Source organism: Pseudocoprococcus catus (genome assembly GCF_019734885.1).
Taxonomy (GTDB): Bacteria; Bacillota; Clostridia; order Lachnospirales; family Lachnospiraceae; genus Coprococcus_A; species Coprococcus_A catus.
This window is the reverse complement of the sequence record NZ_JAAXCM010000021.1, coordinates 230,686-288,356: the sequence shown is the minus strand read 5'-3', so window position 1 is coordinate 288,356 and position 57,671 is coordinate 230,686. Positions and strand designations below refer to the sequence as shown.

Below are 57,671 nucleotides of genomic sequence, written 5' to 3'. Positions count from 1 at the left end.
TAAGCAGCTGCCTGCGCCAGCGTGATCCGTGCTTCAGGCATTCCAAGCCGTTCTACAGCCTGTGACGCTGCCACTGCCACCTGCAGAGCCTGCGGATCGGCATTCCCTACATCCTCAGATGCACAGATCATAATCCGTCTGGCTATAAAAGCCGGTTCTTCTCCTGCATACAGCATTCTGGCCAGATAATAGACGGCAGCATCCGGATCCGATCCCCTCATACTCTTGATAAACGCAGAAATTGTATCGTAATGATTGTCACCATTCTTGTCATAGCGCATCACACGGCGCTGAATGCATTCTGATGCCACTTGAATGGTAATATGGATCTTCCCATCCCCTGATGGCTCTGTTGTCAAAACCCCCAGCTCCACTGCATTCAATGCCATTCGCGCATCACCGCCGGACATATCTGCAAGAAAATCCACAGCCTCATCTGTAATCTCTGCCCCGTAACTTCCCATACCACGTTCATCATCATAGACGGCACGCCTGAGCAGCACCTTAATATCATCAACTGATAACGGTTTCAATTCAAATATAACAGATCTTGAAATCAAAGCCCCATTCACTTCAAAATACGGATTCTCAGTTGTCGCACCGATCAGGATCAATGTTCCATCCTCCACAAAAGGCAGCAGGTAATCCTGCTGACTCTTATTAAACCGATGAATCTCGTCCACAAACAGAATTGTCCGCCTACCGTACATGCCCATGCGATCCTTCGCTTCCTGAACCACCTGCTCCATGTCCTTCTTGCCGGCTACCGTTGCATTGATCTGGGTAAATGAAGCGCTGGTTGTATTGGCAATGACCTTCGCAATGGTTGTCTTGCCTGTTCCCGGCGGTCCATATAAGATGATCGAACTCAGCTTATCTGCCTTGATGGCACGATACAGCATCTTATCCCGTCCGATAATATGCTGCTGACCGACAATCTCATCCAGGGTTCTCGGACGCAGTCTCGATGCCAACGGCGACTCTTTCTCCATTTTATCTTCTCTCATATAATCAAATAAATCCATGACAACCTCCATATAAAAAATCTTATCATAAATTCCAAAAAGAAACAAGTGTTCTACTTTTTTATTTCTTTTGCTGTTTATAAACCTTTTATAAAAGTTTACACTCAATTTATTGAACATTTCCGTCAAATCCTGTATGATGTTTAGTAAATATGTTAGTGTAAAGGCGTATACTGCTTTCAGAAAGGAAGACCATCTATGGCTGGTTTTTTAACTCATTATTTATTCGGAATGGAATCCTGTGACATCCTTTCCGATAATTATATCCGTGAAGTCATCAAAAATAATAACCATGCTTTTCTTCTGGGACTGCAGGGAAATAATCTGCTTTCCTTTAATCCCCATACTTTATCCAAGCGCGGTCTGTCCTATCGTACGGCTTCCATGACAATGCGCAATCAGGAATATGCTGCATTTTTTAATAATATGTTGGACACTTTAAGCGGCATGGGTGATCAGGAACGTGATATCTGCATCGCATATATGGCAGGCTATCTTTGCTTTTTTGCCATTGACCAGTCTGCTTCCCCTTACATCCTTTTCAGAGTCTGGCAGGATCTTCCGGCCAAATCAACATCTTCACGTATGATGTCCCACCGTCGAAAGGTCGAGACAACCATTGACACGGTACTTCTTCGAAGCCGGTGCCATATGGAACCTTCACAGCTCAATTTTGAAGCGCTGACTTTTGCCAGCAGAAAGGATCTGTCCGCCATCGCTTATCTGATGCGTCAGACGATTCAGACAACTTATAAATACCGCATCCCGATGTCAGAGATCAGCAATGGTGTCAAAAATCTGCGCCGGCAGAATATCCACATCCGCCCGGATGCACATTTTTACCATTTTTTAAGATACAAAATTGAAGGCAGCTTTCCTCTTCTCCCTTCCCACAGGGCGAAGATTTATCAGGACTATCAGTCCGATGAGCAGGACTATATGAATACTGAAAAGCACCCATGGTATACTTATCCGGGATGTCCTGAAGCCTCTTACCTGTCCTTTGAAGAAATTTTTGAACAGGCACTCCAGAACAGCCACCAGCTTCTTGAAAATCTGGACAGCTGTCTTGCATGGGACATGGATCGCGAAGACCTCATCAACAGCATCATTCATATGAATCCTTATCCGTCAATCTAAAACAGGATTCAGATCTATCACCTATCAAAATGCAGACAGCCCGAATCTTTTACAAAATTCGGGCTGTCTGCATTTTAATTTACGCGGGCAACTTGCAAAGTATGTTTCATCTCATTTTAGTACATAACCATGAGACGACTGATCAGGAACTGATACTCATCGATGGTTTTTTTCATGGATAATGCCTCATCAATATCAAAGTCTGTAAACTGACCGGCTTTATAGGCAATCACTCTGTTGGTAGCTCCGCTGGACAGCAGGTCAACTGCATAGGCCCCCATGGTAGATGCATAGACTCTGTCTTTTGCTGTCGGTGAACCGCCACGCTGGATATGTCCGAGAATAGTGGCTCTTGTCTCGATGCCTGTAGCCGTTTCAATACGTTTTGCCAGACGGTTAGAGTCACCGATTCCTTCTGCATTGATAACAACATGATGCTTTTTGCCTTTTAAGCGGTTTGAAAGAATGGTCTCGATCAGATCCTGCTCATCAAACTGCTCTTTTTCAGGGATCAGAATACCGTCCGCACCATTAGCAATCTCACACCACAGTGCAATATATCCGGCATTTCGTCCCATAACCTCAATAATACTGCAGCGCTCATGGGACATAGACGTATCTTTGATCTTATCAATGGCTTCAACCGCTGTATTGACAGCTGTATCAAAACCAATCGTGTAATCCGTACAGGCAATATCCAGATCGATCGTTCCCGGAATACCGATGGTATTAATACCAAGGGCTGACAATTTCTGTGCACCTCTGAAGGATCCATCGCCGCCAATCACGATCAGGCCGTCAATTCCATGCTTTTTGAGAATCTCTGCCGCTTTCTGCTGCCCCTCTTCTGTCATAAATTCCTTGCATCTTGCCGTATAAAGCATCGTACCTCCCCGACGCATGATCTCGGATACGCTCTGCTTGTCCATGTCTATAATCTCTTCATTAAGCAGCCCCGCATAACCGCGCATAATGCCCTTGACATTTAAACCGCTGGCAATCGCTGTGCGGACAATCGCACGGATCGCTGCATTCATACCCGGTGCATCACCGCCGCTTGTTAAAACGCCAATTGTTTTAATTTCTCCCATCTCTGTTTCCTCCCTGTCTGAACTTTGCTGTCCGCTTTGCAGACATTCATACCATCTATCACTATCAATCCATATAACTGTAATAAACTTTGCCGTATTGCTTGAACAATGTCTCTGCCGCCGACTGAGACATACTTGAGACCTCTCCTGTAACAGGATCTGCCAGCCATACAGCGTTTGTATCATACGCTGTGATCAGCGCATAATCGCTGTCTGATATCTTCACAGCCACCAGTCGGTCTCTGTAAACAAAATGCAGAACATCTGTCAGCTCCAGACCTGTCAGGTCAATGGTCTCTGCCGGAAGTGCATCTGACATTGCTGCAAATAACGGTTGCGAATCATCCACTTCTGATTTCAGCTCCCAGCCTTCGTAGCTTGCAATCTTGTTGATCAGAATCTGATTGATGCCCGTCTGACTGTCCGCCTTATCAATACTGTCAATATTCAGATCCCAGATATAAGCTCTGCCGGCTCTCTGCCACAGAACCTGTTTATGACTGGTCATAATTGTTCCGGCATAAGTATTGCCGTACTCAACAGCCTCCTGGATCGTATTAAATGATGCTGCCATGCGTCCCTTTGTATACACATAATACTGCATTTCCACATTGTCCGAGGACTCATACTTCTTGGAAATATCATATCCCGGATCAAGATATCTGGCAATCTGTGTGATTGGTACAAAACTGTCTGATGTTCCAAGATACAGCCAGTTCTGTATACCCCTTGTACCGTCTTTGAGTCTGTCCACATAAACTGTACTGTCTGACGCTTCAATATTGCGGATGATATAGTCTTCTCCATCATCCTCATAATCTGTATAATCACCATTTGAAACAGCTTTGGCAAGTTTCATGGAAATATTGCCCTCGCTGATTGTCAGGCGCATCACGTAATCTCCTGATTTACTGTAGCTTTTCACATCATTCAGCTGTCCATCCACAATGTGTATCTCGCTGACAGGTGCCTGAATAACCCCCGTAGAATCTTCTTTTACAAGGTCCGGATCAATCAGTCCGTATACCAGATCTTCTCCGGCATAGCCCAAAGGTGTGATCAACTGACCACTGCCGCTGATCGTCTGCTCTTTGCCTGTATTCAAATCTATAAGCTTTAAACTGTCGCCGCCGTAATCATTGCCGCCCTCGCTCATGACAAAAATGCCTTTATCAGAAGCTGTGCAATTACTGCTGTTCAGATTATCCCAGACTTTCTCCATCCTTCCAAGGGATACATCAATTTTATAAACACAGTCTTCCAGCATCAGATAAGCCTCGTTATTGCTGTTCATATAAGCCAGCTCCTCAAGACCGCTTCTCATCTGCTCGAAGCCTTTATCAAAAGGTATAAAGATCATTTCTTCCAGCATGACATCTCCGTGACTGAAATGATTGACCATAATGCCTTCTCTGCCCTCATAATTTCCCGAGTGCATATAGCCGTAAACAATAAAATATAAATCGCCGGTATCCGGATCTGCGTGAATGACCTTGATTTCACAATCATCTTCATGACCGCAATTATGACCCTCATCCGCATCCGCATAGACTTTCGTCAAAATCTTGTTGGTGCCGTCATAAAGCCACAGCTGTCCATTGGAAACAATATACGTATACTGCTGCTCCTGTGTTCCGTAAACGGCATACTGAACATCATCCGCACTGCCGATACCTAATCGAAGTGCACCACTATCTATGCTGACCTCCGACAAATTCATATCCTCTGACATCTGTCTCTCAAAATCCAGCAAATAAATCTTGGAATCTGTCCATCTTAATCGATAATATTCTTTCACATTATAAAAAGTATTGAGATCATCCGCCGAAGACTCTATGGCATAAGACAGTGTAAAGGCAGCAGTCTCTGTATTGATCTCTTTCAGCCGGATCGACACTTCACTTGTTCTATAAGGCTCCATACTGCCCCATGTCACTACATCCGCTGACGAATATAATGTCACAAGACTCATATCTGCACTGGAGGCGGATGAAGAAGTTTCAAGATAACTGCTGATATCATCCATACTATCCTTATTGAAAGTTGCCTCATTAAAATCCAAAACAAACTTCAATTTCTCCGCCACTTTCAAATCCGACCCATAACGTACTCTTGTATAATAGTGGTAAACCGTTCCCTTATCATCTGTCAGCATGATATGCAGGCAATACTCTCTATTGGAATACAGATTATTTTTGAAAAGGATCTGCATCTGCACCATTGCATTGGCATTCTCAAGATTCGTACACTCTCCAGATTCAACCACTTCTGTGTACTGATCGTTATACAACTCATAACTTGCCGATGAAATGTTATGATCATACGTACTCATACTCAGGTTAATGGTTTTACTCTCCCCCACCGGTGTCAATGTATCACGGTAATAACCAGCATCCACCGGCTCTGTATAGCCATGCATCTCATTGATAAACTGCCCGCCTGTCTTCACATAAAGCACAGGCAGACTTGCTTTGGTCTGCTGCAGTTCACCGCTTACTGTCCCGCTATTTAAAACAAAACTGCTGACACAGACAGAGACAATAAACGCCGCCAGATAAGCCAGGAACGTCAGTATGATTTTCTTAGTCCTGCTCATAAGCCGTCTCCCCTTCCATTTCATTGAAAAGTTTTTCAAGAGTCAGCTCTGCACCAAAGAAATCTCTGCATGCCCTGTATCTGTCTTCCTGCTGTTTTCTTGCGGCTTTCGGCAGGAGTCCCTTTGACTTCACCGCACGGATGAGAATATTCTTCGGTGTATGTTCCATATCTATAAATTCAAGCAGCTGTGTCTTATATCCCTTCATTTCAAGCAGCTGGCCCCGCATGGCATCTGTCATAAGTGCTGCCGTACGCTCCCTGATCAGTCCGTATTGAAACGCTCCTGACAATGTCTCACACTGTATCCTCTGATTCAGTTCATGCTGACAGCAGGGCACAGATAAAATCACTGAGGCATGCCATTTGACAGCCTTGTATAATGCATAATCTGTCGCGGTATCGCAGGCATGAAGCGTCACAACCATATCCACTTCATCTGTACCGTTATAATCAGCAATGTCACCGCATAAAAATTGCAGACCATCATAACCATACCTCTCTGCCAGCGACTGACAGTCTTCGATGACCTTTTTCTTCAGATCCAGCCCGGTAATCCGGATATCATAATGCTTTAAAACCTTCAAATAATAATACATGGCAAATGTAAGATAAGATTTGCCGCATCCGAAATCAATGATATGCACCGTCCGGTCTGTCGGAAGTTCCGGAAGTATGTCTTCAATAAACTCCAGAAACCGGTTAATCTGCCGATACTTATCATATCGTGTTCTGACAATCTTCCCGCTTTCCGTCATAACCCCCAGATCAACCATAAAAGGGACTTTCGTTCCCTCTTCAATAATATACTTCTTCTTACGGTTATGCTCCAGATTCTGCGGACCGGCACAGACCATCTTCCTGGTTTTGATAGTTAATTTTCCTTTTTTGCTGGCCAGAACCGTCACCATCTCATCCTGTGTTCTGATCTGTGCCTGCCTGAAATCATTCATGATCCATCCGGCAGCCGACTGCGCGGCTTCCTCTGCTGTCAAATTCTCATGAAAAACCTGTTTGTCTGTATATTTGGACACCTGAAAATACAGGATATCCCTGATCACGACAGGCCGTATCTTAATCTTTAAAAACTCTCCGCCGCCTCTTGCTCCGCTGATAACCATGTCCACCAAAAGCGACGTCAGTACCCGTTTTAATAATTCTTCTATCTGATTCATCTAAACACCTTATCTGTATTTTAAGAAACGCCGGAGTTCCGCAGAGCACCGGCGCAATGTCTGATAACTATGATTCAATTCTATAGTTTAACATAACATTTTCCGTCTGTAAATTATGCTGAAACATTTTCTTAATAATTTCTGCGGTTCATCTGCTGATAACGCCACCTTCTGTGATGCATTTCACTCAACAGTATCATCTGTATTATTTCTTCCACACAGCTGCTCCATGTCTGATCCTCATTCTGTCCATTCTCCGATTCAGGCATTACAAGAAGTGTCGGTTCATTTTCCTGAACCACAGCAATAATTTCTTTCACTACCTGCTCCACTGCAATCCGGTCCGGATAAGCATCAAACATCAGACTATTTTCATATTCAAGGCGATCTGCCGCATCTTCAATATAAGTCATCAGTTTTCTTGCTGTATTCGGATATAACTGTTTCATATACAGCCAGTCTTCCTCCATCTGCCCCGGTTCCTGTATATCAGCCATATACAAATCCTCCGACTCCGCAGTTTTTTCAGTCTCACAGACCCTCCCCGACGGACACAGTCTCGGCATTTCCCGGGCTTCCGATGACATTCGCCGATGATCCGGATAAGGCGGTCTGCCATTTCCCGGCGGTGGCGGCGGTCCCCACGGTCTCTGATAAGGCGGTCGGCCAGCCCCCGGCGGTGGCGGTCCCCATGGTCCCGGATAAGGCGGTCGGTCATTTCCCGGCGGTGGCGGCGGTCCCCATGGATCTCTGTAAGGCGGTCTGCCGCACGGCGGACAATTCCGATTATAATTATATGCCATTTGTTTTTCCCCCTGCTGATAGGCTTCTGATTATAGACTATGCATTAATTCATTTATCGTGTATAATAAATAAGAAATCCATATCAGGATCTGACAATGAGTCCTGAATCCAAACTATATTTTGAACGATCAACAACTGGGAGGTAATCAATCATGAATGTTCAGGAAATAAAAAAGGCGCCCCGTCCGCGCTACAGCGGCATCCTTGTTCATCCGACTTCTTTCCCGAGCCCTTACGGCATCGGTGATCTCGGTGATAGTGCCTATGCCTTTATCGACTTTTTATATGACGCCGGACAGACTCTGTGGCAGTGTCTGCCATTAGGACCGACAGGTTTCGGCGACTCGCCCTATCAGGCTTTTTCGGCATTTGCCGGCCAACCGCTGCTCATCAGCCCGGATCTGCTGCTGAAGGACGGTCTTCTTGAGAAGGATGACCTGGCCGACGTACCGGATTTCAACGATTATTCTGTTGAATACGGCAATGTGATCACTTATAAGACTGCTCTGCTCCGCAAGGCCTGTGCACATTTTACTGCATCGGAAGACAAAGCTCTTCATAAAGCTTTCAACCACTTCTGCCGCACTGAAAAGGACTGGCTGGAAGACTATGCTTTATTTATGTCTCTCAAAGATCTGCATCAGGGCCGTTCCTGGCATGAATGGGAGCCTCAGTATCAGGTTCTGGATACCAGGACCCGGAAGGCCGCACTGACCGAACTGGCCGACAGCATCACTTACTATCAGTTTATTCAGTTTATTTTCTTCAAACAGTGGCATGAATTGAAACTTTACGCCAACAAAAAGGGCATCTCCGTCATCGGTGATATTCCTATCTTTGTTTCACCGGACAGTGCCGATGTCTGGGCGAACCAGTCTCTGTTCAAGCTTGACAGCAAAGGCTTCCCGACAGCTGTTGCCGGTGTACCGCCGGATTATTTTTCAAAAACCGGTCAGCTCTGGGGCAATCCGCTCTACAATTGGGCAGAACACAAAAAAACCGGTTATGCATGGTGGATCTCCCGTATCCGTCAGCAGCTCCAGCTTGTAGATTATCTGCGTATTGATCATTTCCGCGGTTTTGAAGCTTACTGGTCTGTCCCGTATGGCGATGAAACAGCTATCAATGGCAAATGGGTCAAGGGCCCGGGGACTTCCCTTTTCCGTGCAATCGAGAAGGAACTTGGCAAAGACCTTCCGATTTTTGCAGAAGATCTCGGTGTGATCACCCCGCAGGTTGAGAAGCTCCGTGATACCTTCCATTTCCCGGGCATGAAGGTACTTCAGTTTGCCTTCAATGACACCGCAGAAAGCGATTTTCTGCCTTATCTCTACCCCGAAAACTGTATCTGCTACACAGGTACCCATGACAATGATACAACGGTTGGCTGGTATCTTGAACTGGATGAGAAATACCGCGACAAGGTCCGCCGATATATGAACTGTGACGGAAGCAATATTCACTGGGATTTCATCCGTACAGCCCTTGGCTCCACAGCCCGCTATGCGATCTTCCCCCTTCAGGATCTCTTCGGTTTCGGAAGTGACTGCCGTATGAATACGCCGGGTGCTGCGGCGGGCAACTGGGCATGGCGCTACACTGCGGACAGACTCTCACCGGAACTGGCGGAAGCACTGAAGACCACCAGCGAAGTTTACGGCCGTGACCGTGCACGTATGGAGGTCCACGCATGATTCGTACAATCCTTGTCCTTTTGTTCCTGCTCTGCTTCTTCATTATCAGCATCCCGCTGTACCTGATTGAGGCCATCATCGGACATTTCGACATCCATAAGAAGGAACGCAGTTCTTTTGTCATTGTCACAACGGCACTGAAGATCATTATCTGGCTCTCCGGTATTCATCTGATTGTCAAAGGCCAGGAAAAAGTCCCAAAGGATCAAGCGGTCCTCTATGTTTCCAATCATCGAAGCTATTTCGATATCGTGACATTGTACCCCCTGACCAACAATACCACCGGTTTTGTAGCCAAGAAAGAGCTGGAGCGGATTCCTTTTATCCGACGCTGGATGCGCTATATGAACTGCCAGTTCCTTGACCGTGAGAATATAAAGGAAGGTTTAAAGACCATCCTAAACTGTATCGCCACTGTCAAAGGCGGCTGTTCCATCTGCATCTTCCCGGAAGGTACACGTACCCCGGGGGATGACATGCTGGAATTTAAGGAAGGCAGCTTCAAGATCGCCGAAAAATCCGGCTGTCTGATCATCCCAGTAGCTATTACCAATACGGAAAATGTTTTTGAAAACCACATTCCATTTATCAAAGCTTCCACTGTTGTCATTGAATTCGGTGACCCCATCGATCTTAAAGCCATGCCGAAGGAGGAACGCCGACATATCGGCAGCCAGGTTCAAGGCATCATCGGCGGTATGCTGAAAGAAAACAGCCTTGCTAATGTCGAATCCTGACAATAACTTATTTTTTTCTTAAAAAACTATTTCTTTTTTGGCAAAAAAATGCTACACTTAAATTCGATTGATTTGAAATGTATTAAAGGAGGAAGTAACGTGACAATAGCACCTATTGCAGCCCTTGGCACCGCATGGATCGTCACTCTGGTTATTCTTGCCATTTTGATTGTCTTACTGGTTATCGTTGGTGTATGGGGAAACAAGCAGCAGAAGAAATCAGCAGATGCTCAGCAGCAGCTTCAGGATGCTGCCCAGCCAATGACATTGCTGGTTATTGATAAAAAGCGCATGAAGATCAGCGAGGCCAATCTTCCGAAGGTTGTCATCGACAACGTACCGAAGATGATGCGCCGTTCCAAGGTTCCGATCGTTAAGGCTAAGGTCGGTCCGCGTATCATGACATTCATGTGTGATGAGAAGGTTTTTGATATGATTCCTGTGAAACAGGAGATCAGAGCCATGGTCGGCGGTATCTACATTCTCAGTGTAAAGAGCTTGAGAGGCCCTGCACTGGTGGCACCACCGAAGAAGACTTTCTGGCAGAAAGTCAAAGGCAAATTCAGCAAAGCCGAATAAAAATCATTAACTGTCGGATTTTTCGAAATCCGGCAGTTTTTTTATGTCAGACGCTTCGCAGCTCAATTATCTGATGGGTGCCGCCTTAGAATATCAATAAAAGGTAAAAAAACATATTCAACACAGGCACGTTCGCACTGCCAGTTTCGGGCAACGCGAGTGTGCCTGTATTGAAGGGTCTATTTTAAGTCCTGATATCAACTCCCTGATGGCCGCACTCTACATAAAGAAGTCCTCTTTTGGTGTGAATACTGCCGGATCGTCTTTGAGTTCGGCTGCCTTTGCCAGCAGTTTGTCTTTCTTGTTCAATTCCGGATCGTCGATGACGGCCTCTGTCAGTTTATCCAATACTGCTCCAAGCAGCGGTCCCGGTTCGATGCCGGCCCTGATCAGATCCAGTCCGCCGATAGCCAACTGACGCACGGTAAAGCACTGCCCTTCTGAGATCACTCTGTGATATGTTTTCTCTTTCGCCGCCAGTAAAGCCAGTTTGTCCGGAATGACTGCCGGATTCTTTGCCTCGATATCAGCATGCTGGACTTTGATGAAATCCTCAAAGATGTCCTGTCCGACTCTGTTTAATGCTCTTCTGACACTGACTTCGGAAGCATCGTACTTCAGTCCGTGCCATTTCACAAGGCGCACAACCTTTGTCCGGGTATCGTTGTCGAATTTCAGTCTGCGCATAATCTTCTCAGCATAAGCGGCACTGACCTCCGGATGCTTATAAAAAATCTCACGCCCGCCTTTAACCACCTTTTTCACATCCGGCTTGCCAAAGTCGTGCATCAGCATGGTGAGACGTAGCACTTTGTCCGGCACAATATTCATCATCGCCCGAAGGGTATGTTCTTCCACATCATAAATATGGTTCGGCGTGTGCTGACTGACACCCCGGATTCTGTCATATTCCGGCAGAACAACCGCTGTAATACCAAGATCACAGGCCAGACGCATGTATTCGGGATGGTCCGACACAAGAATCTTCACCAGTTCCATCTGTATACGCTCGGCACTGATATTCTCAAGCTGCTGTGCCTTCTCTGTAATCGCTGCTTTTGTCGGTCCATCAATTTCAAAACCAAGCTGTGCAGAAAAACGAACTGCACGCATAATGCGCAGAGCATCCTCATCAAAGCGTTCCTGAGGCACACCGACACAGCGGATAATCTTTCTTGTCAAATCGCCGATACCGTCAAAGGCATCCACAATTCCTTTATCCGGATTGTACGCCATAGCATTAATCGTAAAATCGCGGCGCTTTAAATCCTCTAAAAGCTGGCTGGTAAATCGGACTTCTTTCGGATGACGACTGTCCTCATACTCTCCGTCAATGCGGTACGTTGTAACTTCATAACCTTCTTTGCCTACCATCACCGTCACTGTACCATGCTCAATTCCCGTATCAATGGTATGAGCGAATACGGCCTTTACCTGTTCCGGCCTTGCGGATGTGGTAATATCCCAATCTTTCGGTTCACGACCAAGCAGACTGTCCCTTACACAGCCTCCTACCACATAGGCTTCATATCCCGCCTCAGATAATCCCTTTAAAATTACTGCGGCATTCTCAGGAATTCTCATCGATAATCTCTCCATAAAATCCTCTCCCTCATCTGATGCATCTAACATTTGCCGTTCTACTTCGCTGCCTGAAGAATTTTCTCTTTGAGCTGCGCATCAAAACTGCCCTTTCGAATCATCTCGATTTCAAACTTATACGGTGCGTAACTTTTCTTCTTGTTCTCAGGATCCGGAATATACGGTGTCTCCAATATCTTCGGTACCTGCTCAAAATCCGGACAGTTCACTACCTGCAGCAGTGCCTCAAAACCAATCTCTCCGAAACCGAAATTCTCATGACGGTCCTTATGGGCGCCGCATGGATTCTTGCTGTCATTGACATGGAAAACCGCAATCTGATCCTGTCCGATCACCTTGTCAAACTGTGTCATCACCCCTGAAAAATCATGCACAATATCATAGCCAGCATCATGAACATGGCAGGTATCGAAACACACTCTTAACTTATCATTGTATTGAACACCTTCATAAATAGCTGCCAGTTCTTCAAAATTCCGTCCGATCTCACTTCCCTTTCCGGCCATGGTCTCCAGCGCAATATTCACCGACGTATCTGCTGTAAGCACTGTGTTCAGCCCCTCGATAATGCGCTTGATACCAGCTTCCTCACCGGCCCCCACATGGGCTCCCGGATGCAGGATCAGTACTTTGCTCCCCATGGCAGCGGTACGATCAATCTCTTTTTCAAGAAACTCTACCGCCAGTTCGTAGGTCTCCGGTTTCACCGTATTAGCCAGATTGATGATGTAAGGCGCATGTATCACGATTTCATCCATGCCATTGGCCTTCATCAACTCCCATCCCTCCTCTACCCGGAGTTCCTCTATCGCTTTGCGCCTTGTATTCTGCGGTGCACCTGTATAAACCATCAATGTATCTGCCCCGTAAGACAATGCCTCCTTCACGGAACCAAGAAACATCTCCTTGCCGCTCATTCCCACATGTGAACCAATCTTCATCATTTTCCTCCTTGTGCCGCCTGACGATAGACCTTTCCACTCTGAATGGCAATGCCTCTGTCAGCCAGCAAATCATTCACTGTAACAAAAGTATAGCCTCTGCGCATTAAATCGTCAAGCGCCATCACTGCACCCTGAACACTTTCTTCAAAGATATCATGCAGCAGGATAATATCGCCGTCCTTCGCTTCGGAAATCACATAATCTGCAATCTCACCGGCACTTTTTCCAGTCCAGTCCTCGGTATCCACCGACCACAGGATCACCGGCACATTCAGACTTCTGCAGACAGCATTATTGACACAGCCATAGGGCGGACGGAGGGCATAACTGAAATCTCCGATAATGCCTGAAACAACCTGATACCACTGCAGGATTTCCTGTTTCTGCTGATTTTCGGACAATGCTGTCATCTGCACATGGTGATAGGTATGACACCCGATCTGATGTCCGCCTTCTGCCATCCGCCGGATAATCTCCCTGTTCTCCGAAAGTTCCGCCTGACTGCCGATGAGAAAAAATGTCACTTTCACATTTCTCTTCTCCACTTCATCCAGAAGAACATCCGTTACCCCGGCTTTTGGTCCGTCATCAAAAGTCAGGGCGATCATTGGTTTTTGCTGCAGATCCGGATGAAAAAGAACTTTTGAAAATGATTTTTGAGACATTTTTGAAAATCCGCCTAAAACCGAATAACCGACGTATTTTTTCTGTCCGCCTAAACACCCCGAACAGATGATGACTGCTGCCGCTGCCAATACGATAAAAAACAGAAGGCCTGCTTTATGTCTCATTTTAAATTCCTCTTCCTATTCTATACATATCCATCATATGTATGAGACTTTCAAATTATCCTGACATAAAGCAGACCAAGTATCTGGCCAGCAGGCTTTATTTGCTATTCTCAGCTCCACTCTCATGAAATAAAATATGGTTCAAAAAACAAAAAAGAAATCCCAATCAATTCGGACGCAGATGCGTTGATGGATTGACTGGAATTCCCTTATTGCGATACTTCTAAATCCTACGTATCATTAATTTTATTCAGATGCCTTGCCTGCAGAACCAAATAACTCAATCTTCTCTCTGACAGTTTCTTTGATTGCTTCAGCACCCGGTGCAAGAAGTTTACGAGGATCATAGCCCTTGCCCTGAAGATCCTTGCCTTCTTCGATATATTTTCTTGTAGCGGCAGCAAATGAAAGCTGGCATTCTGTATTCACATTGATCTTTGCTACACCAAGATTGATGGCTTTCTTAATCATATCATCAGGAATACCTGTACCGCCATGAAGAACCAGCGGCATCTCACCTGTCTTCTCCTGTACAGCTGCTAAGGTTTCAAAGCTGAGGCCCGGCCAGTTTGCAGGATATTTGCCATGGATATTGCCAATACCTGCAGCAAGCATATCTACACCGAGGTCTGCAATTGCTTTGCATTCATTTGGATCTGCACACTCACCCATGCCAACAACACCATCTTCTTCACCGCCGATGGAACCAACCTCTGCTTCAAGGGACATCCCCTTCTCTGCACAAACCTTGACAAGTTCCTTTGTCTTGGCAACATTCTCATCAATCGGATAGCTGGAACCATCAAACATGATGGATGAAAATCCGGCTTCGATACACTTATAGCATCCTTCATAAGTACCGTGATCAAGATGAAGTGCAACAGGTACTGTAATGTTCAATTCTTCGATCATTGCCTTAACCATCGCAGATACTGTCTTAAATCCGCACATATACTTGCCTGCACCCTCAGACACACCAAGAATAACCGGTGAGTCCATCTCCTGAGCTGTCAGCAGAATAGACTTTGTCCACTCAAGATTATTAATGTTGAACTGTCCTACTGCGTAATGACCTGCTTTCGCTTTCTGAAGCATTTCCTTTGCTGATACTAACATAAAAAATTCCTCCATACATTGTGTCGATCATTTTCGATCATTCTCAGCCATAACCGTTCAATATCGGTCATGTCAATTTTATTATAGCCTTTTTCTCATGAAAAGTAAATGATAATTTACTTAAACTTGAGTTCAATGTATTGACAGATCAGATCCACGGCCTTGTCAATACCAAGGGCGCTTGTACTGATGGCCAAATCATATGTATGACATGCTTTCCAGTCCTGACCGGCATAATAACCGAAATAGCTGTCCCGCTTCTTGTCCATGGAATGAATCTTCTTCTGAGCTTCCTTCTCATCCAGATGATCCGAGGCCATAATACGCTTTGTTCTGAAATCTTTATCAGCGCTGATATAAACCTTCACACACTTCGGTTCATCCCGAAGTATATATCCGGCACATCGTCCAATGATGATACAGTCATTCTCATCTGCAATCTCCTGGATCACCTCTGCCTGTTTATTGAATAATTTATCACTGGATAACGTATTCTCAAAAGGATTCATGGATGTATTCATAGTAAATGTGTTCATCGCCAGCATATACAGGAAGCTGTCTGTCGGTTTCTCATCGACTTTCTCAAAATAATCCTTGCGGATACCACTCCGTCTTGCAGCAAGATCTGCGATATCTTCATCATAGGTCCTGATTCCAAGACGCTTTCCCAATTTCTCGGCAATCTCCTTGCCGCCGCTGCCATACTCTCTGTTTAAAGCAATAATTAAATGATCCGACATATTAACTCCCCCTTTATTCTGTCTCTTTATTGTCTGCCTGTCTTGATTCTGTATGTCTGTTCATACTCTCATGTTCTTTGACAAGCTCGTCATGGAGTTCTATAGAATTCCAGCCACAGTTGGCTTCAGTCAAAATGGCTTTCAGTGCCACCGGCTGGATCTTCATCTTTCTGAATCCGTGAAGAAAGCTGTCAAGCATCCGCTCACTGAAGCCTTTAAGAATCAGCATCTCTTCACTGAAGCCTTCACCACTGTAAGTGCTTTCCTTTAATACATATCCCGGTACTCCGGCGATGGCACCAATTGCTTCCTCATACTGTGACTGATCCACAACACGGATCTTCAATCCCTGTTTCAGGCACAGCATACGGATTTGTCTTCCCTTCGCCGAATTCAAATTATAAAAATAAACAGCACCATTCTGTTTCATCTTCTGTTACTCCTCTTTTATTATATGCAGTTCTGCCTTATCTTTAGACGTCACTTTGATCACAACACGACATTCTGAAATAAAGACATCATTCATATGAAGATCGTATACAATCTCCGTTTCTATGTTTTCTTCATCTCTTTTCGTCTGCAGTCTGGATGTGAATACTTCCATCTGGAGCACACCAGCCGGTGTATGATACTGCGAAGAAATCTGTTTCTCTTTCTCAAATACCATATGTGTTCTTCCCGACCCCCGCCGGATGACATCCACTCTGTCATCACTGATCTTGATCGTATTCCCTGATTGTTCACCGCTTTCAGGATCTACCTCATCATACAGGATGTAATGTTTACCATTTCTATAATAATAAGCAGCCCCGGTGATCAGTTCCGTGGTGGCATCCTCACCGATATCCGTCTGATGGCCCTTGACTGTCAAGATGACGTTTTCTGTCATAAATTCTTCCTTTCTCCAGAAGTTTGACGTCTCCCTGCTTCAAAGCAGCTATATTTGCACGTTCAAACTATCTATGAAGTTTTGTCAGTAATTGTATCGTTGATTTTTTTCCTATAAAAAGATTATACCATAACAATCCTGTTTTTTGAATTATTTATAGCCCATCAATTCAATTATTTCAGGAATATCATAATTGTTTTCAAATACAGGGATGACCGTTTCAGAACCGGTTCTGCCGCCGATGAAATCTTCCAGAATACTCATGGTGTAGCCTTTGTTTTCGTAGTTGTTCTGGCAGAGTTCATAGATAAAGACCCCCACTGAACCATGGACATCATCGTCCAGTTCAAGGATTTCTTCCGCTGTATCTTTTGCACAGGCAACCAACGCGGTGCGCCGTATAGCTTTTTCCCCCGCCAGCTCCTTCATCAGCCTTTCTCTTTTGTCATCATTGTCCAGAAGTTTTTTTTCGATCAGAATCACCGGCATCTGACTGTAATCCGTCGTTTTATCTGAAGAAGCCTCCAGTTTGTCCGCGGCCTCCCTGATGGTCGATGCATGGATAACCCTCACCGGTTCCGGCTCCCCTGCATCCGTTCCCGTAAGTGCCCCCAGATCCGGGAAACCATAGCTGATCTTCCATCCTGCTGCCTCATAATCTATCCCCATACACATAATATAACTGCGGTTTTGCGGTTCCCTCTCTGCATAGCAGCCGCACAAAAGAATGACCATTGTCAGCATGCCAAAGAGAAGTGCCAGTTTTTTCCCCATGATTCGTTTTTTCCTTTCTTCTGCGCCGATAAAAAGATTGACAGCCTCCACCAGCTGCAGCAGCATACCCCCTGCAAAAATAAAATAGCTCATCATCCACAGCATCATAAAAAAGATATCATAACGGGATATAAAGTTTCCCGGGAATCGGATTAGCTGAAGCACCACACCAAAGGGATACACTTCACCTGCAGTTCCCTTTGGACTTAAAAGCAAAATCACAACACACACACTGAGCATCAGTATAATGCCTGAACTCCAGTATGCCCTTGAAAGAATGTTCTTTTTCCCGTTTCTATTTCGGATACACCGCCATAAAAACAGAGGCTGATCTCCCAGAAGAAAGAATGCCGCCCTGCCAAAGCCCGTTTTCAAAATGAAAAATATATCTGTGCTTCTTTCCTGCTGCAATGTCTCAATCCACAACTGTCCCCCATTCCCGCCTTTGACTGCCTGCCACAAACCGAAGGCAAAAAGAATGATAAAGGGCACACAGACAAACCACCCCATCAGCTCCGCCATCCTTCCCCTGACTTCTATGCCTTTTCCGGCACCATCCATCAGCGCTGCCATTAGAAATAAAACAGGCACCATCCATCCGTAAGCCGTTGGAATCCTGTCTTCTATAACATGGCGAAAAAAATCCATTGCCCATACCAACCCGGGAAAATACAGCATCAGCCACAGCAAAATGATCGCTGCCGGTAGTTTTCTCCCAGACAGAGACAGTCCGGTTTTCTTTTCGTAATATTCAAAAATGTGAAAAGAAGCCATATAGTAAAATATTACAACCAAAATCGTCAGCAGGCCGCTAAACAGCAGCGACACCGAAGGCACCTGTGTTCTGACGGATGTCAGTGAGAAAAGCCCTGCGCCCAGCATATTCAGCATAAAAATCCAGGATGCCTGGCGCCGTGAGATCATCTGATTATCTGATAGCATCTTTCTTCTCCTTCCTGAGTCTCCGTCTGTGTCCTTTCTTTGTAAAATACGGCCGCTCATACATCTCCCCCATCGGCATCCGCCATAAACTATCCTGCCATTTCCCTTCCGGGGCCATCTCTGCCGACACAAAAGGCATCATATAAGGTACTCCGAAGCTTTTTAACCCGGATAAATGAAGCATCACCGTCAGCACTGCTGCTGTCAGGCCGACAAACCCGCCCAGTGATGCTGCTATGATCAAATAAAACTTCACCATTCGAAAAGCAGAGGCAAATAGTTCATTCGGGATTGTAAATGCGGACAGGGCCGTCAGTGCAACCAATATAACCACAACCGGACTCACAATATGGGCATCCACAGCCGCCTGCCCGATAATCAGACCACCGACAATACCCAGGGTACTTCCCATGGGTCCCGGCAGTCTGATGCCGGCCTCTCTCAGCAATTCAAAAGCCAGTTCCATGACAATAACTTCCACGGGAAGTGTAAAGGGAACCCCTTCTCTGGAGGCGGCAAAGCTCAGGGCAAAACTTAAGGGCAAAGCCTCAGGGTGAAAACCGGCCAGAGCAATATAAAATCCCGGCAGAAGTACTGCCGCCAGTGCCGCCGCATAACGCAGGATCCGTACAAAATTGGCTGCACCCCACCGGTCATAATAATCATCCGATGCCTGAAAAAAACAGGCAAATACAGCCGGAAGTATAAGCACCACAGGCGAATTATCCACCACCAGCACCACACGCCCCTCCAAAAGTGCAGAGGCCGCCTTATCCGGTCTCTCTGTGGACTGATACTGCGGGAATGGCGAATACCACTCATCCTCTGTCAATGCCTCCAGATAACTGCTGTCCAAAACCGCATCTATTTCAAAGCTTTCCAACCGACTGAGCACTTCCCGCAGAACGGAAGGCCGAACCAGATCTTCCATATACATTAATGCCACATCCGTTTTGGACCTGACACCAATTGTCATCTGTTTACTTTTCAGCCGTGTGTCCCGAATCCTTCTTCGTATGAGTACGGTATTAGTTCTGAAAGATTCCGTGAAACTTTCTTTTGAGCCGTGTACAGATACCTCTGTTTCTGCCTCTGTTACACCGCGTCCCGGCAGTGCCTTACTTGAAACAACGATTGCCTTGGACATTCCCGCCGCCAGAATACCGGTATTGCCCTTTAAAACTTCATCCATCAGATCATCCAGACGGCTAATTTCTTTCACATCCGCAGTTGCCAGATATTTATTAAAAATTTCCTGTCCCGCATGACGCTCCGGCAGCCGCGATACATCAAACAAAAGGCTTTTAAGCAAAACACCATCCACAAAATCTCTGTCATACATAGAATCCATATAGATAACATAAATCTCCAGCTTTTCATCGCCCATCCAGAGCCGGCGCATCACCGCATCCGCACAGCCTTCAAAGCGTTTTTCGATATAAGCGATATTTTCATCCAAATCCGGCACAATTTCCCGATTCATTGCACAGCCTCCTAAAATATTCACAAAAGAAAAAGATACTGCAAACGGATCATTGTCCGCTGCAATATCTTTATTCTTTGCGAAGTCTATGCAATTTATGCGCTGTTGACGTCTCCGGACATCAATCAGTTTTCCTGTTCCTGGATCTTCTTGATGACTGTCAGCTCCTGGATATAAATATGTTCCTGAATCAGTCGTACAGCCTCTTCCTTATTCTTCTCAATAATCGCATTCACGATCTTCTGATGTTCTTCCACCAGTCTGTCATGAGACTGTGTATCCTTCAGATATTCCAGACGATAACGATACATCTGCTCACGCAGGTTGTTCAGAATCTGGATCAAGCGTGCATTCTTAGTCGCTCTGAAAATAATATCATGGAAAGCCACATCCTTCTCAGCAATCGTAGTCAGGTCATCTTTGCCAAAAGATTCTTCGAAATCTTTGCATGCAAGGTTCAGATCATTGATATCCTCTTCTGTAATTCTGTCACAGGCAAGCTCAATAGCCAGTTTCTCCAAAGATGTACGCACTTCCAGTACATCGCGGAGATCCTTCTCTGTGATACGGGCAACTTCCGCACCCTTTCTCGGAATCATCACCACCAATCCTTCCAACTCCAGCTTACGGATGGCTTCACGGATCGGCGTACGACTGACACCCAGTTTATTCGCCAGTGCGATCTCCATCAGACGTTCTCCGGGTTCCAGTTCTCCTTTAAGAATCGCTCTTCTCAGTGTATTAAAGACAACATCTCTTAATGGGAGATATTCATCAATTGTCATTTCAAAGTCTTTCATCCTGCCTACCTCTTTCTCTTATTCTTACGTGTATCTTTGATTTTCTGATTAAACGGTCTGGTAAGATAAATCTGCCGTGCCAATCCGCTTGCTTTCATATCTTCACAGGCTTTCTTCGCCTTTTCTTCATCATCAAAAATGCCGAATACTGTCGGTCCGCTGCCGCTCATCAAAGCATTCACTGCACCGGATGCCATCATCTGTTTCTTGATCTCGTCAATGACCGGATGCTCAGGAACAGTCACGGTCTCAAGGACATTGGCCATACGGTCTGTCACTCCATAGAGATCTCCATCCGCCAGCGCAGTCACAATACCGTCAATATCCGGATGCATTGTCTGTTCATCCAGCTTCAGATGTTCATAGACATGTCTGGTAGAAACACTGACTGATGGTTTTGCAATCAGGATCGGACAATCCTGAAGCGGTGATATCGGTGTAAGGATCTCTCCGATGCCCTCTGACAATGCAGTCTGTCTCATCAGACAATACGGGACATCTGCTCCGAGTTTCACACCAAGCTCTCTTAACTTCTTCTGATTCAGACGAAGTCCAAAAAGCTTATTCATACCATACAAAACAGCCGCACAGTCCGTACTGCCGCCTGCCATGCCTGCAGCCACCGGTATATGCTTCTCGATCCGGATGATGACTCCCTGTTCCAGTCCAAACTGATCTATCATCACCTTTGCCGCCTTGTAGGCGATATTGCGCTCATCCGTCGGAAGAAAAGACAGGTTGCTCCTGACAAGGATTCCCGATTCCTGTGTCTTCTCTATATCAATCTGATCATAAAGTCTCAACATCTGCATGACCATTTTCACTTCATGATAGCCATCTTCTCTGCGCCTGACCACATCCAGTCCAAGATTGATCTTCGCTCTGGCTTTCAATCTGATTGTATCCATTGCAATTCCCCCGTATTCCACTTAAAGTTGGGAAATATCCCCATCTGTTGTACTTTTTTATGTATTGTGTATACAATATAATAATAAAATACAATCTCCGATTTTGCAACCCTTTTTTTTCAAATATGGACAATATTTTAAAAAGCCATATGTTTCATAATCAACAGACGATCTCCCTCTGACACATCCTCTTTTTCCAGATGATTGATCCTTTGAATTTCCTCTGCAGTTGTACAGAATTGCTTTCCCAGCAAAAACAGGGTATCTCCTTTTCTGACCACATAACCTGTCATATTCGGCAGGGATTCCACATAATCATCATCTGTCTCACTCTCTTCAATATCTGTCATCACTTTCTTTTCCCTTGTTTCCCACACAAGCGTATCCAGTCGTATAGTCATTTTGATTTCAGCGGTATCACCGTCCAACATCACCGCACTGATCTGATCCAGATACGGCTGCACCTCAAAATTCACGTCTGCAGGCAGTATGCCTGTTTCAGTTACACATGAAAAAGGCAACATTGCCGCTGCAATGTTAAGCGGAAGCCGATCATCTTCGTTCACATACAGAATATGCACATCCGCAACACCCTCCGCCCGGATACCGCCTTCTGTCACTTCCAGGCGATCCATCCGGATTTCCGCCCATGGATGACAAAGCTGAAGAATTCCTGAATGCTCTCCCGGCATACGCAGTCTGTCATACAGTTTGCACTCCGCCTGATTTCTGATGAGTACATGCTCCACAGCAGCCTCACGATAAACAGGTGTAAGCTTTGTTTTCAGACTGTAAACATCTGCCGCCAGATTCACCTGCTTTTCTTCGTAAGCCGTCATATCAATTTCCAGTACCATCTCAGCCATCACCGACCGCATCTCCCCATCCATGTCTGCTTTCATTTCCAGCGACTGCGAAATTTTATGTAAATGACTGCTGACGATCATGTCTTCTCTCATGCCGCTGCATGGAAGTTCCGCATACCACGGCAGTTCCGCCTCCGCATATTCAAAAGGATTCTCTTCATTTTCTCCGCTATAGAGAAAAAATACTGACAATTCTCCCCTCAGCAAAAGCTTTTCATCCTGAGGTCTGATATCCATTTTGCGGTTCTGTACTTCACCCCATATCATTTCAACCATATTGGCCTTATTTCCCGGCAGATTCACTTCCTCACGTGTACGAATCGTATCCTTTTTGTGCACCGCAATCTGACTGACTGGCAATACCTCCATCCGCTGGCATCTGTTTGCATCCGATTCCGAAAATCCGCTCACTGCCGGGATTTCTTCTATTGCGAATGCCCGGACTTTGAGATTTAGAACAGAACGAACGCTAATCTTCCGACTGTGGATCATTGTCACACGAAGATCTTCCATCTCCCAGTCCGTTCGGATTCTTGCATCTTCTGTTACCCCATCCATATTGACAAGCTCTTCAAAAGGCAACTCTCCCTCCATATGGTCCAGTGTACAGCTCTGTCTGTCTTTCAGGTAGGCAATTCTCCAGAAAAGACTTCCTTTTACAATCATTTTATCCTGCATCACCTTCACATTCTGTATCTGGACTTCTCCGTTCTCAACAACCATTTTCTCCATATCTGCCTTATTGTCCGGGATATTATAGTCCTGGTCCAGGGTAATCTGCAGCGAAACTTCCGACCTAAAACGCATGGACTGCAACATTTCGTTCTCTGTCAACATAAAAAATCCCTCCTCACATCCATATCCTATTGATATGCCTGTAAGAAGGGATTTATTCGTTTTATATGAAATCTGTCATACCCATTAAAGGGTATTCGCCTACTTGCAGATCACTAGCTGCACATCCCGGGTCAGAACATCTGTGTAGCTGTAAGAAACCACTCTTTCAGCGTTATCTTCATCCGCATGAATTCTTACCGTAAATATGCTTGGATAGCTCTCCTGGATCACACCTTCGGCCACTGAGTATTTGTGACGGCCCTTATTCGCTCTCACACGTACTCTTCGCCCAATGTTGGCATCTACTGCTCTCCTGACATTCATAATATCCTTCTGCTGCAAATCCGTTCACCTCTTTCAAAGGACTTTCACTACTGTTTGGCAATACTGTATAAAACTCCTGTAATAATTCTAACTCTTTTTTCAACAAAAGTCAATTTGCACAGTTAAAAGACTTATTTTTCTCAATATACGTATATTTTTTGTGGATTTTCACGATTTTTTTAGCACATTATCCTTCTGTATACACAATTTTTTTCAAAATCTGACAGCATTTTACCTAGATAAAGCTTCTCCTATATGTCAAAAATGACGGGAGCATCCATTGTTTCCATTTTAAGAACAATATACGGGAATGACACTATACTCTCCGCTGTTTCTCCGTCAGTTCTGCTGTCCGTTCCCGGGCCCTCCAGGGTTGTGCTGACACAGACCGCATTCTCTCCCAAATACAGATCATTGACACGAATACTGAAACCGCCGCCTGACTGTCTGCCATAACCGACAATCAGATACATCTCCTCCCCATCTCTGTAAATCAATGTGAAGCTTTCTTCTTTTCGTTCATCAATATGCTTTTTCAATTCTTCACTGATATCCGCTGTGCTGACAACGGTAAAATCCAGATCCCGTACCTTTTTCTCCATATTGGTGTTTCCGGCGCATGCACATAATAAAAACGCCATGATCATACATATACTTATCCGCCACATTTTTTCAGCCATATCTCCCTCCGATGCACCTGTCAGGCTGTTCTATTCAGAAGTTTATGTAAAATGATGGTATTTTATTCACATCAGCTCTGATTTTATGCTATACTTGGCGTTGGACTATAATGAGGAGGTTTTTCATGAAATTTAAATATTATCTATCCTGTCTTTTCCTGTTTGTCATCCTGCTGACCGGATGCGGCCGGTCTTTTGACAGTCAGGGATATCTCACATCCATCATGGATGTCCTTTACAAAGGTGATTATACCGCCTATATGGATTTCACCGGTACCTCACGGACAGATGTCTCACTTTACAGAGATCAGTGGCTTTCCGAATCCACAGACGCATTCCTTACAGCTTTCGGTGCCGGACAGCCATCCGAAGAAACCACTGACCGTATATCCGGCCTTCTGACCCAGCTCTATGCCAACGCAAGCTACGAAGCCAGTACCGGAGCATCATCCGATGACGGCACCTTGTCCGTACAGCTGACCATCCGTCCGCTGAATATTCTCACCGACAACTATGACACGATCCAGACTTATGTGCATTCTTTCAATGAGAAAAATGCCTCCTTTGCCTATGCCAACCTGACAGAAGAAGCTTATTATGACACTTACCTTGATGGTATACTGACTATTCTTGAAAGTCATCTGGCAGACATGACCTTTGGCAAAGACACAACACTGGATATCACTTTAAGCAAAAACGATGGTGGCTTGTATACCATTTCTGAAGATACTCTGACAGAAATCCAGAATACGATCCTCCCATGGCCGGAGGCAGAAATGCAGCAATAAATCTACGAATGCGGTTCAGAAGTTTTTAGACTTCTAATCGCATTCTCTCTCAATCCACCTTTTATAAATCAACAAACTGAAACGCGCGAAATCAAAGACTACGAAAAGGGATTCAAAAAAGCTTATTCCTGTGCGGAATAACTTTTTTGAATCCCTTCTTTAAGTTCTGAATCGCGCGTTCTTTTACATCATTGAATCAATCATGGCAAGTACAGCCTGACCAAGTGCTTCTGACTTCTCATCCGCATCTGCCAGGGATGTTCCTTTGATACCATAATAGAATTTGATCTTCGGCTCTGTACCGGATGGTCGGACGCATAACCATGCATCATCTGTCATGTCATAATACAGAACATTGGATGACGGAAGACCTGTCGGCTTTGTCTCACCTGTGGCCAGATCAACAATCTCATCCTTCTTGTAATCTCTTCTGGATACAACCTTATAGCCGCCGATTTCTGCCGGTGGATTCTGGCGCAGTGCTTCGAGAATAGACTGAATCTTGGCAAGGCCTTCGATACCGGATAAGGAGATAGATTTGATATCATCCTTATAGTAGCCGTAGCGGTCATACATAGCTACCATGGCATCCCAGAGATTCATACCCTTGGACTTATAATAAGCAGCTGCTTCACAAAGGGCCATTGTAGCTACAATCGCATCCTTGTCACGGGCATGTGTACCGATCAGACAGCCATAGCTTTCTTCAAAGCCAAACAGATACGTACCGACACCTGTTGTCTCAAACTTCAGGATCTGCTGTCCAATATACTTAAAGCCTGTCAGGCATTCGATCAGATTCACATTGTAATATTTCGCAATGGCATCCGCCATATTGGTTGTAACAATTGTCTTGATCAGCGCGCCGTCTTTCGGCAATCCCTGTTTCTCCTTAATCTGGCTGATGGTGTAATCCGCCAGAAGACAGCCGGACATATTGCCTGTCAGCGTATGGTAAACACCTTCACTGTCCTTCACTCTGACACCGAGACGGTCTGCATCAGGATCTGTTGCAAGAACAAGATCTGCATCTACTTTCTTCGCCAGCTCTAATCCAAGGACAAATGCCTCGTCTGATTCCGGATTCGGATAGCTGACTGTCGGGAATTCACCATCCGGCAGTTCCTGTTCCGGTACAACATAAACATTCTCGAAACCGATTTCCTTCATGATCCTTCTGGCCGGAATATTGCCTGTACCATGCAGCGGTGTGTATACAATCTTAATCTGATCTGCATATTCCTTGATGAGCTCCGGATTCTTCACCTGTTTCTTCAGCTGTGCGATATAAACATCATCCACATCGCTTCCGATCACCTGATATAATCCGGCGGCAATTGCCTGATCACGATTCATTGTCTTTACTTCGTTATAATCTGTGACAGCCTTCACCTCTGCCATAATTCCCGAATCATGCGGCGGTGTGATCTGTGCACCATCTGCCCAATAAACCTTGTAACCGTTGTATTCCGGCGGATTGTGGCTGGCTGTGATATTGATACCGGCTGTACAGCCAAGATGTCTGACTGCAAAAGATAATTCCGGCGTTGGTCTTAGTGCATCAAATATGTAAGCCTTGATGCCATTGGCTGCAAGACATAAGGCTGCTTCATTGGCAAATTCCGTAGACATTCTTCTGGAGTCAAATGCAATGGCAACACCCTTGTCTGCCGCATTCTGCTTGCTAATGTAATTGGCCAGACCCTGTGTTGTCTTGCGGACAACATAAACATTCATGCGGTTGGTTCCGGCTCCGATGATACCTCTCAAACCTGCTGTACCAAACTCCAGGTCTGCATAGAAACGTTCCTTTATCTCATTCTCGTCATCCTTGATACTTAATAATTCCTGCTTGGTTGCTTCATCAAAATAAGGATTTGCAAGCCAGCTTTCGTAGACTTCTTTATACTCCATCGGAATGACCTCCCTTTATCTTTATTTGGTTTTATTATACTCCAGGATACCTAAAAAATAAAGGCATATTTGAATGTATTCAGAAAATCCTGCCTTTGCCCGCTTGTTTTCTTAAAATGGCAAAGCTTGTCATAATTGACGCCGGAAATCCAGCTTTTTCGTGAATTGTAATAACGATTTGATATTTTCCAAAACTTTTCCGGAAAAATCAGCATGGCATACAGAACTCTTTTTTCCTCTTCTGACAGTGTTCTGACAGACAGATACGTATCCATGATCATTTCTCCAAGAGAACTGTCCCAGTTGTTTTTTTCAAGAACCTTTCTCAGAAATTGATACAGATCTTTCACCTGGATATCATAATGCATTTTATCAAAATTCACCACTGCCGTATATTTTCGGTTTAAGATCACCTGATGATAATTAAAATCCCCGTGACACAGTGTCCGCTCATCCAGCGCTTTCTTTCGCAGACCATCAAAGTCGAATTGATTTAATTCACTAAGGGCGGCATCTGCCTCTTTCATGCAATCACCATACAGCTGCATATACAATTTTTCAAAATCATTCCATTGTTTTTTCTGACGGATATAGCTGTAAATAGCTCTCAATTCTTTTCTTCTTTTCAGAAAAATCTGTCTGGTATCCTGAAAACTAAATTGTTCCACTCGATCCTCCGACAAGTCACACCGCCGCATCAGCATATGCAAAACGGCCAGCTGCCGCACCGCTGCCAGGACATCCGCTGCATTTTTCACATCGCATTCACGCCCTTCAAACCAGTCTCTCACGGTGTACATCTGACCGTCTTTATTATTATTCAGATACTGCCCCTCTTTATTCGGCAGCAGCTGATCCACGTAATAATACCCTCTGTCGCGGATTGTATATTTGACCAGCTGTTCAAACTCCAGTCTCTGGGGTGACCGGTGATACGCCTTGACAATTTTCATTCCCTGGTCCGTGTCACAGATAAATGCACCTCTCCCACGACAGACCCGGGTTGTCTGAAACGTATAAGCATCCAGAACATCTTTGATTTTTTCTTCCACACACTCGCCCTCCCATACCCGCTGCAAATCGCTGACTACTTTTTAATCATATGTGAAGAATGGGGGAGGTATGCACTTGTTTTAAAACCGGGATTCAATTATAATGAAATAAATAGAATTTTAAAATGATTGCGGAGAAATAAATATTATGGATTTACGATTAATTGCTCTGGATTTAGACGGGACCACTTTGAACAGTCAGGGAAAAGTGAGCCCTTATACAAAAAAAATATTAGAAAAAGCACTTTCAAAAGGCATTCTCGTTGTCATTGCCAGCGGACGTGCATTATCCGCCATTCCGGAGGATATTCTGAACATTCGCGGATTAAAATATATCATTACTTCCAACGGATCCAGTATTTTTGAACTGCCGGACAGCCGCAGAATTTATGCCAATGATATGAAACCCGGTGTCGTAATGAGCGTCCTTGCCATTATGCAGGATACACATTTCCCCTTTGAAGTTTTTATCGGCGGTCATGCTTATACGATGCAGGCTTATTACGATTGTCCAACTGATTTCGGCGTTCCCGAACGAATGAATCATTATGTCCAAACAACCCGCACCCCGATTTCTGATATGCCGGACTTTATGATGAAACATTGTAACGAAATCGAAGGCATTGATATGATTGTTCCTGATATGCCGAAGAAACAGCAGCTGATCACTGCCTTATCCCAAATCTCGAATCTCTACATCACATCCTCTGAAAGCTATTACATAGAAATGGCCTCCGGCTCTGTCAGCAAAGCCTCTGCCCTGCATGCGCTGGCTGCGCAGTTTCATATTACCCCGAAACAAGTTATGGCCTTTGGAGACAGTGATAACGACATCGAGCTTTTATCTTATGCCGGATGCGGTGTCGCAATGCAAAACGCGACATCCAATCTCCTAAAAGCCGCTTCGGCTGTCACCCGTTCTAATAACGAAGATGGTGTCGCATTTTATCTTGAATCTTTTCTTTAGTTATTGTAGCTAATATAGCAGAAATCCTGATAATATTACTATAAGCGAACTTTGATTTTGAAACAATAAAAATACAGCATTCCTATTATTTTTTCAAATAAAGTCATGCTGCATTTTTCTATCTGCTTTCATTGTACAGAATGTCCTGCGCAACAGTGGTATAAAACAATCTCCGTATTCCCGCAGGCTCCCTTGTCTGCCCCAGAATCCACATCAGCTTCGTGACCACAGCCTCTGTTGTCATATCATAAGCTTCCAACACACTGTCGTACTGCTTCAGGTGATGTCCCACCTGATAAATGGTCATGTCACTGCCCTCATTCGGCACCTGTGTTGTCATAACAATGGTCTTACCCTGATTGATGCCCCACTCAATCGCCTCACCGAAATGATAACGCTCACCCATTGGCAGACCGCCCACACCGAAACTCTCAATAATAATGGCATCATTACGTTCAAGGAAATACCTCAGATAGTCCCCGTCAATCCCCGGAATCAGCTTCAGCAGTCCGACTTTTTGGTCCATTTTGTGGTAAAATTCCGCAGTTGCAGCTTTTACCTGATGGATATACTGAATCTTACGGCCATCCTGAATCACTGCAAGACTTGGATAATTAATACTTGTAAAAGCCTGAAAACTCTTTGTCCGGACTTTTCTGGCTCTTGTTCCCAGAATAACTTTTCCGGAAAAGACAATCTGAACACCGCAGGCATCATCTGAGGATGCATAGATAAAACTATCCAGAAGATTGGCCCTTGCATCCGTAATCTCCATATCCACAGGTTTCTGTGAACCGGTCAGGACAATCGGTTTTGGTGAATGCTGCACCAGATAAGATAAAGCCGAAGCCGTATAAGCCATGGTATCTGTACCGTGGCAGATCACAAAGCCGTCGTATTTTTCATATTTTTCTTCAATCGCATTGGCCATCATCATCCAATGTTCCATGGAAATGTTAGTGCTGTCCAGATTACACAACTGCAGTGTTTCCACTTCACAGATGTCCTTCAACGACGGAATGTAATGCAAAATATCCTGAGATGTCAGCTCCGGTGCCAGACCGTCTGCTGTTCCTTTTGACGCAATCGTACCGCCTGTTGCAATCATTAATATCTTTTTCAATTTTTATCCTCCTGCTTATCTTCCAATACCGCCTGTCTATCTTCCAATGCCGCCCGCTTTTCCAGACTGCGCACACAGAAAAAGAAAGCTGGTACAAGGAAACAATCCGCCAATATCCATGCCACCGGACTGGCAAAACAAACTGCCGGATATCCGAAAATTGGTACAAACACAAAGGCTACTACTGTTCGGCCAATCATCTCACACACGCCTGCAAGAATAGCCAGACGGCTGAATCCCATGCCCTGTATGGTAAATCTGAAAATATTCACCAATGCTAATGGGAAATAGAACGCAGAGTTACACAGCAGGAAAAGACGTGCCTGACTGATAATGACCTCCTCACTGGCATCCACAAAAAGTAATGTCAGATATTTACCAAAAAGCAGAATAAATATAAAGGCTGCAATACCATAAACAAGTCCCAGCAGCGTACAGGATTTTTCTCCCTGCTTCAGTCGGTCAAACTTGCCGGCTCCTACATTCTGCCCCGCATAGGTCGCCATGGTAGAACCCATCGCATCATACGGGCAGCACAGGAACATATTGATCTTGACTGCCGCTGCCACAGAAGCGACTGCCGCAGACCCCAATGAATTCACTGCCGCCTGGATAATGACACTTCCGATGGCTGTAATGGAATACTGCAGTCCCATAGGAATGCCCATGTTGCACAAATTCAGTATGCAAAGTTTATCCGGCTGCCATTCCTCTCTCTGAACATGCAGAATCGGAAATTTCTTCCAGATAACACCCAGACAGCAAAAACCTGATATGGCCTGTGCAATTACTGTCGCCCATGCAGCACCGGCCACGCCCATTTTCAGAACGATAATCGACAGCAAATCCAGTATAATATTCAGGATTGATGAAAAGATCAGCAGATACAGCGGTGTCTTGCTGTCTCCCAGTGAACGCATAATGCCTGAAAGGAGGTTATACATATAGGTTGCCGGTATACCGAGAAAAATAACAAATATATAGCTGTAGGAACCGTCAATAATATCCTCCGGCGTGTTCATCAGTTCAAGGATCTGGCGACAGAAAACACAGACCAATACAGCCATAACCACTGCAAATATGATGGACAGCCAGACACTGTTGGCAACGAACTTTCGCATACCATGCTCATCCCTGGCACCAAAACGCTGGGCCACAGGAATAGCAAAACCATTGCAGACCCCCATACAGAAACCAATGATCATAAAATTAATAGACCCGGTAGCTCCAACAGATGCCAGGGCGCTGACACCCAGAAACTTTCCGACAATGATCGTGTCCATCATATTGTAAAACTGCTGAAACAGCATACCAAACAAAAGCGGAATGCCGAAACCAAGAATCAGCTTCATCGGCGAACCCGTTGTTAAATCTTTTGTAGCATTTCTGCTCATCTTTATCCTCCCTGAAGTTCATTTAAATATCCATAATAAAACCCACACAAAATTCCAGTCAGCATACGCCGGCTGGAATTCCGAAAAACTTATCATCTCTGTGACTATTAACAGACAATCAGCTCATAATCTCTGCTTCCGAGGCCGATCTTATCTGCATGTTCCAAACATGACTGCCATTCTGATTCCGGTGTAGAATTAGTGAAATGATCATGATGATCCACAAAATCCGGTCGGCTCATGTTATCCGAAAGCTGGCTATTCGGCATCGGCTCTGCCTTCAGACAGGCATCTACGCAGGCCTGGTCAAGGGCCAGCGGGTCAAAAGAAGCAAACATACCGATATTCGGCAGAATCGGTACATCATTTTCTCCATGGCAATCACAGTTTGGTGAAACATCAATCACCAGAGAAATATGGAAATTCGGTCTTCCGTCAATAACAGCCTTCGTATATTCTGCCATCTTACAGTTCAAAATAGCATTGGCATTGCTGTTTCTGAATGTAATGGCATCAAAATTACATGCGCCGAGGCATCTGCTACAGCCTACACAATGCTCTGTATCTACAGTCATTTTCTTTGTTTCTGCATCGAATACAAGTCCGCCGTTGGCACATTCCTTCTGACAGCGCTTACAACCTACACATCTGCGTGATGAAATTGTCGGTATACCGTTGCTGTGCTGCTCCGTCTTTCCTGCTCTTGAACCGCAGCCCATACCGATATTCTTGATCGTACCGCCAAATCCTGTTGCTTCATGTCCCTTGAAATGTGTCAGACTGATAAAGACATCCGCATCCATCACCGCACGTCCGATCTTGGCTGCTTTGACATATTCTCCGCCTTCTACCGGTACATCAATATCATCCGTGCCTTTAAGACCGTCAGCAATAATGATCGGACATCCTACTGTCAGCGGTGTAAAGCCGTTCTGCCATGCACATTCCATATGTTCAAGGGCATTCTTTCTGCTTCCCGGATACATGGTATTACAGTCTGTCAAAAACGGCTTGCCGCCCAAAGATTTCACCAGATCAGCCACTGCCCTGGCATAATTCGGTCGAAGAAAGCTCAAATTGCCCAATTCACCAAAATGCATTTTAATGGCTACAAACTTGCCGTCCATGTCCAACTGCTCAATACCTGCTTTTTTCAGCATTTTCTGCAGTTTTGTTGTTAAACCGTCACCATAAGCCTGTGTTCTGAAATCAGTAAAATAAACTTTAGCTTTTTCCATCTTCAAAGAATCTCCTTCATTGTATGTATCTTTATCTTCTATTGTTTTAACAATTATTGTAACTGTTTATTTACGTTTATCTCGTGATAGTATAACCTACCGCTTTCAAAAGTGAAATAGGCATCTTAACCAAAAGTATCCTATACATTCTTCACTTTTTAAGGTATGATAGATAAAAAGGAGGAATCAGCCATGTACACAACCGAATCCTACACAACATCCATCGCTGTCAGTGATTATAAAAAAAGATATATCGATATTCCCACTTTCACTGAATACTGCAAAGCCTGTCCCAATTATGACAGACTCTGGTCCTGTCCTTCCTACACCTTCGATGTGGAGGCTTTCTGGAATCAGTTTCAGACACTGGATCTATTTGCGGTCAAAATCCTCTATAATGATGACTATGCCGGAAAACAATTCTCGGAACACAAAATTGCCGATATTATGTGTCAATCCCTCCGATTACCGCTATTCACTCAGTTTATAGCCTCTTGGCGTCACCATTCTGCCATTGATGACTTTGGTTGTAGTGTTGCCGATAAATACTGTTGTAAACATATCTGCCTCATACTCTGCCAATTGCTGAAGCGTCATGACCTCAAAAAATTCTCCGTCTCTTCCAATCTGTCTGACAATACCGCAGACAGTTGCAGGAGAAGCATACTGCATGACAATCTGACAAGCCTTATTCAGATAATCCTTTCTCTTTTTGCTGGAAGGATTATAAAGACAGATAGCCATATCAGCACTTGCTGCAGCTGCCAGGCGCTTCTGGATCAATTCCCACGGTGTCATCAGATCACTGAGACTGATGACCGCAAAGTCGTGCATCAGCGGTGCACCAAGAACAGCACCCCCACTCAGGGCTGCCGTTACTCCGCTGACAATCTCTATGTCAACTCCCGGATAATCCTGACTGATCTCATAAATCAGACCCGACATGCCATATACACCGGCATCACCGGAACAGATCATGGCTGTATCCTTGCCTTTCATGACTTCTTCAAAAGCCATTCTGCAGCGTTTTTCTTCCTGGCGCATCGGCGTTGTCAGCATTTCTTTGCCGGCAAAATGATCCGCGATCAGATCCACATAAACCGTATACCCTACAATGATATCACATTTTTCCAGAACCTTTGCCGCACGAATCGTCATCTGCTCATATCCACCCGGACCGATTCCTACTACATATAATTTACTCAAATTTTAACCTCCTGCCCGCCCCTGCCGCTGCCAGGGTAATGCCGGGCATAATTTCTTTTTTGACCAAAAGCTCAGCTTTCCACGGTTGACTCAGACGATTTTGTCCCAATTCACGCTTTTCTTCATGAATCATATCGCCGGCCGCACAAAGCGCTGCCCGCTCACAGACGTTATCCACACCAACTTTACTTTTTACAAAATCAGAGGCTGTAAAATTACCTTCCTGTGCACGCAGCCTTTCTGCCGTAAATGTTACAAATGGCCAGTTGTTTTCCCGGCACACTTCTAAAATTCCCTGTTCATTGGCTTTTACATCTATGGAGGCCAGTCCTGCAATTGCCCTTTTGTCTATCTCATGTTCCTGGATAAAATGATTGATTGCCGCTTTAATTTTGGCAGCTTCCGTCCCTTTCCGGCACCCGATACCCATCCAAATCATCCCCTCCGGAAGCAGACAGAGTCCTTTCATATCAGGTTGCAGGAGATGATAATCAATCAGAATATCTGCTTTTTCTATATCCTTGGTTATACCCAGATATTTCGGAAGTTTGCCGTCATATGCCATCAATCCATCTATATACACCTGCTGGCACTCATGCTCGAGAATGGCGGCAGATATCTTTTTTGCCTTGACTCTGTCTGTTAAGATCAACCGGTTCTTCACTGCAAATACGTCCACTGCAAACAGCCCTTGAATATCTGTGGCTGTTGTGATCACGGGCAGTGCCTGCAAGTCTGCAGCTAACTGTCTGGCCAATCCATTGGCTCCTCCTACATGCCCGGAAAGTATCGGAACCACATACTGACCTTTCTCATCTACCACAAGAACTGCCGGATCAGTCAGTTTGTCCCTGACACATGGTGCAATACTGCGCACTGCAATAGCCGCCGCACCCACAAACACCAGGGCATCATATTGGTTAAACGCCGCCTTTGTCCATTCTGAAACACGATTTGAAACGACTGTCAATTCAGTTGGATCTGCCGCCCTTTTGCCTGTTTCCGGCATATCATCGAGCACTGTAGGACTTCTCCGACGAAGCGCCGTAAATTCCTCTGCATCATGTCCTTCCTTTTTCAAAGCGGCTGTAATTTGCCGATTGCAGATATTCCCATTCTGCGTAAAACTAATAACTGCTATTTTCATAACTATTCTGATGCATCACGGAATGCGGTTGTAAAAGAAGGATCATACAAAAGGGAGCGGTCATATTGCTCTCCGATGATATTTCCGACAATAATCAATGCGGTACTCATGATTTTCTCCCGCTCTGCTGTTTCTGCCAGCGTACCAACTGTACAGAGGAATCTTTTTTCCTCCGGCCATGTTGCTTTGTAGCAGATTGCTGCCGGTGTATCCGCTGCGTATCCACCCTCAAGCAATTCCTTCTGAAGCTTCGGAAGATGACCTGTACTTAAAAAAAGCACCATCGTCGCCTGATGCTTTGCCAGCTCAGGAATCGATTCCTTCTCCGGTACCGGTGTCCTTCCAGCTGTCCGACTGATAATAACGGTCTGTGATACTCCCGGCAATGTATATTCCAGTTCCAATGCTGATGCAGCACCACAGAAGGCACTGACCCCGGGACATATATCATATACAATATCCATCTGTTTCAAAGCATCCATCTGCTCACGAATGGCACCATAAAGACACGGATCTCCCGTGTGCAGGCGAACTGTCATTTTGCCGGCTGCTTCAGCCTTCTTCATTACATCCAGAACTTCCTCTAAAGTCATATGTGCACTGTTATAAACCGCACAATCTGCCTTTTTGGCATCCAGCAATGCAGGATTGACCAGCGAACCCGCATAAATAATCACATCCGCCTCCTGAAGGAGCTTCTGTCCTCTGACTGTTATCAAGTCCGGTGCTCCGGGACCGGCTCCCACAAAATGTATCATTTTTCTTCACCTCTCCCATCTTTTGCAATCACAAGCGTATAATATCCCGGCTGATCCGGCATACTATCCGGATTTATCCACACATGTTCATCCGGCATACCGCAGTTTTCCACCATTGCAGCCCACCCCTGATGCTTTTTTACACACTGCTTGACAAAGGGCATCTTCTTTCCTGCCTTCATAAGGATCTTAGTCCCGGAAAGCTGCATCGCCATTTCAATATCGTAGCTGGCTGGTATAACATGTATCTGCTCCTGCTTTTCTCCCAGAGAAACACCCAGTTTTGCTGCAGCAGCACAAAAAGAAGGAACCCCACTGATAATCTGTGTCTGATATCCCATCTGTGCCACCCGCTGATGAATATACATTGATGTGGCATAAACCGTAGGATCACCGATTGTCAAGAAGGCCGCATCCCGTCCCTCTTCCAGTATCTGTGCCACTTTCACGGCTCCTTCTTCATGGTTCCTTTCCAGTTTTTCTTTGTCTTTTGTCATCGGCATAACAAGACAGACGGCTTCCTTTTCATCTATTTCCGGCAAAATCTGTCTTGCGATCTGATAAGCCACACACTTTTGGCGGCTCTCCGCCGGCAAAACCAAAACAGGACATTTGCTGATTGTATGAACCGCTTTTAATGTCATCAATTCCGGATCCCCCGGACCCACACCTATACTGTACAGACAGCCGCTCACCATCTCATTTCCTCCTCATGCATTTCATTCAATTTCAAGTCTTTCCGGCGAGTTCTGCCAGCATAGTCGGTACATTCTCTGTTTGCCCCAGTAATCCATAGACATTGGAAAAAATAATAATCCCGGTTTCAACCCGGCTTCCCGCTCTCTTTTGTACATGTGCCTGGATTTTTCCAAGAATCAACTGCATTGTCTCTGACAGCAAACCACACCTCTGTAAAATTTCCATACCAGCATCTGTTGTCACCGCCTTCATCACCAGGCGCAAAGTCTCTCCGTCAGCCCCTGCCACTGCCGCATAGGCTGTCAGAATCTCCATCCTGGCATCCGCCTGATGAGAATGGGTATTCATAATGCCGCCGGCAACTTTGATCAATTTGCCGATATGGCCCGCCAGAACAATGCCTGACGCACCTTCGCAAACAGCCAGATCAATACTGTCTCCGACAAAATTGCTGATTTTTATAACCTGCTCCGAGTGAATGTCACAAGCAGCTTTCAGATAATCCAAACCATAATTGCCCGGTGCCATGACAAGAATATCTTCTCCCTGCGCCCGATGCCGACGGATATCCACCGCGATCGTATCGATCAATGCTTTTTCACTCATCGGTTCAACGATGCCTGTTGTCCCCAAAACAGAAAGTCCGCCAACGATCCCCAACATGGGATTTAACGTTTTTTCCGCTGTTTCCCTGCCTTTTGGAATGGAAATCGTAACCATAAGTCCCTCTGTATAATGATACTGCCGACATACAGATTCCACCGCCTCCTGTATCATTTTTCTCGGAACTGAATTAATTGCCGCCGCACCAACAGGCTGATCAAGTCCCGGTTGTGTCACACGACCGACCCCTTCTCCGCCGTCTATACAAATTTCTCCTGAGGTATTTTTTTCTACAGCAGCACAGATCATCAGGCCATTCGTAATATCCGGATCATCACCGGCATCCTTGATCACGCCGCATTTTACACAATTTTTCTGATGTTCCAGAGTTTCTGTTTCAAGCAGAATATTCTCTCCGCCCGGAAGGCATATTGCAACATCTCTGTAGATTTCCCCGGTAAGCAATGCGACTGCAGCCGCTTTAGCTGCGGCTGCTGCACAAGTTCCCGTTGTATAACCGCATCTTAATTGCTGCTGCCCTTTGGTAATTGTTTTCTTTCTGTAATCGATCATGCTTTTTTACTTTTGGGCTTTGCCTTATGCGCTGTCGCTTTTTTCACCTTCGCAGGCTTTTTCTGTACGGAATATCCGAATTTGCCGATATAACAGCCCAACCCATAATATTGTCCATGTGAATAGACGATTGGCTTTGCCTTCACCAGTTCAAACTTGCCTTTCTCATCCATATAGGCTTCATCCGCATAAACACCTTTGACATTGGCGATAAACATATCATGACTGCCTAGTTCCTCTATCCTCACAACTTCACAGGCAATACATACCGGACTTTCTTTGATCATTGGTGCCCATGTAAGCATTCCCATCTCCGCTGTCAGATGCATCTCTTCAAATTTATTCAGATCCTTACCGGATTTCACACCGCAGTAGTCTGTTGCAAAAGCCAAAGCTTCTGTGGTCAGATTAATATAAAATTCTCCTGTCTCCTCCAGCATATGGTGAGAATATCTGTTTTTTCTTACAGATATATAGACCATCGCCGGATCTGAACAAATGGTTCCTGTCCAGGCAACTGTCAATACATTGTAATTGCCTTCTTTGTCTCCGCAGGACACCAAAACAGCCGGTAAAGGATACAGCATATTTCCCGGTTTCCATAATTGTTTACTCATTTTTTTACCTTTCTGTTGTATCTATCTAGGTTCGGCGATGCATTTTGATCAGGACTGGAAGGCCTGCATCAATGTAGGTACAACCTGCTTCTTACGCGAAACAACACCTTCCATCATCACCACATTGCCCTGAACTGGGCATCCGCTGTACTCAGCTACCTTTGAAAGTGCATCCGGTCCCACACAAAGCAGCATCGTTGATTCCTCCAAAATGTCTGTCAGCATAAAGAACAGCATATTCAAGCCCGTCTCAGGACGTACTTTCTCCATAAATTCTGTCATTCTGTCGATAATTCCCGCTAGCTCATCATGATCCATGGAACTGATCTGACCGACACCATAAGAAATATCACCGGATTTAAACTTCTTGAAATCCTGATATAAAATCTCTTCTGATGTCTTCTGGCTGAGATTACTTCCTGCTGTGAACATCGCTTTCGCATGTGCTTCTGTCTCTATCCCTGCAATCGCCGCCAATTCTTCCGCAGCAATTTTATCAATGGCAGTACAAGTTGGGGAACGATACAAAAGAGTATCGGAAATAATCGCTGAACACATCAGACCGGCTATTTTCTCCGGTATCTCTATCTTATTTTCCTTAAACATCATGTATATGATCGTCGCGGTGCAGCCCACCGGCTGATTTCTGAACATGATCGGACGAATAGTTTCCACAAAGCCAAGCTTGTGATGATCAATGATTTCCTCAATTTCTGCCTCATGCAGACCATCCACTGCCTGACCGATTTCATTGTGGTCTACCAGAATGACTTTCTTTTTATCCATTTCAAGAAGACTGTGACGTGTCATCATACCCACCAGTCTTCCCTCACTGTCAAGAACCGGATAATCTCTGTAACGCATTTTTGCCATAATGCCTCTGATATCTTCTGTATAATCGTCCGTTCTGAAATAAGTCAGATTATTCCTGATCATAAAATAACCGATTGGAATACTCTGGTTCAAAAGTCTGGCAGTGATAAATGTATCATAGGCTGTACGAAGAATGATGCAGTTTTTTTCTTCTGCCAGCTGCAAAATAGATGGTGATACCTCACATCCGATACTGATGATCAGACATGCCGCCTGCATCTCAATCGCACAAAGCTGCGATTCATAACGATCACCCATAATCACCATATCACCAGCCTCAATAGATTCCTCCATGAGGTCAGGATTGGCTGCTGCAACAATAACCTTTCCTGTCGCTGTCTTATTCTCAATATCACCGGCCAGCACTTCCGCTTTCAGTGTTTCAACAATGTTACTGTATGAAGTCTTCGCATCAGCTAATGCTCTTCCGCCGGACACATCCATAATGGATTTGGCAATATCCCCGATTGTCATCAGGCCTTCCAGGCCATCATTGTCATTGACAACCGTTAATGTGGACTCTCTCTTACTACTGAGAAGTTCCCATGCCTTTTTTACTGACATATCTCTTGAAACCCGTTCAGCCTCCTTTAATCCACTGTCTTTGACCTGATTTCTGACGTTATCCACATATTCCGGTGCATCCATCCCGAACTTATCCAACACATACTGCGTTTCTGTATTCACTTCACCGGCACGTTTTGCTCTGTAACAATTCTTTCCGCTTAGCTGATTCTTGAAGTATGCATAGGCAATCGCTGAGCAGATGGAGTCTGTATCCGGATTCTTGTGACCTATTACAAATATTTCTTTTTCCTTGCTCATTTTCACTTCCCCCTATGCCATCAGCATGCCCATCATGACAGGCACAAACTGTTTCTTTCGTGATACAACACCCTCAAGAAGTGCTTCACCGTCCACCGGTGTCTGATTAAAGCCCTGAGAAAGAATATTCTCGGCTTCTGCACCTGCATAGATCACATATGAATTCTCACTGAGAATATCTGTTAAAAGCAGAAACAGCATATCCATATTCTCCTTTGTACGGGCACTCTCAAGAAACGGCTTCATCTTGTCTTTCAGTTTCTTCAGTTCTTCCACATTCATGGATGTAACCTGACCGACACCAAATGTTGTATCTCCTGATTTGAACTTCTTAAAATCCTGATATAGAATTTCCTCATCGGATTTTGATTTCAGGTCACTTCCGGCATCAAACATGGCCACCGCATGGGCTTCCAGATCCACTCCGGCAATCTCAGCCAGTTTCCCGGCTGCCAGTTTATCCAAGGGCGTGCATGTCGGTGAACGGAATAGTAATGTATCGGATATAATAGCTGAACATAACAAACCTGCAATAGTCTTTGAAATCTTTATATCATTTTCGATATACATCTGATAAATAATGGTTGCTGTGCATCCCACCGGCTGGTTTCTCACATTCACCGGTTTAATAGTCTCTATCGTTCCCAGTTTATGGTGATCTACAATTTCCACAATCTCAGTCTCTTCAATGCCATTGATTGCCTGATCTGCCTCATTGTGATCCACCAGGATAAACTGTTTCTTGTTCATATCGATGAGATTTCGTCTTGATATCATTCCTGCATAACAATCGTCTTCTGTCACCACAGGGAAATCTCGAATACGCTCTTTCATCATGATATCTTTGATATCATCAACATAGCTGTTTTCCTTGAATACAACCAGATTATCTTTTGTCATAAAGTAAGAAACAGGCAGGCTCTGATTGATCAGTCTTGCTACAGCATATGTATCATACGCCGTGCTAATGACTGCACAATCATTGTCTCCTGCAATTTTTCGAATTGTACGTGAAACAGGGGCACCATCGCACACGATAATCACTGAGGCATGCTGTTCCAATGCACAAAGCTGGGCTTCATAACGATTCCCGAGAATCACCACATCACCCTCATCAATATGTGCCCTGATAATCTCTGTATTGGCAGTGGAAATGACGACCTTCCCGGATGTTACATGCTGATCGGCATTTCCTGCCAGCAATTCGCCTTCAACAGTATCAATAATATTCTCATAAGGTGTACGAGCCTGAGCCAAAATACAATTATCAAAAACAGCCATATAAGATTTTGCAATATCGCCTGTTGAAATCAGTCCCTCCAGATGGCCCTCTTTATCTGTGATAGCCAATGTTGCCTTTTTGACTGCACGCATGGTCTTCCATGCCTGTCTGAGGGAAATATTGCCGCTGACACTCTCTGTTTTGTTGTCAAAAATATCTTTGATCTGTGTCCGTGCATCTCTCATATAAGTTGGTGCAGTTACATCAAATGCCTTCATCACATACCTTGTTTCCTGATTCAAATGTCCGGCACGAACCGCTTGATAAACGACCTGACCGGATATTTCCTCCATCATCTGTTTCTCAGCGATCTTATTCTTGAGATCTGCCAATGCCATTGCTGAACAGATCGAATCCGTATCAGGATTTTTATGTCCACTTATATAAATCGTTTTTTTCTTTTTATCTGTCATTTTTATATCTCCATTACTGCACTTGGCGCCCACTGATGATTCATCGGTAGCTCTAATCCTTCTATAATTTCTGCTAACTGTTCAGAGCTAACCTCCAAAATGCTACGCATTTCGTCGGTGTGGCGTATCCGCCAAATAAAATTTCAAAAACAGCCTTAAAAATGCAAGCATTTCATACCTGTTTTTTGAAATTTTGCTTGGCTCTGAACAGTTACAATTTCTGAAAAGTTCCGGCCTTTATTTTAGCAATTCCGTATATTGAACCGGTTTTCTGTAAATATAACGGCCAAATCCAAGAGGAACCTGCAGCCTTTCATTTTCAACAACAACCTGTCCGCGCACCATTGTCATCACAGGCCATCCTTTAACTTTGATGCCTTCATACGGCGTATAATCAACATTTTCATGCAGAATATTCTTTGTGATCGTTACTTCCATATCCGGATTCATCAGAACAATATCCGCATCACTGCCGACGGCCAGAACACCTTTCTTCGGATACATACCGAATATTTTAGCTGGATTTGTACTTGTAACAGCAGCAAACTTATTCAGGCTCATTCTTCCTTTGGATACTCCCTCAGAAAAGACAATCGGCATTCTGGTCTCAACCCCGGGTGCACCATTCGGGCATTTTGTAAAATCATCTTTGCCATTCTGCTTATCACCATGATAATCAAAGCTGCAATGATCCGTTGCAATTACCTGCAAAGTACCGTCTTTGATGCCTTCCCAGATAGCTGCCTGATGTTCCTTGGCACGAAGCGGCGGACTTAAGATAAATTTCAGCCCTTCTTCAGGGTCATCATAACGGCTTTCATCCAACACAAGATACTGCGGACATGTTTCTCCAAAAACAGTATCTCCTTCTTTTCTCGCTTCTCTGATGAGATCAACGCTCTCTTTTGCAGAGACATGCACAATATAAAGCGGTGCCTTTCCGGCTGCTTTGGCCAATGCAATCATACGGTCTACCGCTTCTACCTCACAATACGGCGGTCTGGACTGCGGATGATATTTTGCCTCTTTCTTACCCTCGGAAACAAATTTGTCCCGAAGATAATGGATGATGGCATCATTTTCACAATGAACGGTAGTGATGCCTCCGATTTCTTTCAGCTTCTGCAATACTTTCAATGCATCGGCATCTTCCAGTTTATAATCATATGTCAGGTACATTTTAAAGCTGGAAACGCCATCTTCCATCATCACTTCTGTTTCTTTCAGAATATCTTCATTAATATCCTGGAACACACCGTGAATACCATAATCTGTCACACATTTGCCATTGGTATAACCCTTATAGACGCCTAGCTGGTGATGCAGATTACATCCTTTCGGACCAAATCCCATATGATCCACAATTGTTGTCGTACCGCCAAATGCTGCAGCAATTGTTCCTGTACTAAAATCATCTACAGATCGTATACCCACATCAATATTAAAATGTGTGTGCACATCAATTCCGCCCGGCAGTACCACCATTCCGGATGCGTCAATGACCTGTCCGCCATCTGCCTCCAGATCCTGTCCGATTGCCGCAATGACTTCATCCTCAATCAGCAAATCCCCCTGAATGACTTTGTCTTCCAATACGATTGTACCGTTTTTTATCAGTTTCTTCATTTGATCCTCCTAATATTTCACACCCATATGCATTCACAAAAAGAGCACAGAGAAATGTTCCCTGCGCCCTTTAGATGATTTATAATCTCTTTAATAAAGCTTCTGTCATATCCTCATAACCCGGCTTGCCCAGCAATGCAAACATATTCTTCTTGTAGCTTTCAACACCAGGCTGGTTAAATGGATTAACCCCAAGAATATAACCACTGACACCGCAGGCAAATTCATAGAAATAGAATAATTCACCAAGATAAAATTCATTCTGTGCCGGTATCTTCACCATCAGGTTCGGTACCTGTCCATCTGTATGTGCTAAAATCGTACCATTCATCGCACTCTTATTAATAAAGTCTACAGACTTGCCTGCCAGATAATTAAGTCCATCCAGATCTATGTCTTCTTTCTCTATAATGATTTCCGCTCCCGGATCCTCAACAGAAAGCACTGTCTCAAACATCAGACGTGAGCCATCCTGAATAAACTGTCCCATAGAATGCAGATCTGCAGTCAATGTCACAGATGCCGGGAAGATTCCCTTCAAATCCTTGCCTTCACTTTCTCCATATAACTGTTTCCACCATTCACCGATATACTGAACAGATGGCTCATAGCTGGCTGTGATCTCAATGCTCTTGCCTTTTCTCAGAAGAATATTTCTAACAGCAGCATACTGAAGTGCATCATTCTCTTCGAAAGCATTCTCAAGACAAATCTTTCTCATAGATGCAGCACCTGCCATCAACTGCTCAATATCCGCACCGCTGACTGCGATTGGAAGCAGACCCACTGCAGTCAGAACAGAAAAACGTCCGCCCACATCATCGGGAACGACAAAGGATTCATATCCTTCTTCTGTTGCAAGGCTCTTCAGTGCGCCTCTGGCTTTATCTGTGGTACAATAGATTCTCTTTGCTGCTTCTTCCTTGCCGTATTTTTCTTCAAGTATCTTCTTGAAAACACGGAAAGCAACTGCAGGTTCAGTTGTTGTGCCGGATTTGGAGATCATATTGATAGAGAAATCTCTGTCGCCAATCACATCCATCAGCCCTTTGATATATGCACTGCTTAAATTATTGCCGCAGTAATAAATCTCCGGTGTCTTTCTCATGGACTTTGGAATGATATTATAGAAATTATGTCCAAGGAATTCATTGGCAGCTCTTGCACCAAGATACGAACCGCCGATGCCGATAACAATCAGAACATCTGAATCACTCTGGATCTTTGCAGCTGCCTTCTGAATACGTTCAAATTCTTCCTTGTCATAATCAACCGGGAGGTCGATCCATCCAAGGAAATCATTACCTTCACCCTCACGGCTCAGAAGCAATTTCTTCGCATCCTCTGTAATCCGTTTCATAGATGTTATCTCACCTTCACTAATATATCCGGCAGTCTTTGAATAATCAAATGTAACTCTGTTTGCCATTTTAATTCCTCCACTTTTATCTATATCTGATTTATTTTAGTCCTGCATTCATCATACCAAATCAGGCGCTGTTTATCAAGAATTTAACCCATTTTTTCAGCACAGGAACTCCTTGAGTACATCTTCAACAATCTTGGCATCCACTTCACTGTTGAACCGCTCTGATTCCATTCTTCGTACGGACTTAGAACGTATTCCTCCCCCCGGCCTCGATGCCGCAGTTTCTTTTAATGCCCGCGCATAATGATCCGGCGTCTCTATCTGCCTGCCATAGCCATACTCCCCATCCAGCTTGCTCTTCAGATAATTTTCAAGGTAATCGCAAATTGCATTCTCCGTAATGACTTTCAATCTCTGCACACTCAACAATTGGCCTGTCATCCACAACCCCAATGACAAAATAAGACTCACACCGATATCTGTAATCAAAGATGCTGCCTGCATTGTTGTCTGATACTGATAAAGACCATTGATAAGGCCAACCATCAAAATTGCCCCCATCATCAATCTGCGGATTCCCGGCCAGCTGTAAAGAGACAGTAAACCTACTCTATGTAGTGCAAGATAACGCCTGACCAACGCATCTGCATTCACCGGACGCATACCTAACTTATAATAACTGCTGTATTTCTGCCGGATATAATGCAGCATCGGATAATCCGATGTGCCGCACAGCTGTGCCTCTTTTGCCAGTTTTCCATAAAATATCCGGCTCAATATACTGCCAATCATGCCGAATACTGTCATCCCCAACATGACATACAATGGCCATCCCTGTGAAATCATCCATTCTTTCATAATCAAGTGCCCCTTTCTTTATTATTTGCACTTAATTATAATCAATATCCTGTTCTTTGCCACTCTAAATTCTTCGAAGAAATATGACGGCTGATACTATATGATGCCCTATAGCATGACTTTCCTGTCGTCCGTTCTCATTTTAGCTCAGATTATGCTAAATCCTATGCCTGATCTGCCACTGTTCTAGGCAAGCTTGGCCGCTGCTGCTTCCACCAGTTTCACTGTATGCTCGATTGCTTTTGCCTCAAACTCAGAATAATCCATCTGTGCACTGCCATCTGCCTTGTCAGAAATCGCTCTGATGATAACAAATGGAATCTGATTCAGCCATGCGGTCTGCGCAATAGCTGCACCTTCCATCTCTGTGCAATATGGATCAAACATCTTAACCAGTCTTGCCTTGACATTGCCATCTGAAACAAACTGATCGCCGCTGACAACGCGGCCTTCAAATACACCGATTTCCGGATTCACTTCACGACATGTCTCTGCGATCAAGCTGCGCAGCTTCGCATCCGCCTCAAAAGTCTTCTTGCCCATCAAAGGAATCTCAGCCGGCTCATAGCCAAAGCCGGTTGCATCCATATCATGCTGAAGGGCATCTGTAGATACAACGATATCTCCAATATTGATTTCTGCTCTTAAACTGCCGGCCACACCTGTATTGATCACAGCCTCTACATCATAACAATCTGCAAGGATCTGCGTGCAAACAGCTGCGTTCACCTTGCCCACGCCACATTTAACAATCACAACATCCTTGCCCTTTAATGTTCCCACATGAAATTCCATAGAAGCCTTTATGTCAATTTTTTTCACTTCCATCTTTTCTTTCAGGATACTTACTTCCTGATCCATTGCTCCGATAATACCTAACATATTCTTATATAATCCTCCAAAATTTATCTTCTTCATAAAACTTTCAATCCTTATTTTACTATGAAAGCCACGGAAGTCAAGGGGACAATCCCTCCTCTCAAAAACTGCAAAGACTGCTTTGATTTTATGGCATTATCTGATATAATGCATTAGAAGCCAATTAAAAAATACATTAAATGATTAAAGAGAGGTCAATAACTATGAAATACGCTACAAGCAAAACATGTTCCCGTGAAATCGATTTTGAAGTTGAGAACAATATTGTAACAAGTTGTGAATTCGTTGGCGGATGCATGGGCAATACCCAGGGTGTCGCACGCCTCGTTGTCGGACGCAGCGTTGATGATGTTATCAAGACTCTTGAAGGCATCAATTGCGGCAATCGCGGCACATCATGTCCTGATCAGCTGGCCCAGGCGCTGAAAGCCTACAAAGCAAGTCACCAGGCATAATTCCATTTATTCATCATTGCAAAGGAGCCGTGAATCATGAAAAAAATAGTTTTAACGGGCGGTGGAACAGCCGGTCATGTGACGCCTAATATCGCGCTGATGCCTGAACTTAGAAAGCGCGGCTACGATATCTCCTATATCGGATCCTATGAAGGTATGGAGAAAGGTATGATCATTGAAACAGGTACACCTTACTATGGCATTGCCACCGGCAAGCTCCGCCGTTATTTTGATCTGAAGAACTTTACAGATCCTTTTCGTATCATCAAGGGTTATTTTGAAGCACGTTCCCGCCTAAAAAAGATTCATCCTGATGTTATTTTCTCCAAAGGCGGTTTCGTAGCTGTTCCGGTGGTACGTGCTGCACATGCTCTGAAGATTCCTGTCATCATCCATGAATCCGATATGACACCGGGATTAGCCAATAAGCTGTGTATCCCTGTTGCATCCAAAGTTTGCTGCAACTTCCCCGAAACGCTCAAATATCTGCCATCGGATAAAGCGGTTCTCTCAGGTTCTCCGATCCGAAGTGAGCTCTTTGAAGGCAATCGCCGGCACGGACTGGACTTCTGCGGTTTTACTGATGATAAACCCGTCATTCTGATCATGGGCGGCAGTCTTGGCGCTGTCGCTGTCAATGAAGCCATCCGTGCCGTGTTGCCTGAATTATTAAAGGATTTCCAAATTATCCATCTGTGCGGCAAAGGCAAGACGGAGGAGAAACTGAATGATGTCACCGGTTATGTACAATATGAATTCATCAAAGAAGAACTTCGTGACCTGCTGGCTGCTGCCGATCTTATCATTTCCCGTGCAGGTGCCAATGCAATCTGCGAAATTCTCGCTCTTCGCAAGCCAAACATCCTCATTCCTCTCTCTGCTGCTGCCAGCAGAGGAGATCAGATCCTGAATGCAAAATCATTCCAGAAACAGGGATTCAGTATGCTCCTTCAGGAAGAAGACATCACCAACCAGAAGCTTCTTGATACCATTCATCAGGTTTACAAAGATCATGAGAAGTATCAGAAAGCTATGGCTGCCAGTCATCAGAATCAGGCGATTCCGATTATTGCCGATTTAATTGATCAGCTGGCATCTCATTAAACCAGTAACAACTTAAAGCAAAAGCACGACAAAGAATCTTTCTATGATTCATTTTCTCTGTCGTGCTTTTGCTTTAATTATAATAAGTTTTATTTTAATGCCTGTCCAATCTTTGCTGCCAGCTGAGCCTGCACTTCAGGATCAGATTCCTGCGGATTCCATCCGATCACCTGTCCATCATCTTTATATCTCGGAATAATGTGCATATGAAAATGGAACACAGTCTGTCCTGCTACTTCTCCATTATTCTGTACAATGTTCACCCCATCGCAGTTTAACGTTTCCTTCATCGCTGTGGCTACTTTCTTAGCAAGCACAATCAAATCTTTCAAAACATGCTCATCAATTTCAAAAATATTGGCATAATGCTGCTTTGGCAGTATTAATGCATGGCCTTTTGTTGCCGGTGAAAGATCCAGAATCACTCTGAACTGTTCATCTTCATACACCGTTAATGATGGAATATTCCCGCCTGCTATTTTACAAAAAATACAATCTTTATCTGTCATTTCGACTACCTCCTGCTGATCTTTTGTATATTTCATTTTCTTAATCTCCATTTTACCACGACTCCACAATCTTAACAGTCTTTTTTTGATTTTCTGTCACAAAAAAGTGAAAACAACCTTTTTAATAATTATAGGAGATGCTTATTTCACTATTCGTTTACAAAGGAGGTTACATAATGACCCATTATACACCCAACAGCAGCGCTTCCCTGCGCCATGAAATCAACAATTCTCTGACTCTGCTTTCAAGCAGACTCCAACTGCTTGCCTCTAAACATCCATTTTTAAAGAAAGATCCTGATTTCATAGAAATTCGAAATGATCTTTCCAATATTCAGCGTCTGCTGAGCTATGACCGTACATCTCATCAGCCTCAGCTTATTCCCTGCCGCATACAGCCGCTGCTTGATGAACTCTATGCATCTTTTCTTCCGGTGTTCCACTCTCAGAAAGTAGAACTTTTTCTTCATATCGAACCGGATCTGCCCTTAATTCGCGCTGATCTTCCGCTGATTCGTCAGGCAATGATCAACCTGTTAAAAAATGCCTCTGAAGCCGCCCGCCCCGGCGGCCATGTCACACTTTCTGCCTCTTTCAACAGCACACATATCATTCTTTCTGTCAGTGATGACGGAACAGGTATGACCCCTGAACAGCAGGCTCACATTTTTGAACCCTTTGTCTCCTACAAAAAAGGCGGTACCGGGCTCGGACTAGCTATTGTTCAATCTATCATCTCTGCTCACCATGGACATTTGTCCCTGGAGACATCACCAGGTCACGGCTGTACCTTTCGAATTCTGCTTCCAGTATCTCTTTCTCCTGTAGAGAAGTCCGCCAAGTAATGCACCGATTAAAAATCCGCTAATATGCGCCATATTGTCAATCCCTGCACTTGTTACACCATGATAAATGGAAAATCCCGCAAAAAACATCAACTGCCGACTGCTGAGATCTTCCAGCTGACCTCTGTTTTTTATGACAATAACAAGCAAAGCCCCAACAACACCGAAAATTGCGCCTGAAGCACCGCCGGAAACACTATATTCATCTTTAAACATACTCCAGACTGCTGAAACAGCACTCGAGCCAATACCTGCCGCCAGATAAAGGACCAAATATTTCACCTTACCAAGTGCACGCTCCAGATTGTCTCCGATATATGCCAGAACCAGCATATTATTAAGTAAATGGCTGATGCCAAAATGAATAAACGTACATGTCAGCAGTCTGTAATACTCATGTTCCTCAATAACTGACGGCCAGAAATTTGCCCCATGATGATACATAAATTGAACATCCGTCGTATCTCCAAGAAAAGTCAAAACCGCAAACACGACAACATTGATAACAATGATGATTGTATTCACCGGCGACATCTGCCACAGCCCATTTCTCCTGTCCCCGCTATAATATTGCTGCATCTTCTCCTCCAAAAAATTTAAAACTTGATTTTATTTCAGATATAGAAGCATCATACCATATTCAGGGGATATTGTCGAATGAGTGGTGACCGAATTTTTCTTTTTTACGGATCAGCCAGACAGCAGCCAGACTAAAACATGCAAGCCCCGCCAACAGAACAAAATAATCCGATAATTTTTCTGTCCCGCCGGTCATTGGCAAAACAAAACCGCCTGAATTGCCAATTTCATAGACTCTGTCGTACACTTTATAAACCTTTGCCTTTTCATCATAAACGCATTGCATCTTATCTATTTTTCCGCTTTTTATTTCTTCCTCCGTCAATTCAAGGGGCAGCAGAATATCTGCCGGCTCCTTTAAAAGTTGCTGTCCATCCGTTGTTTTTATTTCTATCAGCTGATACCTTCCAGGCAAAAGATGATCGAAAATCAACTTTCCCTTTTGATCCGTCTTCCCTTCTGCGATCTGATTTTGATCTTCATCCAGCAATGCAAACCATACACCTGATAATGGCTGTCTGACTGCATCTGATTTGATAATCTGAATGCTGCATGGATATAATTTATTATAGACTTTCCAGACAGAATTTTTATAGCTTATACCATCCATCCCCATCAGTACTGCCTCTCCGTTGTCGTCTTTAACTTCTATTACAGTCGCTTCTGTCGGGTTTTCTGATATGATTCTGCCTTCATTGTCCGTCACATACCCCTCCAGCTTATAATCCGACGCCGGTGCCGTCTCCCGGATCATCACTGTCCCTAATGGCATCACATTGCTGCCATTCTTGTCCATAAACAGAGGATCACTCTTTGCTTTTATGAGATTTTCCTCTTTCAGAGATGTGTGGTACATGATTTTTCCCTCTGATATGCTCTCAGTTACCTGTACCACCCAGCTTCTGGCAGGTTTCTTTTTATCCATATCAACAGCTCCATATTCCGGATAAAAATCAATCGTAAATTCTGTTCCTGTCAACGGAAAACGTTTCGGATCGCTGATTTCATCTGCCGCCAGCTTTTCAACCTGCCAGATCAAAGAGCTGAAAACCGGAACATCTGTCAATTCCAGCATTTTTTCATCTCCTCGAAGCACCCTGGTCTCATATATATTCTCATCCAGCTTATAGCCCTTCGGTCTTTTTGTCTCTTTTACATAGTAAGTTCCTTCTCTCAGCTCCGCCAGTACATTAGTATTACCGTTTTGATCAGTGACTAATTTTCCCACAGATTTGGTGCATGCTTCATCTTCATATACACCATATTCAGCCCCTTCCAGACTATAACACTCATTTCCTTCTGTCAGTTCCGGATTCGATGATTTCTTGAATAATTTTAAACTGCCTGTATTTTCTGTATTCTTAAAAATATACTGCCAATGATACTCATCCGAACATTTCTCCTGAACACTTCCTTCATATCCATTGACTTTCTTTTCTTCCATCGTGTAAAAAATACGATTACCGGACGCATCAAATGCAGGAAGATTACTAACCGCTGTTTTCCAGTTGTTCTTTTCATTCAACGTGATTGTTTGAACCAGCGATGCCTTTTCATGCTTTTTAGAACCCCGATAAAGTTTAAGTTCTATCTGCTCCGGCCTTTTTTGATTTTTATTATGATTGTCCTCCCATACTTTTTCAGCAGAAACCTGAGACAAAGCGGTGGTTATCTTCAGATAGCCTGTCAATATCGAAATATTCGGTTCCGCATACGTCCCTATCTGCTGATAACTTTTGTCATCCTGATCTGACCAGATGGTAATTGCTGTCTCCGGCTGAAAACTTTGTTTCTCGATTTTCAATGTCACTGCCTGATTCAAGGGTACCGATGAGGTCAATACCAGTTGATTGCCGTTTTTCTGGACTTTTAACCCATCCGGTGCACCTGATATACTGCATTCTGACAATATATGATTTTCATCTGTAATCACCAGACGATACTGTTTTTTACTAAAGTCATACCCCATATTTTTTGTCTGGGCCTTTGATGCGCCGGGATTAACAAATGACGGCATCTGATCATGTTTCTGCATGGCTGCATACAACTGATTAAAATAGTTGTATGAACTTCCCGACGGACTTTGATCAGATTTTGCACAAATTGTCTTTGCTACACTGACAGCCTTTGATTGAATTATAAAGGAACAGTTATTTTTGTCATACGTATACCAACCTTTTTCTATAATCCATACCATCACCTGTGTTGCCGTATATTTTCCTTTATCCGCATCATCCGGAACTGTATCATCATCCGGCGTCCATCCGTCAAACTTGAAGCCATTATACAGTGCCAGTCCGGTTAACTCTTTCTTCTCAGTATCAGTCAGATAGGATTCCACATCTGCATAATTATGACCACCCTGCAGATTGGCATTGTGATGGATGCAATATGCCGTTTTCCAGTTTTTTCCTGTCTTAAGCATAATAATTCCCAGATGATCCAGATTTCGTCCATCTTCCAGAATATCTCCAAAGTCTGCTCCCCCGTGAATGGCCCAATAGGTATAATTAATCTTCCCTGCTGCAACTCTCGTATAAGGTGACACACCATCTTCATAAAATGTTTCCCCATCATACACATAAATTTCATCATCCAGGCCGGCACTGTCTGTTTCTACCAAAACATTTTCATCCTCTGATGTCACAGACTCACTCTGTGCATCCTGTACTGTGGAGGCTATTACTGCATGAGTCCCCACTCCCACAAACAATCCCAACAGCAAAACCACAGATAATACCTTCTCCATTTTCAATTTTCATCACCCTCTGCCTTATATCTCCTTCTCCGACTTTTGAAACCAGGCACAATGATGACCAGCAATATAACAGCTGCACACCATAGCCTGAATGCTCTCTCACGCTGTATATCCTGTTTTGAAGACGGATAGATCCGGCCATCCGATGCAGCGATATAATCGATCTGCTTCTCTTCCCGACTTTTATTCTCTTCACGACACTGTCCATCTTCTGTTCTTATGCAGTAAACCAGATATCTGTATCTTCCGTGAGATCTATAAGGATGACACGTCAATAATGTCAGCATATCCTTCCCCGACTGTATTCTGACCGCTTCAAAATTGTCCGGATCCACAATATCAATTTTGGTTACCCGATACTGAAGCTTCTCCCACTGATTGGTTATATAAATGACATCTCCCTCAACCAGGTTCTCTATCTCTTTAAAGAATGTTTTTCTCTGGTTATACCCCCTGTGCCCTGCCAATACACAATTTGTATTATCTCCTCCTATGGGCATAGAGGATCCGCTCATAACCGCAACTCCCTCTGACATATGTTCTGTTGTTGCACCAAAATAAATAGGAAACACCTGATTTAAAGCCGGCACATCGACATATCCGATCACCTTTTCCGATAGATCCTCCATTCCAAAGGAACCATCGATATCGTCCCATGGATCATTCATCACAGTCTGTTTATCTTCAAAAATAAACTGATTATAGGCCAGCATTCTCTGATAAAGCATATCTTCAGTTTTGTCCTCATAAACATTCTGCTGCTCATCATACATCTTAAGTGTCGCCTTTGTCCTGATCTGATAGTACTCCTGAACAATCTCCGGCGACATAAATGTGATGCACCCAATGATCACAAGCGTCACCCCTATGATTTTGCGTATGTCCAATACCAACAGTACAATCAGACAAACTGCAAACATGCCGCCTGCAAGCAGTGCTCTGCCATAAGCACTTCTCCATCTGGAATTCAAAGTCACCGGAGTCTTTGACAATTCCTTCTGATACTGCGGTTCGCTAAATGGTATGCGCTTTCCATGCACAAACAAACGGTGGGTATTGATGCCATACGGTGTACAGGTTACAATCGTTACAAGATCTTTGTCCTTATCAATCCGAAGCTGCTCTGTATCCTCCGGCAAAACAACACTTGTTGCATAAACCTCATAGGCAAGCTGTCTGCCCAGGACATAGATATAAAACACATCGCCCTCTTTCATCTCCGTCAGATCTGACAAAAGCTTTGCCTGACTTAAGCCTGTATGTCCCGTCAAAACAGCATGTGTTCCCTTTCCTCCCACAGGGAGGGATGACCCTTTTAAATGGCCCACCCCTCTCTCCAGATCACCGGCGGATGTCCCCTGATAAACCGGCAGCTTCACACCAATTGTCGGTATCTCCACATATCCTATAATCCCTGAATCATCCACCCGAAGCAGCGATTCATAAACAGGTTGCTCCTCCGTCCCCCCTGTGTTCGCAAAAGGATCTGTCAGCTGCATCTGAGACTTCTGCAAATAGCTGTTATATTCCTCTGCCTGTTCCAGCATCCTTTGATATTGCTGATCCACCGTTTTGTTTATACACTCTTTGTAAGCCATAATCTCTGAATCTACTCTGTTTTCAAAGAAATATTCACTGATATAGGGATACAGCATCAGCACGATACCCGCAATGACCACAATCATCGGAATCACTGCCCTGACTTTTTTCCGAAATTTACTCATTTCTCTATATCAGACATCTTTTCTTCTTTTTCTTGTTAATGTCAAACCGACTGCCACAGCTGCTGCTCCTAAAATCGTAGCAAAGTACAGGCCTCTTCCGCCTGTCTGCGGCAGCAGGAAGGATTTGTTGTTCAGAATACTGATGTCCACCCGTGCATTAGCCGAACCTGTCATTTCACTCATTGATGAATCGATACCATCCACCTTGGCAGCCGCGCTTACTTTCTCACCTTCATACAGACCTGTTTTTCCAATGGTACGGCCATTGGCTGTCTCAACCTGCTGGGTACCTTTGCTTTCTGACACATTTGCTCCCGTTGCATCTGCAATACCGCCTGCATAACGCTGATTGATGGCTCTGCCCGCTTCTGTATCCGCTTCAAGTCCCGTTGTACCGGCCACTGAAGGAATAATCGTCTCTGTGGTACTGGTAATTTCAATGGTAACGGAATCCTTCAATAAACTATAGCCATTGTCTGTTGCGATTTCTGTCAGCTGATAGATATCCCCCTCAATACCGTTCACCGTTAATATACCCTTTGACGATGGTCTGAAGATGGCCGCTTCTTCCTTCTCTGCAGTCTTTCCTGTGACATAATAAACACCCTGCTCGGCCTCTTTGGCAGTCACATAGCAATCATCTGTTTTGTTGTAAAGTCTGAACTGGACCTTGGCTGCATCTCCCTTCTCATCAGAAAAAATCTTCTTCAGATTTAATCCGAAGGTATAAACCACGCATTTGTCCTCCAATGTATTACTAAAATTCTGAGATGTACGTCTCCATGTCAGAGCCGCATCGTTTGGATTGCCGCTGTCACCCAGGACCGCTGTCGCATCAGAATTGACTTTAACAGTGTAATACACGACCATGTAGTAATCTGAAAATCCATTCTGACTGTCATTAATGGCTGCCAGTCCCTGATCCGTGAGATCCACATCCATGATCGTATCACCTGTTTTTGTATCTTTTCGATAATTCTGAGAAAACATATCTCCGGTCCATACCGCATCCGCTTTCTTTAATAAATTACTTTTTGCCGCTTCTGCATCATGGTACAGGGCGATTTTCACATCCTGATTATAGGTTAACCCTTTGGACAGCACATCTCTGAAGGAATATTCTGTCAGCCATGTTGCCCGGCTTGTGATATGCGGCAGCTTAGAGATCAGGATATAATCCAGTACATCACCTTCAGATGCAGATTCTGTTGAATTGTACAGAGCATCTCCGCCATTATTCTGCGACTGTCTCACAAGCTTATCCAATGTGGGATTGCCCGACTGATTCTTTGGATAACAGGTCATGTCATACAACCACTTCTGTCCGCCTTCCTCACTGTTCCAATTCCCGCTCTGATTGGTAAATGGCAGTGAAATGAACCATGGATTGCAGGATGCCACAATCTGTTCAGGTACCTTTGTCTCCACCAACAGGTATAATCCTACCGACAGATCTGCAGCAGATGTATGACCGTTTTTGTCTGTCATCGTCATCGCAACGGCCTGCTCTGAAGAAGCTGCATACGCTTCCAATTCACTTTTCATCTTCACGTCATCCTTATCAAGAGCCATTTTCAATGCATCACTTAACTGCTGGCTTGTATAATGCCATACACCGGTGTGCTCACATGGATTGGCATTCTTCGGATCCTTCATATTCACCGCATCCGCTGTCTCCAGCTGCAGTAACCCTCTTAAATCCTCCGGTATCTCATAGACTACTTTCACCGTTTTCCCGCCATCATAACTGTAAGTTTCAATATCACCGCAGCGCAGATAGGTAAATTCAACACCCTCTACAGCATAAGGCGCCATTTTCTGCTGAAGGGTATCATCTGCCTCTCCTGTTGCCGTATGTTCACCCTCGGTATAGGCACCTGCTGCCTCTGCTGCTGTCATATCATATTTATAAATGGACAGCGACCCTTTTTTCGCCGTATCAATAACATCTCCATTCCCCAGCGCATCCCGCTCCGCTGACTTCATATCTCCCGCTGACTGTGCAAAGACCGATGTTGTACAGGACAAACAGATCAACCCCGCAAGTAATGATGTTCCCATTGTTTTTATAAAATTTTTTCCCATTCTTATACCTCTTGCTCCCAAAATTTTCAACACATATCCCTTTACTGACAATACATAAAACGGACACTTGCAAATTCTATTATGTCTTCTGCCATCAGACGCCTTTGCTCATCATCTTCCAGAAACTCCCCATTCACCTTTGTTCCATTGGTAGAATGAAGATCCATCAGATAAACACCGTCCGATCTCTTTTCAAATACAGCATGCTTTCTGCTGATTCCCTCCACAGAAATTGTATGCTGCCCCCTCTCCTTCGCACTCCCGACAGTACATGGAAACTCCGTTAATATCAAATCCGGTGCCGCATGTTTGTTCATGCTGATCAGACGGACACTGCCCTCTGTTCCAGACAATACAACTGTTTTCTCCTCTGTAAAACAACTTTCTTTTTCTGCCTCAACATCTCTGTAGTTATAGACATTTTGCTTATAAGCTTTTACTTTTGGTTTTTCTTTCGATTTTTGAATACTGCCCTTTTTCCTTCTTAACGCTGAATATATGTAATAAATAACGGTGACCAGAACAATCACTGCCGCCAGACCACCGGCAGCATACTCCGGAGGGATTGCTGCCCCCGCATAACCTAACAATTTTTCGATCAGTCCGACTTTATATCCGCCGGCAATCATCAGCAGAAAACCTGCTGCCGCAACGATAAACCATTTACCGGGCTCCTGTTCCTTCTCAGACACTGTTTCCTTCCTTTTTTCCCGTTTTTCCTTCTTTTCTTTTTTATCTTTTTTCTCTTTTCCCTGACTGGTATCGATCTGAATAACAAACGGATCCTGCTCTACAGTTTGCTCAACTGCCTTCGTCTCAACGCTCTCCTTTCTGATTTCTCTTGCTTGCAGCTTCTGCACCTTCTTCGATTC

Annotated in this window: 51 protein-coding genes (2 of these 51 only partly in view); 9 read left to right on the top strand and 42 right to left on the bottom strand. The window is 44.4% G+C overall.

The features are described 5' to 3' along the window. Positions 1-1,025 carry the 5' portion of a replication-associated recombination protein A gene (locus HED67_RS05295; protein WP_221717731.1) on the bottom strand. It extends 310 nt beyond the left edge of the window, so the window shows 1,025 of its 1,335 coding nt (coding positions 1-1,025); it begins with the start codon at positions 1,023-1,025; the stop codon falls past the left edge of the window. Between the two features lie 198 nt (positions 1,026-1,223). On the opposite strand from HED67_RS05295, the gene HED67_RS05290 reads away from it, so the two are divergent. Continuing rightward, complete coding sequence (locus HED67_RS05290) at positions 1,224-2,165, top strand: hypothetical protein (RefSeq protein ID WP_178438361.1); 942 nt, start codon at positions 1,224-1,226, stop codon at positions 2,163-2,165. Between the two features lie 116 nt (positions 2,166-2,281). Here the strand turns inward: HED67_RS05290 and pfkA are convergent, their stop codons facing one another. The 4 genes from pfkA to HED67_RS05270 form a co-directional block, all read right to left on the bottom strand. After that, complete coding sequence (gene pfkA, locus HED67_RS05285; protein WP_178438359.1) at positions 2,282-3,256, bottom strand: 6-phosphofructokinase; 975 nt, start codon at positions 3,254-3,256, stop codon at positions 2,282-2,284. Between the two features lie 64 nt (positions 3,257-3,320). Continuing rightward, a complete protein-coding gene (locus HED67_RS05280) occupies positions 3,321-5,852 on the bottom strand; it encodes a hypothetical protein (protein WP_221717730.1) in 2,532 nt (843 codons plus the stop codon). Next, positions 5,839-7,026 (bottom strand): class I SAM-dependent methyltransferase, encoded by a 1,188-nt coding sequence (locus HED67_RS05275; protein ID WP_221717729.1) that lies wholly within the window; start codon positions 7,024-7,026, stop codon positions 5,839-5,841. The genes HED67_RS05280 and HED67_RS05275 overlap by 14 nt, the downstream gene beginning before the upstream one ends. Positions 7,027-7,157: 131 nt before the next feature. Continuing rightward, positions 7,158-7,829 carry a hypothetical protein gene (locus HED67_RS05270; protein WP_221717728.1) on the bottom strand — a complete coding sequence of 224 codons (672 nt, stop codon included), beginning with the start codon at positions 7,827-7,829 and terminating at the stop codon, positions 7,158-7,160. A 153-nt stretch (positions 7,830-7,982) separates the two neighbouring features. Here HED67_RS05270 and malQ point away from each other — a divergent pair, with 153 nt between their 5' ends. The 3 genes from malQ to HED67_RS05255 all read left to right on the top strand — a co-directional run bounded on the left by malQ (position 7,983) and on the right by HED67_RS05255 (position 10,840). Continuing rightward, positions 7,983-9,524, top strand: coding sequence for a 4-alpha-glucanotransferase (malQ, locus tag HED67_RS05265; RefSeq protein ID WP_178438351.1), 1,542 nt, complete (start codon positions 7,983-7,985; stop codon positions 9,522-9,524). Further along, positions 9,521-10,261, top strand: coding sequence for a lysophospholipid acyltransferase family protein (locus tag HED67_RS05260; RefSeq protein WP_221717727.1), 741 nt, complete (start codon positions 9,521-9,523; stop codon positions 10,259-10,261). The genes malQ and HED67_RS05260 overlap by 4 nt, the downstream gene beginning before the upstream one ends. A 99-nt stretch (positions 10,262-10,360) precedes the next feature. Further along, positions 10,361-10,840, top strand: a complete 480-nt coding sequence (locus HED67_RS05255; protein ID WP_260702692.1) for a hypothetical protein — start codon at positions 10,361-10,363, stop codon at positions 10,838-10,840. Between the two features lie 219 nt (positions 10,841-11,059). On the opposite strand, the gene HED67_RS05250 is transcribed toward HED67_RS05255, so the two are convergent. From HED67_RS05250 to HED67_RS05185, 14 genes are all read right to left on the bottom strand, one after another. Then, positions 11,060-12,439 (bottom strand): CCA tRNA nucleotidyltransferase, encoded by a 1,380-nt coding sequence (locus tag HED67_RS05250; RefSeq protein WP_178441281.1) that lies wholly within the window; start codon positions 12,437-12,439, stop codon positions 11,060-11,062. A gap of 41 nt (positions 12,440-12,480) precedes the next feature. Next, positions 12,481-13,383 (bottom strand): deoxyribonuclease IV, encoded by a 903-nt coding sequence (locus HED67_RS05245; RefSeq protein WP_221717746.1) that lies wholly within the window; start codon positions 13,381-13,383, stop codon positions 12,481-12,483. Beyond that, a complete protein-coding gene (locus tag HED67_RS05240) occupies positions 13,383-14,177 on the bottom strand; it encodes a polysaccharide deacetylase family protein (RefSeq protein WP_221717726.1) in 795 nt (264 codons plus the stop codon). The genes HED67_RS05245 and HED67_RS05240 overlap by 1 nt, the downstream gene beginning before the upstream one ends. A gap of 246 nt (positions 14,178-14,423) precedes the next feature. After that, positions 14,424-15,293: a class II fructose-1,6-bisphosphate aldolase gene (gene fba / locus HED67_RS05235; protein WP_178441276.1), complete on the bottom strand. Its 870-nt coding sequence runs from the start codon at positions 15,291-15,293 to the stop codon at positions 14,424-14,426. A 116-nt stretch (positions 15,294-15,409) separates the two neighbouring features. After that, positions 15,410-16,033 (bottom strand): cytidylate kinase-like family protein, encoded by a 624-nt coding sequence (locus HED67_RS05230; protein WP_178441274.1) that lies wholly within the window; start codon positions 16,031-16,033, stop codon positions 15,410-15,412. Positions 16,034-16,046: 13 nt separating this feature from the next. Continuing rightward, the gene (locus tag HED67_RS05225; protein ID WP_178441272.1) at positions 16,047-16,463 is read right to left on the bottom strand and encodes a DUF3783 domain-containing protein; all 417 of its coding nucleotides are present in this window, start codon (positions 16,461-16,463) and stop codon (positions 16,047-16,049) included. A gap of 6 nt (positions 16,464-16,469) precedes the next feature. Next, complete coding sequence (locus tag HED67_RS05220; protein ID WP_178441270.1) at positions 16,470-16,922, bottom strand: YwiB family protein; 453 nt, start codon at positions 16,920-16,922, stop codon at positions 16,470-16,472. Between the two features lie 150 nt (positions 16,923-17,072). After that, complete coding sequence (locus HED67_RS05215; RefSeq protein ID WP_221717725.1) at positions 17,073-18,638, bottom strand: GerAB/ArcD/ProY family transporter; 1,566 nt, start codon at positions 18,636-18,638, stop codon at positions 17,073-17,075. Next, complete coding sequence (locus HED67_RS05210) at positions 18,625-20,121, bottom strand: spore germination protein (RefSeq protein ID WP_178441266.1); 1,497 nt, start codon at positions 20,119-20,121, stop codon at positions 18,625-18,627. Before HED67_RS05210 ends, HED67_RS05215 begins: the two co-directional genes overlap by 14 nt. Positions 20,122-20,246: 125 nt before the next feature. Continuing rightward, positions 20,247-20,921 (bottom strand): GntR family transcriptional regulator, encoded by a 675-nt coding sequence (locus HED67_RS05205; protein ID WP_178441264.1) that lies wholly within the window; start codon positions 20,919-20,921, stop codon positions 20,247-20,249. A gap of 5 nt (positions 20,922-20,926) precedes the next feature. After that, complete coding sequence (gene ispE / locus HED67_RS05200) at positions 20,927-21,829, bottom strand: 4-(cytidine 5'-diphospho)-2-C-methyl-D-erythritol kinase (protein ID WP_178441262.1); 903 nt, start codon at positions 21,827-21,829, stop codon at positions 20,927-20,929. A gap of 137 nt (positions 21,830-21,966) precedes the next feature. Then, the gene (locus tag HED67_RS05195) at positions 21,967-23,532 is read right to left on the bottom strand and encodes a DUF3794 and LysM peptidoglycan-binding domain-containing protein (RefSeq protein ID WP_221717724.1); all 1,566 of its coding nucleotides are present in this window, start codon (positions 23,530-23,532) and stop codon (positions 21,967-21,969) included. Between the two features lie 99 nt (positions 23,533-23,631). Next, positions 23,632-23,856 carry a Veg family protein gene (locus HED67_RS05190; protein WP_178441258.1) on the bottom strand — a complete coding sequence of 75 codons (225 nt, stop codon included), beginning with the start codon at positions 23,854-23,856 and terminating at the stop codon, positions 23,632-23,634. Positions 23,857-24,107: 251 nt separating this feature from the next. Continuing rightward, complete coding sequence (locus tag HED67_RS05185; RefSeq protein ID WP_221717723.1) at positions 24,108-24,536, bottom strand: protease complex subunit PrcB family protein; 429 nt, start codon at positions 24,534-24,536, stop codon at positions 24,108-24,110. A 125-nt stretch (positions 24,537-24,661) separates the two neighbouring features. Here HED67_RS05185 and HED67_RS05180 point away from each other — a divergent pair, with 125 nt between their 5' ends. Beyond that, positions 24,662-25,324 (top strand): hypothetical protein, encoded by a 663-nt coding sequence (locus HED67_RS05180; protein WP_215631757.1) that lies wholly within the window; start codon positions 24,662-24,664, stop codon positions 25,322-25,324. A gap of 183 nt (positions 25,325-25,507) precedes the next feature. On the opposite strand, the gene HED67_RS05175 is transcribed toward HED67_RS05180, so the two are convergent. Both HED67_RS05175 and HED67_RS05170 read right to left on the bottom strand, forming a co-directional pair. Continuing rightward, the gene (locus tag HED67_RS05175) at positions 25,508-27,238 is read right to left on the bottom strand and encodes a phospho-sugar mutase (RefSeq protein ID WP_221717722.1); all 1,731 of its coding nucleotides are present in this window, start codon (positions 27,236-27,238) and stop codon (positions 25,508-25,510) included. Between the two features lie 50 nt (positions 27,239-27,288). Beyond that, positions 27,289-28,290 (bottom strand): CotS family spore coat protein, encoded by a 1,002-nt coding sequence (locus HED67_RS05170; protein WP_178441519.1) that lies wholly within the window; start codon positions 28,288-28,290, stop codon positions 27,289-27,291. A 148-nt stretch (positions 28,291-28,438) separates the two neighbouring features. On the opposite strand from HED67_RS05170, the gene HED67_RS05165 reads away from it, so the two are divergent. Further along, positions 28,439-29,257: a Cof-type HAD-IIB family hydrolase gene (locus tag HED67_RS05165; RefSeq protein WP_117539951.1), complete on the top strand. Its 819-nt coding sequence runs from the start codon at positions 28,439-28,441 to the stop codon at positions 29,255-29,257. Between the two features lie 118 nt (positions 29,258-29,375). Here HED67_RS05165 and HED67_RS05160 read toward each other — a convergent pair whose 3' ends face one another. The 15 genes from HED67_RS05160 to HED67_RS05090 all read right to left on the bottom strand — a co-directional run bounded on the left by HED67_RS05160 (position 29,376) and on the right by HED67_RS05090 (position 46,743). Then, the gene (locus tag HED67_RS05160) at positions 29,376-30,380 is read right to left on the bottom strand and encodes an asparaginase (RefSeq protein WP_221717721.1); all 1,005 of its coding nucleotides are present in this window, start codon (positions 30,378-30,380) and stop codon (positions 29,376-29,378) included. Continuing rightward, the gene (locus HED67_RS05155; protein WP_221717720.1) at positions 30,377-31,774 is read right to left on the bottom strand and encodes an MATE family efflux transporter; all 1,398 of its coding nucleotides are present in this window, start codon (positions 31,772-31,774) and stop codon (positions 30,377-30,379) included. Before HED67_RS05155 ends, HED67_RS05160 begins: the two co-directional genes overlap by 4 nt. Positions 31,775-31,881: 107 nt before the next feature. Next, positions 31,882-33,012 carry a DUF362 domain-containing protein gene (locus tag HED67_RS05150; protein WP_178441530.1) on the bottom strand — a complete coding sequence of 377 codons (1,131 nt, stop codon included), beginning with the start codon at positions 33,010-33,012 and terminating at the stop codon, positions 31,882-31,884. 471 nt (positions 33,013-33,483) lie between these two features. Further along, entirely contained in the window at positions 33,484-34,218 is a 735-nt protein-coding gene (cobJ, locus tag HED67_RS05145) for a precorrin-3B C(17)-methyltransferase (RefSeq protein WP_178441531.1), read from the bottom strand. After that, a complete protein-coding gene (locus HED67_RS05140; protein ID WP_221717719.1) occupies positions 34,211-35,365 on the bottom strand; it encodes a cobalt-precorrin 5A hydrolase in 1,155 nt (384 codons plus the stop codon). The genes cobJ and HED67_RS05140 overlap by 8 nt, the downstream gene beginning before the upstream one ends. 2 nt (positions 35,366-35,367) lie before the next feature. Continuing rightward, positions 35,368-36,123, bottom strand: a complete 756-nt coding sequence (gene cobM, locus HED67_RS05135) for a precorrin-4 C(11)-methyltransferase (RefSeq protein ID WP_178441533.1) — start codon at positions 36,121-36,123, stop codon at positions 35,368-35,370. Next, the gene (gene cobI, locus HED67_RS05130; protein WP_178441534.1) at positions 36,120-36,821 is read right to left on the bottom strand and encodes a precorrin-2 C(20)-methyltransferase; all 702 of its coding nucleotides are present in this window, start codon (positions 36,819-36,821) and stop codon (positions 36,120-36,122) included. Before cobI ends, cobM begins: the two co-directional genes overlap by 4 nt. Before the next feature lie 31 nt (positions 36,822-36,852). Next, positions 36,853-37,998 carry a cobalt-precorrin-5B (C(1))-methyltransferase CbiD gene (cbiD, locus tag HED67_RS05125; RefSeq protein ID WP_221717718.1) on the bottom strand — a complete coding sequence of 382 codons (1,146 nt, stop codon included), beginning with the start codon at positions 37,996-37,998 and terminating at the stop codon, positions 36,853-36,855. Beyond that, positions 37,995-38,615, bottom strand: a complete 621-nt coding sequence (locus tag HED67_RS05120) for a flavin reductase family protein (RefSeq protein ID WP_178441536.1) — start codon at positions 38,613-38,615, stop codon at positions 37,995-37,997. The genes cbiD and HED67_RS05120 overlap by 4 nt, the downstream gene beginning before the upstream one ends. A 48-nt stretch (positions 38,616-38,663) precedes the next feature. Beyond that, on the bottom strand, positions 38,664-40,313 hold the full coding sequence (locus HED67_RS05115; protein WP_221717717.1) for a putative manganese-dependent inorganic diphosphatase: 1,650 nt from the start codon (positions 40,311-40,313) through the stop codon (positions 38,664-38,666). Between the two features lie 12 nt (positions 40,314-40,325). Continuing rightward, complete coding sequence (locus HED67_RS05110) at positions 40,326-42,008, bottom strand: putative manganese-dependent inorganic diphosphatase (RefSeq protein ID WP_221717716.1); 1,683 nt, start codon at positions 42,006-42,008, stop codon at positions 40,326-40,328. A gap of 237 nt (positions 42,009-42,245) precedes the next feature. Further along, on the bottom strand, positions 42,246-43,634 hold the full coding sequence (gene hydA / locus HED67_RS05105) for a dihydropyrimidinase (protein WP_178441539.1): 1,389 nt from the start codon (positions 43,632-43,634) through the stop codon (positions 42,246-42,248). A gap of 79 nt (positions 43,635-43,713) precedes the next feature. Next, positions 43,714-45,063: a glucose-6-phosphate isomerase gene (locus HED67_RS05100; RefSeq protein WP_221717715.1), complete on the bottom strand. Its 1,350-nt coding sequence runs from the start codon at positions 45,061-45,063 to the stop codon at positions 43,714-43,716. Between the two features lie 96 nt (positions 45,064-45,159). Next, the gene (locus tag HED67_RS05095; RefSeq protein WP_178441541.1) at positions 45,160-45,861 is read right to left on the bottom strand and encodes a hypothetical protein; all 702 of its coding nucleotides are present in this window, start codon (positions 45,859-45,861) and stop codon (positions 45,160-45,162) included. Positions 45,862-46,047: 186 nt separating this feature from the next. Beyond that, positions 46,048-46,743: a 5'-methylthioadenosine/adenosylhomocysteine nucleosidase gene (locus HED67_RS05090; RefSeq protein ID WP_221717745.1), complete on the bottom strand. Its 696-nt coding sequence runs from the start codon at positions 46,741-46,743 to the stop codon at positions 46,048-46,050. A gap of 200 nt (positions 46,744-46,943) precedes the next feature. On the opposite strand from HED67_RS05090, the gene HED67_RS05085 reads away from it, so the two are divergent. Further along, a complete protein-coding gene (locus HED67_RS05085; RefSeq protein ID WP_178441542.1) occupies positions 46,944-47,195 on the top strand; it encodes a TIGR03905 family TSCPD domain-containing protein in 252 nt (83 codons plus the stop codon). A gap of 36 nt (positions 47,196-47,231) precedes the next feature. Beyond that, positions 47,232-48,299, top strand: a complete 1,068-nt coding sequence (locus HED67_RS05080; RefSeq protein ID WP_221717714.1) for an undecaprenyldiphospho-muramoylpentapeptide beta-N-acetylglucosaminyltransferase — start codon at positions 47,232-47,234, stop codon at positions 48,297-48,299. A gap of 89 nt (positions 48,300-48,388) precedes the next feature. Here HED67_RS05080 and HED67_RS05075 read toward each other — a convergent pair whose 3' ends face one another. After that, positions 48,389-48,808 carry an HIT family protein gene (locus HED67_RS05075; RefSeq protein WP_221717744.1) on the bottom strand — a complete coding sequence of 140 codons (420 nt, stop codon included), beginning with the start codon at positions 48,806-48,808 and terminating at the stop codon, positions 48,389-48,391. A gap of 176 nt (positions 48,809-48,984) precedes the next feature. Here HED67_RS05075 and HED67_RS05070 point away from each other — a divergent pair, with 176 nt between their 5' ends. After that, positions 48,985-49,653, top strand: coding sequence for a sensor histidine kinase (locus HED67_RS05070; RefSeq protein WP_178441544.1), 669 nt, complete (start codon positions 48,985-48,987; stop codon positions 49,651-49,653). On the opposite strand, the gene HED67_RS05065 is transcribed toward HED67_RS05070, so the two are convergent. The 5 genes from HED67_RS05065 to HED67_RS05045 form a co-directional block, all read right to left on the bottom strand. After that, positions 49,579-50,232, bottom strand: a complete 654-nt coding sequence (locus HED67_RS05065) for a rhomboid family intramembrane serine protease (protein ID WP_221717713.1) — start codon at positions 50,230-50,232, stop codon at positions 49,579-49,581. The two genes, HED67_RS05070 and HED67_RS05065, sit on opposite strands and share 75 nt — an antisense overlap. Positions 50,233-50,293: 61 nt before the next feature. Continuing rightward, positions 50,294-52,981, bottom strand: coding sequence for a SpaA isopeptide-forming pilin-related protein (locus HED67_RS05060; protein WP_221717712.1), 2,688 nt, complete (start codon positions 52,979-52,981; stop codon positions 50,294-50,296). Between the two features lie 2 nt (positions 52,982-52,983). Further along, the gene (locus HED67_RS05055) at positions 52,984-54,714 is read right to left on the bottom strand and encodes a class C sortase (protein WP_221717711.1); all 1,731 of its coding nucleotides are present in this window, start codon (positions 54,712-54,714) and stop codon (positions 52,984-52,986) included. 9 nt (positions 54,715-54,723) lie between these two features. Then, on the bottom strand, positions 54,724-56,799 hold the full coding sequence (locus HED67_RS05050) for a SpaH/EbpB family LPXTG-anchored major pilin (protein ID WP_221717710.1): 2,076 nt from the start codon (positions 56,797-56,799) through the stop codon (positions 54,724-54,726). Between the two features lie 41 nt (positions 56,800-56,840). Then, positions 56,841-57,671, bottom strand: partial view of a DUF6382 domain-containing protein gene (locus tag HED67_RS05045; protein WP_221717709.1) — the 3' portion only. It continues 525 nt past the right edge of the window; only the last 831 of its 1,356 coding nucleotides appear in the window; the start codon falls outside the window, past its right edge; it ends in the stop codon at positions 56,841-56,843.

Coding starts and splice junctions, on each gene's coding strand:
- HED67_RS05290 (WP_178438361.1), top strand. CDS start 1,224: ATGGCTGGTTTTTTAACTCATTATTTATTCGGAATGGAATCCTGTGAC.
- pfkA (WP_178438359.1), bottom strand. CDS start 3,256: ATGGGAGAAATTAAAACAATTGGCGTTTTAACAAGCGGCGGTGATGCA.
- HED67_RS05280 (WP_221717730.1), bottom strand. CDS start 5,852: ATGAGCAGGACTAAGAAAATCATACTGACGTTCCTGGCTTATCTGGCG.
- HED67_RS05275 (WP_221717729.1), bottom strand. CDS start 7,026: ATGAATCAGATAGAAGAATTATTAAAACGGGTACTGACGTCGCTTTTG.
- HED67_RS05270 (WP_221717728.1), bottom strand. CDS start 7,829: ATGGCATATAATTATAATCGGAATTGTCCGCCGTGCGGCAGACCGCCT.
- malQ (WP_178438351.1), top strand. CDS start 7,983: ATGAATGTTCAGGAAATAAAAAAGGCGCCCCGTCCGCGCTACAGCGGC.
- HED67_RS05260 (WP_221717727.1), top strand. CDS start 9,521: ATGATTCGTACAATCCTTGTCCTTTTGTTCCTGCTCTGCTTCTTCATT.
- HED67_RS05250 (WP_178441281.1), bottom strand. CDS start 12,439: ATGGAGAGATTATCGATGAGAATTCCTGAGAATGCCGCAGTAATTTTA.
- HED67_RS05245 (WP_221717746.1), bottom strand. CDS start 13,383: ATGAAGATTGGTTCACATGTGGGAATGAGCGGCAAGGAGATGTTTCTT.
- HED67_RS05240 (WP_221717726.1), bottom strand. CDS start 14,177: ATGAGACATAAAGCAGGCCTTCTGTTTTTTATCGTATTGGCAGCGGCA.
- fba (WP_178441276.1), bottom strand. CDS start 15,293: ATGTTAGTATCAGCAAAGGAAATGCTTCAGAAAGCGAAAGCAGGTCAT.
- HED67_RS05230 (WP_178441274.1), bottom strand. CDS start 16,033: ATGTCGGATCATTTAATTATTGCTTTAAACAGAGAGTATGGCAGCGGC.
- HED67_RS05225 (WP_178441272.1), bottom strand. CDS start 16,463: ATGAAACAGAATGGTGCTGTTTATTTTTATAATTTGAATTCGGCGAAG.
- HED67_RS05220 (WP_178441270.1), bottom strand. CDS start 16,922: ATGACAGAAAACGTCATCTTGACAGTCAAGGGCCATCAGACGGATATC.
- HED67_RS05215 (WP_221717725.1), bottom strand. CDS start 18,638: ATGCTATCAGATAATCAGATGATCTCACGGCGCCAGGCATCCTGGATT.
- HED67_RS05210 (WP_178441266.1), bottom strand. CDS start 20,121: ATGAATCGGGAAATTGTGCCGGATTTGGATGAAAATATCGCTTATATC.
- HED67_RS05205 (WP_178441264.1), bottom strand. CDS start 20,921: ATGAAAGACTTTGAAATGACAATTGATGAATATCTCCCATTAAGAGAT.
- ispE (WP_178441262.1), bottom strand. CDS start 21,829: ATGGATACAATCAGATTGAAAGCCAGAGCGAAGATCAATCTTGGACTG.
- HED67_RS05195 (WP_221717724.1), bottom strand. CDS start 23,532: ATGTTGACAGAGAACGAAATGTTGCAGTCCATGCGTTTTAGGTCGGAA.
- HED67_RS05190 (WP_178441258.1), bottom strand. CDS start 23,856: ATGAATGTCAGGAGAGCAGTAGATGCCAACATTGGGCGAAGAGTACGT.
- HED67_RS05185 (WP_221717723.1), bottom strand. CDS start 24,536: ATGGCTGAAAAAATGTGGCGGATAAGTATATGTATGATCATGGCGTTT.
- HED67_RS05180 (WP_215631757.1), top strand. CDS start 24,662: ATGAAATTTAAATATTATCTATCCTGTCTTTTCCTGTTTGTCATCCTG.
- HED67_RS05175 (WP_221717722.1), bottom strand. CDS start 27,238: ATGGAGTATAAAGAAGTCTACGAAAGCTGGCTTGCAAATCCTTATTTT.
- HED67_RS05165 (WP_117539951.1), top strand. CDS start 28,439: ATGGATTTACGATTAATTGCTCTGGATTTAGACGGGACCACTTTGAAC.
- HED67_RS05155 (WP_221717720.1), bottom strand. CDS start 31,774: ATGAGCAGAAATGCTACAAAAGATTTAACAACGGGTTCGCCGATGAAG.
- HED67_RS05150 (WP_178441530.1), bottom strand. CDS start 33,012: ATGGAAAAAGCTAAAGTTTATTTTACTGATTTCAGAACACAGGCTTAT.
- HED67_RS05140 (WP_221717719.1), bottom strand. CDS start 35,365: ATGAAAATAGCAGTTATTAGTTTTACGCAGAATGGGAATATCTGCAAT.
- cobM (WP_178441533.1), bottom strand. CDS start 36,123: ATGATACATTTTGTGGGAGCCGGTCCCGGAGCACCGGACTTGATAACA.
- cobI (WP_178441534.1), bottom strand. CDS start 36,821: ATGGTGAGCGGCTGTCTGTACAGTATAGGTGTGGGTCCGGGGGATCCG.
- cbiD (WP_221717718.1), bottom strand. CDS start 37,998: ATGATCGATTACAGAAAGAAAACAATTACCAAAGGGCAGCAGCAATTA.
- HED67_RS05120 (WP_178441536.1), bottom strand. CDS start 38,615: ATGAGTAAACAATTATGGAAACCGGGAAATATGCTGTATCCTTTACCG.
- HED67_RS05115 (WP_221717717.1), bottom strand. CDS start 40,313: ATGAGCAAGGAAAAAGAAATATTTGTAATAGGTCACAAGAATCCGGAT.
- HED67_RS05110 (WP_221717716.1), bottom strand. CDS start 42,008: ATGACAGATAAAAAGAAAAAAACGATTTATATAAGTGGACATAAAAAT.
- hydA (WP_178441539.1), bottom strand. CDS start 43,634: ATGAAGAAACTGATAAAAAACGGTACAATCGTATTGGAAGACAAAGTC.
- HED67_RS05100 (WP_221717715.1), bottom strand. CDS start 45,063: ATGGCAAACAGAGTTACATTTGATTATTCAAAGACTGCCGGATATATT.
- HED67_RS05095 (WP_178441541.1), bottom strand. CDS start 45,861: ATGAAAGAATGGATGATTTCACAGGGATGGCCATTGTATGTCATGTTG.
- HED67_RS05090 (WP_221717745.1), bottom strand. CDS start 46,743: ATGTTAGGTATTATCGGAGCAATGGATCAGGAAGTAAGTATCCTGAAA.
- HED67_RS05085 (WP_178441542.1), top strand. CDS start 46,944: ATGAAATACGCTACAAGCAAAACATGTTCCCGTGAAATCGATTTTGAA.
- HED67_RS05080 (WP_221717714.1), top strand. CDS start 47,232: ATGAAAAAAATAGTTTTAACGGGCGGTGGAACAGCCGGTCATGTGACG.
- HED67_RS05075 (WP_221717744.1), bottom strand. CDS start 48,808: ATGACAGATAAAGATTGTATTTTTTGTAAAATAGCAGGCGGGAATATT.
- HED67_RS05070 (WP_178441544.1), top strand. CDS start 48,985: ATGACCCATTATACACCCAACAGCAGCGCTTCCCTGCGCCATGAAATC.
- HED67_RS05065 (WP_221717713.1), bottom strand. CDS start 50,232: ATGCAGCAATATTATAGCGGGGACAGGAGAAATGGGCTGTGGCAGATG.
- HED67_RS05060 (WP_221717712.1), bottom strand. CDS start 52,981: ATGGAGAAGGTATTATCTGTGGTTTTGCTGTTGGGATTGTTTGTGGGA.
- HED67_RS05055 (WP_221717711.1), bottom strand. CDS start 54,714: ATGAGTAAATTTCGGAAAAAAGTCAGGGCAGTGATTCCGATGATTGTG.
- HED67_RS05050 (WP_221717710.1), bottom strand. CDS start 56,799: ATGGGAAAAAATTTTATAAAAACAATGGGAACATCATTACTTGCGGGG.